Origin of the sequence: Stenotrophomonas sp. NPDC077421 (assembly GCF_049545505.1) — a bacterium.
Lineage (GTDB): Bacteria > Pseudomonadota > Gammaproteobacteria > Xanthomonadales > Xanthomonadaceae > Stenotrophomonas > Stenotrophomonas nematodicola.
In genome coordinates this window covers 1-49046 of the sequence record NZ_JBMWDP010000031.1, presented here as the reverse complement: position 1 = coordinate 49046, position 49046 = coordinate 1, and the positions used below count along the sequence as shown (strand labels likewise).

38 protein-coding genes and 1 riboswitch are annotated in these 49046 nt (G+C 68.9%); of the genes, 17 read left to right on the top strand and 21 right to left on the bottom strand.

The genetic code is table 11. The features are described from left to right. Positions 1-1524, bottom strand: a 1524-nt coding sequence (locus tag ACPEH1_RS15570) for an acyl-CoA dehydrogenase (protein WP_423716028.1), incomplete at its 3' end; no start/stop codon positions are given. Further along, positions 1521-2441: an alpha/beta fold hydrolase gene (locus ACPEH1_RS15565; RefSeq protein ID WP_017354610.1), complete on the bottom strand. Its 921-nt coding sequence runs from the start codon at positions 2439-2441 to the stop codon at positions 1521-1523. The genes ACPEH1_RS15565 and ACPEH1_RS15570, both read right to left, overlap by 4 nt. A 139-nt stretch (positions 2442-2580) precedes the next feature. Between ACPEH1_RS15565 and ACPEH1_RS15560 the strand changes: the two genes are divergently transcribed. Then, positions 2581-3180, top strand: coding sequence for a TetR/AcrR family transcriptional regulator (locus ACPEH1_RS15560; protein ID WP_017354611.1), 600 nt, complete (start codon positions 2581-2583; stop codon positions 3178-3180). Positions 3181-3314: 134 nt separating this feature from the next. Here the strand turns inward: ACPEH1_RS15560 and ACPEH1_RS15555 are convergent, their stop codons facing one another. From ACPEH1_RS15555 to ACPEH1_RS15545, 3 genes are all read right to left on the bottom strand, one after another. After that, positions 3315-6074, bottom strand: coding sequence for a TonB-dependent receptor (locus ACPEH1_RS15555; RefSeq protein WP_017354612.1), 2760 nt, complete (start codon positions 6072-6074; stop codon positions 3315-3317). Positions 6075-6514: 440 nt separating this feature from the next. Continuing rightward, positions 6515-7339, bottom strand: coding sequence for a hypothetical protein (locus tag ACPEH1_RS15550; protein WP_208020042.1), 825 nt, complete (start codon positions 7337-7339; stop codon positions 6515-6517). Between the two features lie 152 nt (positions 7340-7491). Then, complete coding sequence (locus tag ACPEH1_RS15545; protein ID WP_423716027.1) at positions 7492-8388, bottom strand: Hsp33 family molecular chaperone HslO; 897 nt, start codon at positions 8386-8388, stop codon at positions 7492-7494. A 79-nt stretch (positions 8389-8467) separates the two neighbouring features. On the opposite strand from ACPEH1_RS15545, the gene mtgA reads away from it, so the two are divergent. The 3 genes from mtgA to ACPEH1_RS15530 are packed head-to-tail and all read left to right on the top strand — an operon-like array spanning position 8468 to position 10669. Next, entirely contained in the window at positions 8468-9220 is a 753-nt protein-coding gene (gene mtgA, locus ACPEH1_RS15540; protein WP_017354615.1) for a monofunctional biosynthetic peptidoglycan transglycosylase, read from the top strand. Between the two features lie 38 nt (positions 9221-9258). Beyond that, positions 9259-10278, top strand: coding sequence for a glycosyltransferase family 2 protein (locus ACPEH1_RS15535; RefSeq protein ID WP_017354616.1), 1020 nt, complete (start codon positions 9259-9261; stop codon positions 10276-10278). Further along, the gene (locus tag ACPEH1_RS15530; RefSeq protein ID WP_017354617.1) at positions 10238-10669 is read left to right on the top strand and encodes a CBS domain-containing protein; all 432 of its coding nucleotides are present in this window, start codon (positions 10238-10240) and stop codon (positions 10667-10669) included. Before ACPEH1_RS15535 ends, ACPEH1_RS15530 begins: the two co-directional genes overlap by 41 nt. A 56-nt stretch (positions 10670-10725) precedes the next feature. Here the strand turns inward: ACPEH1_RS15530 and ACPEH1_RS15525 are convergent, their stop codons facing one another. The 4 genes from ACPEH1_RS15525 to ACPEH1_RS15510 all read right to left on the bottom strand — a co-directional run bounded on the left by ACPEH1_RS15525 (position 10726) and on the right by ACPEH1_RS15510 (position 16178). Beyond that, positions 10726-12705 (bottom strand): AsmA family protein, encoded by a 1980-nt coding sequence (locus ACPEH1_RS15525; RefSeq protein WP_017354618.1) that lies wholly within the window; start codon positions 12703-12705, stop codon positions 10726-10728. A gap of 190 nt (positions 12706-12895) precedes the next feature. Further along, complete coding sequence (gene trhA, locus ACPEH1_RS15520) at positions 12896-13528, bottom strand: PAQR family membrane homeostasis protein TrhA (RefSeq protein WP_051008554.1); 633 nt, start codon at positions 13526-13528, stop codon at positions 12896-12898. A 94-nt stretch (positions 13529-13622) separates the two neighbouring features. After that, positions 13623-15227, bottom strand: a complete 1605-nt coding sequence (locus ACPEH1_RS15515; RefSeq protein ID WP_017354620.1) for a peptide chain release factor 3 — start codon at positions 15225-15227, stop codon at positions 13623-13625. A 75-nt stretch (positions 15228-15302) separates the two neighbouring features. Further along, the gene (locus ACPEH1_RS15510) at positions 15303-16178 is read right to left on the bottom strand and encodes a M23 family metallopeptidase (RefSeq protein ID WP_017354621.1); all 876 of its coding nucleotides are present in this window, start codon (positions 16176-16178) and stop codon (positions 15303-15305) included. A 145-nt stretch (positions 16179-16323) separates the two neighbouring features. Further along, a riboswitch (SAM riboswitch) is annotated at positions 16324-16443 on the top strand. Between the two features lie 78 nt (positions 16444-16521). Between ACPEH1_RS15510 and metX the strand changes: the two genes are divergently transcribed. From metX to ACPEH1_RS15495, 3 genes are read left to right on the top strand one after another with little or no spacing between them, the layout of a single operon-like run. Continuing rightward, the gene (gene metX, locus ACPEH1_RS15505; RefSeq protein ID WP_423716026.1) at positions 16522-17553 is read left to right on the top strand and encodes a homoserine O-succinyltransferase MetX; all 1032 of its coding nucleotides are present in this window, start codon (positions 16522-16524) and stop codon (positions 17551-17553) included. Beyond that, positions 17550-18794 (top strand): O-succinylhomoserine (thiol)-lyase, encoded by a 1245-nt coding sequence (locus ACPEH1_RS15500; RefSeq protein WP_312709222.1) that lies wholly within the window; start codon positions 17550-17552, stop codon positions 18792-18794. Before metX ends, ACPEH1_RS15500 begins: the two co-directional genes overlap by 4 nt. Next, a complete protein-coding gene (locus ACPEH1_RS15495) occupies positions 18791-19858 on the top strand; it encodes a homoserine dehydrogenase (protein ID WP_153164650.1) in 1068 nt (355 codons plus the stop codon). Before ACPEH1_RS15500 ends, ACPEH1_RS15495 begins: the two co-directional genes overlap by 4 nt. Positions 19859-19901: 43 nt before the next feature. Here ACPEH1_RS15495 and ACPEH1_RS15490 read toward each other — a convergent pair whose 3' ends face one another. Next, positions 19902-20906 carry an alpha/beta fold hydrolase gene (locus tag ACPEH1_RS15490; RefSeq protein ID WP_136003077.1) on the bottom strand — a complete coding sequence of 335 codons (1005 nt, stop codon included), beginning with the start codon at positions 20904-20906 and terminating at the stop codon, positions 19902-19904. 99 nt (positions 20907-21005) lie between these two features. Continuing rightward, positions 21006-22388, bottom strand: coding sequence for an L-serine ammonia-lyase (locus ACPEH1_RS15485; protein WP_136003078.1), 1383 nt, complete (start codon positions 22386-22388; stop codon positions 21006-21008). A gap of 97 nt (positions 22389-22485) precedes the next feature. Between ACPEH1_RS15485 and ACPEH1_RS15480 the strand changes: the two genes are divergently transcribed. Beyond that, positions 22486-22704, top strand: coding sequence for a glutaredoxin family protein (locus tag ACPEH1_RS15480; RefSeq protein WP_229296476.1), 219 nt, complete (start codon positions 22486-22488; stop codon positions 22702-22704). A gap of 85 nt (positions 22705-22789) precedes the next feature. On the opposite strand, the gene ACPEH1_RS15475 is transcribed toward ACPEH1_RS15480, so the two are convergent. The 3 genes from ACPEH1_RS15475 to ACPEH1_RS15465 are packed head-to-tail and all read right to left on the bottom strand — an operon-like array spanning position 22790 to position 24611. Continuing rightward, positions 22790-23356 (bottom strand): YceI family protein, encoded by a 567-nt coding sequence (locus tag ACPEH1_RS15475; RefSeq protein WP_423716025.1) that lies wholly within the window; start codon positions 23354-23356, stop codon positions 22790-22792. A gap of 2 nt (positions 23357-23358) precedes the next feature. Further along, positions 23359-23931, bottom strand: a complete 573-nt coding sequence (locus ACPEH1_RS15470; RefSeq protein ID WP_136003081.1) for a cytochrome b — start codon at positions 23929-23931, stop codon at positions 23359-23361. After that, complete coding sequence (locus ACPEH1_RS15465; protein WP_017357169.1) at positions 23928-24611, bottom strand: YceI family protein; 684 nt, start codon at positions 24609-24611, stop codon at positions 23928-23930. The genes ACPEH1_RS15470 and ACPEH1_RS15465 overlap by 4 nt, the downstream gene beginning before the upstream one ends. A gap of 185 nt (positions 24612-24796) precedes the next feature. Between ACPEH1_RS15465 and ACPEH1_RS15460 the strand changes: the two genes are divergently transcribed. The 4 genes from ACPEH1_RS15460 to ACPEH1_RS15445 all read left to right on the top strand — a co-directional run bounded on the left by ACPEH1_RS15460 (position 24797) and on the right by ACPEH1_RS15445 (position 39037). Further along, complete coding sequence (locus ACPEH1_RS15460) at positions 24797-28342, top strand: sensor histidine kinase (RefSeq protein ID WP_206147330.1); 3546 nt, start codon at positions 24797-24799, stop codon at positions 28340-28342. Between the two features lie 266 nt (positions 28343-28608). Continuing rightward, complete coding sequence (locus ACPEH1_RS15455; RefSeq protein ID WP_423716024.1) at positions 28609-31974, top strand: ATP-binding protein; 3366 nt, start codon at positions 28609-28611, stop codon at positions 31972-31974. Then, positions 31974-35396 (top strand): two-component regulator propeller domain-containing protein, encoded by a 3423-nt coding sequence (locus ACPEH1_RS15450; RefSeq protein WP_423716023.1) that lies wholly within the window; start codon positions 31974-31976, stop codon positions 35394-35396. Before ACPEH1_RS15455 ends, ACPEH1_RS15450 begins: the two co-directional genes overlap by 1 nt. Before the next feature lie 101 nt (positions 35397-35497). Next, positions 35498-39037: an ATP-binding protein gene (locus tag ACPEH1_RS15445; RefSeq protein ID WP_423716022.1), complete on the top strand. Its 3540-nt coding sequence runs from the start codon at positions 35498-35500 to the stop codon at positions 39035-39037. 6 nt (positions 39038-39043) lie between these two features. Here ACPEH1_RS15445 and mdtD read toward each other — a convergent pair whose 3' ends face one another. The 5 genes from mdtD to ACPEH1_RS15420 all read right to left on the bottom strand — a co-directional run bounded on the left by mdtD (position 39044) and on the right by ACPEH1_RS15420 (position 43709). Next, the gene (gene mdtD / locus ACPEH1_RS15440; RefSeq protein ID WP_017357382.1) at positions 39044-40447 is read right to left on the bottom strand and encodes a multidrug transporter subunit MdtD; all 1404 of its coding nucleotides are present in this window, start codon (positions 40445-40447) and stop codon (positions 39044-39046) included. 150 nt (positions 40448-40597) lie between these two features. Then, positions 40598-41671 (bottom strand): uroporphyrinogen decarboxylase, encoded by a 1074-nt coding sequence (hemE, locus tag ACPEH1_RS15435; RefSeq protein ID WP_423716021.1) that lies wholly within the window; start codon positions 41669-41671, stop codon positions 40598-40600. A gap of 66 nt (positions 41672-41737) precedes the next feature. Continuing rightward, entirely contained in the window at positions 41738-41989 is a 252-nt protein-coding gene (locus ACPEH1_RS15430; protein WP_136003085.1) for a WGR domain-containing protein, read from the bottom strand. A gap of 71 nt (positions 41990-42060) precedes the next feature. Further along, positions 42061-43170 (bottom strand): 3-dehydroquinate synthase, encoded by a 1110-nt coding sequence (gene aroB, locus ACPEH1_RS15425; RefSeq protein WP_153164646.1) that lies wholly within the window; start codon positions 43168-43170, stop codon positions 42061-42063. Then, on the bottom strand, positions 43167-43709 hold the full coding sequence (locus ACPEH1_RS15420; RefSeq protein WP_136003087.1) for a shikimate kinase: 543 nt from the start codon (positions 43707-43709) through the stop codon (positions 43167-43169). Before ACPEH1_RS15420 ends, aroB begins: the two co-directional genes overlap by 4 nt. A 95-nt stretch (positions 43710-43804) precedes the next feature. On the opposite strand from ACPEH1_RS15420, the gene ACPEH1_RS15415 reads away from it, so the two are divergent. Further along, positions 43805-44008, top strand: coding sequence for a dodecin family protein (locus ACPEH1_RS15415; RefSeq protein WP_262072004.1), 204 nt, complete (start codon positions 43805-43807; stop codon positions 44006-44008). Here the strand turns inward: ACPEH1_RS15415 and ACPEH1_RS15410 are convergent. After that, complete coding sequence (locus ACPEH1_RS15410) at positions 43977-44837, bottom strand: kinase (RefSeq protein ID WP_153164645.1); 861 nt, start codon at positions 44835-44837, stop codon at positions 43977-43979. The genes ACPEH1_RS15415 and ACPEH1_RS15410 overlap by 32 nt on opposite strands. A gap of 41 nt (positions 44838-44878) precedes the next feature. Here ACPEH1_RS15410 and pdxH point away from each other — a divergent pair, with 41 nt between their 5' ends. Continuing rightward, the gene (gene pdxH, locus ACPEH1_RS15405) at positions 44879-45478 is read left to right on the top strand and encodes a pyridoxamine 5'-phosphate oxidase (protein WP_136003090.1); all 600 of its coding nucleotides are present in this window, start codon (positions 44879-44881) and stop codon (positions 45476-45478) included. After that, positions 45475-45936, top strand: a complete 462-nt coding sequence (gene aac(6') / locus ACPEH1_RS15400) for an aminoglycoside 6'-N-acetyltransferase (protein WP_262072006.1) — start codon at positions 45475-45477, stop codon at positions 45934-45936. The genes pdxH and aac(6') overlap by 4 nt, the downstream gene beginning before the upstream one ends. Positions 45937-45955: 19 nt before the next feature. Here aac(6') and prpR read toward each other — a convergent pair whose 3' ends face one another. Next, positions 45956-47575 (bottom strand): propionate catabolism operon regulatory protein PrpR, encoded by a 1620-nt coding sequence (gene prpR / locus ACPEH1_RS15395; RefSeq protein ID WP_423716020.1) that lies wholly within the window; start codon positions 47573-47575, stop codon positions 45956-45958. 157 nt (positions 47576-47732) lie between these two features. On the opposite strand from prpR, the gene prpB reads away from it, so the two are divergent. Together prpB and ACPEH1_RS15385 are read left to right on the top strand one after the other, a co-directional pair. Then, on the top strand, positions 47733-48623 hold the full coding sequence (gene prpB, locus ACPEH1_RS15390) for a methylisocitrate lyase (protein ID WP_051008596.1): 891 nt from the start codon (positions 47733-47735) through the stop codon (positions 48621-48623). Between the two features lie 29 nt (positions 48624-48652). Beyond that, positions 48653-49046, top strand: a 394-nt coding sequence (locus tag ACPEH1_RS15385) for a citrate/2-methylcitrate synthase (protein ID WP_423716019.1), incomplete at its 3' end; no start/stop codon positions are given.

Here is a 49046-nt window from a genome sequence, read left to right as displayed (position 1 = left end):
GGTCATGATGTTGGCGCCTTCGACCGTGATCGCGATCGGTGCGGCCTGCCAGCTGCGGCCGGCGAAGTTGCGCGGCCCCAGGATGATGCCCTTGCCGCCGATCACATCCATCATGTCCGAGATCACTTCACGGCTCATGGTGGTGCAGTGGTACTTGGCGATCGCCGACGGTACCGACGGCACGTCGCCGCGGTCCACGGCGGCGGCGGTGGCCTGGCACAGCGCGCTGATCGCGTAGGCCTTGCCGCCGATGCGTGCCAGGGCTTCTTCCACGCCTTCGAAGCGGCCGACCGACAGGCCGAACTGCTTGCGGATGCGTGCATATGCGCCGGTCACGACCGCGCCGGCCTTGGCACCGCCACTGGCGGTGGACGGCAGGGTGATCGAGCGGCCCACGGCCAGGCACTCATTGAGCATGTTCCAGCCCTTGCCGGCCATCTCGGCACCGCCGATCAGCTGGGTCAGCGGGATGAACACGCCCTTGCCGCGGATCGGGCCGTTCTGGAAGGTCGAGTTGAGCGGGAAATGACGGCGGCCGATTTCGACACCGGCGGTGTCGCGCGGCAGCAGTGCCAGCGTGATGCCGATGTCGCGGGTGGTGCCGATCAGCCCATCCGGATCGTACATGCGGAAGGCCAGGCCGATCAGCGTGGCCACCGGGGCCAGGGTGATGTAGCGCTTGTCGAAGGTGAGCTTGACGCCGAGCACCTGCTCGCCGTTCCACTCGCCCTTGCAGACGATGCCGTAATCGGGAATGGAGGTGGCGTCCGAGCCGGCGAACGGGCCGGTCAGGCCGAAGCAGGGCACTTCACGGCCGTCGGCCAGGCGCGGCAGGTACTGGTCCTTCTGCGCCTGGGTGCCGTAATGGTTGAGCAGTTCGCCCGGGCCCAGCGAGTTGGGCACGCCGACGGTGGAACTCACCACGCTCGACACCGATGCCAGCTTCTGGATCACCTTGTGGTGCGCCAGCGCGCTGAAGCCCAGACCGCCGTATTCCTTTGGAATGATCATGCCGAAGAACTTGTTCTTCTTGATGAAGCTCCACAGTTCCGGCGGCAGGTCGGCGTAGACGTGGGTGATTTCCCAGTCGTTGACCATCCTGCACAGCTCTTCGACCGGGCCATCCAGGAAGGCCTGTTCTTCGGCGGTAAGCTGCGGCTTGGGGTAGTTCAGCAGGATGTTCCAGTCGGGGTCGCCGGTGAACAGCTGGCCTTCAAAACCGACCGAGCCGGTTTCCAGGGCGATGCGCTCGGTCTGCGACAGCGGCGGCAGCACCTTGCGGAACACCTTCATCATCGGCGCGGTCAGCAGCGGCTTGCGGATGAACGGCAGCAGCAACGGCACGGCGATCACCGCGACGATGGCGGCAGCCACGATCGTGGCGGTCTGGTTGACGTAGGGAATGAACCAGCAGGCGACCAGCAGCGCGACGCTGACGAGCGTCCAGGTGATCAGCCGCATGCGGTGGTAGGCGACGATGGCCCCCGCCAGCAGGAGGGCCAGGAAGGGAACGACAATGCTCATGAGCGTGCTCCGGTGACGTGCTCGGTAGTGGCGGACTGTGCCACGGCGGAGGCCGAGGGCAACACGTCCAGATAGTCCAACACAGTAGCGGTAAAGGCGCTGTTGTCATCGCCGGCGACCATATGGGTGGCCTCCGGCAACTGCACGTGGCGAGCGTGCGGCACCAGCGCGAGGAATTCGGCCACCGTCTGCGGGGTGACCAGGGTGCTGCGCCCGCCGCTGACCAGCAGCAACGGGCATTTCACCTGGCGCGCCGCCTCGGCGAGCGCGTCCTGGTGCTGTTCGCTGTCGCGCGCCAGTTCGGCGACCAGGCGCGGATCCCAATGCCAGCGCCAGCGGCCGTGGCCATCCTCGCGCAGCAGGGCGCGCAGCGCGTCCTCGGACTTGCGCGGGCGGTGCGGCATGTACGCCGAGATCACGTCCGCCGCCTGCGACAGCGAGGCGAAGCCGTCCGGATGCGCGGTCATGAACATCAGGATGCGTTCGACTCCGGCGGTATCCCAGCGCGGGGTGATGTCCACCAGCACCATCGCCGAGAACAAGCCGGGCCAGCGCGACTCGGCGAGCAGGCCGAACAGCCCGCCCATCGACGCGGCGACGAGGATCGGCGGCTGCGGCTGTTCACCGGCGAGCACGATCAGGTCGTCGGCGAACTGTTCGCCGTGATAGGCCAGGGCGGCGGGGTTCCAGTCGGAGTCGCCGTGGCCGCGGGCATCGTAGGCCAGGGTCTGGTAGCCGGCGCCGGCGAGGGTCTGCGCGGCGGCGGTCCAGGCATGCCGGGTCTGGCCGAAGCCGTGTGCGAACAGCACCGTGCCACGACGCCCGGGGGATGAGCGGGTGGCAGCCAGCACGGCATCGTGCGCGCCGGTCAGTCGCTCATCGTCAAAACGGGGCAGGGTAGAAGAAGGAGTGACCATACTCGCTAGTATGGACCGGTGCTGGTCGATGTCAATACTTGGGGGTATGGTGAGCGGATCCCTTGCCCTGACTGGGATAGGGCGGTTGCCGATGCAACCACGTACTGCAACCAACCCCAGCGTATGGTTAAATTACCTCATGAATGAACCCGAAGCTTCCGCCGGCGAGCCACGTGCCGGCCGCAACAGCCGCCTGAGTGCCGAAGACTGGGCCCAGGCCGCACTGGATCTGATTGCCGAGCAGGGCGTCGGCGCCGTTGCAGTCGAACCACTGGCCCGTCGGCTGGGGGTGACCAAGGGCAGTTTCTACTGGCACTTCCCGTCGCGCGATGCCCTGCTGCAGGCCGCGCTGGAGCGCTGGGAGCTGTTCGAGCAGGAGCAGGTGTTCGGCAGCCTGGCCGACGTGACCGACCCGCGTGTGCGCCTGCGCCAGCTGTTCCAGGTGGTGGCCCATGAAGTGCAGCCGCACATCATCTACAGCGAGCTGCTCAAGGCGCTGGATCACCCGATGGTGCGCCCGGTGATCGATCGCGTGTCGCATCGGCGCCTGGAGTACCTGGTGGCGTCGTTCCGGCAGGCCGGCCTCAGCCGCACCGATGCACAGCACCGCGCACGGCTGGCCTATGCCGCGTACGTCGGCTTCCTGCAGCTGTCGCTGCAGCTGCAGCAGCCCAAGCAGGCCCGCGAGGATTTCGAGGCCTACGTCGAGCACGTGATCGAGACGCTGATTCCGGGCTGATCGGCGCTGCGGGCGAGAACACCAGAAGGCCGCGGAAACGCGGCCTTTTTCATGCGCGCACGGTCTCCGGCAGCGCAAACGACAACGGCCCCTTTCGGGGCCGTTGCTGCATCAGGTACCGATCAGTGGATCGATCAGAACTTCTGCTTGTACTGCATGTACATGTAGCGGCCCGGCAGGTCGTACTGCGGGTCGAACATGTTGTAGGCCACGACGTACGAGGTCGGCGGCTGCTTGTCCCACAGGTTGTTCACGCCCACGTTGATGGTGCCGTTCCACGGGGTGTTGTAGCGGAACTGGATGTCGTGGTACGTGGTGGCGCCGATGTAGTTGCCAGCCGCTCCGTCGGAGCAGTAGGCGAACGCAACGGGATCTTCATCCGGATCGAAGGGGCATTCTTCCTTCATGCCCGACTTGTAACGCAGGCCGTAGTTGACGCCGAAGTCCTTGAAGCTCCAGTCGACGTACAGGTTGCCACGGATGCGCCAGTACGGATCCTGGTTCAGGTAGTTGCCCTGACGGCCATCAGCCACTGCATCGGCGGTCGCCTTGGTCTCCCACTTGCTCAGGTAGGTCGCATCCAGGTTGATGCTGAACTGGCCGAAGCTGGTTTCCGGCAGACGGTAGGCGATGCCCAGGTCCCAGCCTTCCACGTTGTACGAGGCCAGGTTCAGCAGCGGCATGCGCACGTTGGTGATGGCGTAGTTCTGCACGGCGGTGCCGTAGGTCGGATCGCGGGTGATCAGCGGGCAGTAAACGGCCTGCTGCTGTGCCGAACCGGTGTAGCAGTAGTTCACGATGTCCTGGATGTCCGGACGGGTGATCGCGTTCTCAACTTCGATCTGCCACCAGTCCAGCGTCACGTTCAGGCCGGACACGAAGCTCGGGCTCCACACCAGGCCCAGCGTCTTGCTGGTCGAGGTTTCCGGCTGCAGGTTGTCGTTGGAGGTCCAGGTGAAGGCTTCCGGACCCTGACGACCACCGCTGCCGCCACCCGGCTGCACGAAGTTGCCCGGCACGCCTTCGTCGGCGCAACGCTGGGCGATCGCGCCGGAACGGCGGCCGCTGTGCAGGGAGCAGGGATCAACGAAGGTTTCGAACGAATCGGCATCGCCTGCGTACAGGTCGTTGATGCTCGGTGCGCGGAAGCCTTCGGAGTAGTTGCCGCGCAGCATCAGGTCGTCGATCGGCTTCCAGCGGAAGCCAAACTTGTTGTTGGTGGTGTTGCCGAAGTTGCTGAACTTCGAGTAGCGCGTTGCGGCGCTGAAGTCGAGCAGCTTGGCGCCCGGCAGGTCAGCCAGCACCGGGATCGACAGTTCCAGGTAGACCTCGTCCAGGTCGTAGCCACCCTTGGTCGGCTTGGCGCCGTTGCCGGTGCTGAGGCCCGAAGCGATGAACGCATCCGGATCGAACTGGCCGCTTTCCTTGCGGTATTCGTAACCGGCAGCGAAGGCCAGGTCACCGGCCGGCAGCGGCACGATGGTGCCGGAGATGTTGGCGTAGTAACCCTTCGAGACCAGGGCCGACGAGTCGTGCGCAGTGAAGGCGGTGTAGTTGATCGCGTCCTGCGAGATCGAGCCTTCCGGACCCAGCGGGTTGACCGGCACGCAGTCGGCGATCACGGCGCCGCCCGGTGCGGTGACGCAGACCGGCTTGCCGTCGCGCATTTCCGACGGGCCGTAGGCGTTCGCCAGGTTGGCACGGTTGAACAGGCCGTAGGTCAGCACGTTCTCGTCGGTCTTGTCGTAGCGGTAACCGGCATCCCAGTCGAAGGTGCGGCCGGCGAATTCGAAGAAGCCTTCGAAGCCACCGTAGAAGTGCCAGTTCTTGACGTTCTGGTTGAACGAACGGCCGCCGGTTTCGTTGAAGCGGCGGGCAACGCTGGTCAGGTCAACGCCGTACGGGTTGTACATGCTGTTGGCGCTGAGGCGCTGGCCGGTCACCGGCATCGCCGCGAGCAGCTGCTCGGACTTGCGCTCGTTGTACAGCGCTTCGGTCTTGAAGGTGATGTTGTCGGTGAGGTTGTACGAGCCGGTCGCGAACAGCGAGGTGCGTTCCTGCGGGGTCAGCAGGTAGTTGTCCGGCGAGGTGTTGTAGCCGTGGATGTCCGAATCGAACAGGGTTTCCACGCCGTTGAGGATCACGTAGCGGTCGCCGTTGCGGATGTACGAGCCCGGCACGCCGGTGGTGCTCTGGCCGCTGAAGAACGGCGGGCCACCGGCGGAGATCGCACGGTCACCGGCCATGACCTTGCCTTCCTTGACGTAGGAAGCGCCCAGCATCAGCGATGCGCGGTCGGTGGTGGTGCCCAGGGTGAAGTCATAGGCGTCGCGCTCGCCGTCGCCCTGGCTGTACTGGCCCTTGTAGACGTTGGCTTCGGCACCATCGAAGTTGTTCTTCAGGATGATGTTGACCACGCCGGCGATGGCGTCCGAGCCGTAGATCGTCGAGGCGCCATCCTTCAGGATGTCGATACGCTCGACCATCGCGGTCGGGATGGTGTTCAGGTCGACGCTGCCGGTGATGCCGGTGGTCCAGCGACGGCCGTTGACCAGCACCAGGGTGCGCTCGCTGCCGAGGTTGCGCAGGCTGATGCCCGAGCTGCCGTCGCCGCCGTTGTTGTACGTACGGTTCAGGGCAGCGCCGCTGGCGGAGATGCGCTGCAGGATGTCGGCCACGGAGGTGACGCCCTGCTTTTCGATGTCGGCACGGCTCAGGCTCAGGACCGGCTGCGAGGTCTCGACGTCGGTGCTCTTGATGCGCGAACCGGTAACCGAGATGCGGTCCAGGTTGGTCGGGTTGGCGGCTTCCTGCGCCTGCGCGGTGGAAACAGCGGCGGACGCGATCAGCGCGACCACCACTGCATCACGCAGCGGGTTGGACTTAACGTTCATTTGCTCTCTCTCTCCAAGGGGAATCTTGGGTACTTCACTGGGGTGTCTGCCTGTGGCGAAGCGAAAGGGCGCTTCAAAGACCACGAGGCTGACTCGATAGTAACTGCGGATTCCAAAGAATTAAAGCATCGTTAACAAACGATGTGGACAGCGTGAAGTTTGAAAAGTTACATGTAAAACAATGGCTTGGTGAGACGGATCGCGATTCCGGCCTCAATCATTAAGGCTGTGTGATGAAAATTCGACGACAAATTTGTCACCGAATGTATCAAGGTTCCTATTCAGTTCAGACGCGCTATGGCATGAATGCGAACGCCTCCCATCGAGCCGCCATCGCCGGTCGGCAAGGGAGGCAGCCCAGCTCCCCTCGGGACGCGCAGGCACAAAAAAACGCGCCGGTGGGCGCGTTTTTTGTTGGGCGATGCCCGCTGTCGGGGGGATCAGAGATCCTGCTCGTAGCGTACGTACGGGACGGTGCCCTCTTCGGTGCTCTCGTTGCGCGGCGCGAAGGGGTTCTTGCCCCGGGTGATGACGTTTTCGGCGCCGACGGTCAGTTGACCGCTCCACGGCGTGCGCCAGGTCAGGCCGACGCCCAGCCCTTCCCATTTGCCGGGCTGGCCGGGGACATCGACCACCCGGCCGATGATGTTCCCGCTGAAATTGCCATAGCCTGCACCGATGGTCAGGCTCTTGCTGTCCCAGCGGTCCACCAGGGCCGGAGACATGTCGGACAACGGCACGAGGCGCGCTTTGGCATAGGTGCCGCCAATGGACACAAACCCCTCGCGGCCGATGTTCTTCTGGCCGAACACGGTCAGGTCGTTCTGTTCGGCGCGCATCGCCGGGGATTTGTTCGGCCCTGCCAACCACGCCGGCAAGGTGTCGCGGCCGCTGCCGGCGGTGATGCCGAGGCGGCCACCGGGACGGTTGAAGGCTGCCGTGCCAGTGACCCGGCGCGACAGGGAGGTGTCGTCATCGTCACCAAGGCTGGCAAGCATGCAGTGGCTGGCCAGGCCGCTGATGCTGGTGCCGCGGCTGCTGTTGCACAGCAGGCCCAGCGAATCGCCCGAGGACAACCCGAAGGCGGCGTCGAGCGAGCTGCGGCCGAAGTGCCAGCGGGCGCCGGCACTTTGCTCACCGGTGGGCTCCAGGTACAGCAGCGCCTCGACCTTGCCACTGCCCTTGTTCCAGATCGGCAGCACCGTGCTGTCCTGCTTGCCCTTGGACTGCGCATACGCGCCCGGGATCGCGGTCAGGGCGATCATCAGGGCAAGCGGTAGACGCAGAAGGGCACGCATGGGAACTCTCAGACAGCGGCAATGAGCACAAGTTCCCGCCGAGGCGGGACACCGATCCTAGGGTGTTTATGATTTCTTAACAAGTCTTGGTTCTCCCCAGAACAAAACTCGTGCGTCGATTACTGAAGACGTTCAGGTGCCGGCGACGTGGCCGTCGGCTCGCTGAACAGTATGTCCAATTCCGTCAACGGAAAGTGATATTCCCGTCCACAGAATTCGCATCGGATCTCCACCGCGCCCGCGGGTTCGGCCGCCGCCCGGGCTTCGGTCTCGCCCAGCGAGATCAACATTCCCTGCACCCGCTCGCGCGAGCACGAACAGTCAAAGCGCAGGGGGCGCTGCGCCAGCAGTTCCGGTGCCTCTTCGTGGAACAGGCGATGCACCAGGTCTTCCGGGCCCACCTCCAGCAGCTCCTGTCTGCCCAGGGTCTCGAACAGCGCGCTGGCCCGCGACCAGCCGTCGTCGTCGCCCTGGTCGCCGGGCAGCTTCTGCAGCAGCAGGCCGGCGGCGCGGTCGCCATCGGCGGCCAGCAGCAGGCGCGTGGGCAGCTGTTCGGACTGGCGGAAATAGTCCTCGAAGGCTTCGTCCAGGCTGGGCGCGGTCAGACCGACCAGGCTCTGGTAGCGCTGCGGTTCGCGCGGGTCCAGGCCCGGGTTCTCGATGGTGATGGCCAGCAGGGCGTCATCGCCCAGGGCGGTCAGGTCGCGCGGGGCGTCGTCACCGCCGTCGGCCAGCTGCACGATGCCGCGCAGGGTGCCCGCCGCAGTGCATTCGGCGAACAGGGTGCGCATTGCGGTACTGCTGCGCAGCTGGATCGACAGGCGCCCGTCGACCTTGGTGTGGCCGGTGAACAGGGCCGAGGCGACGCTGGCCTGGCCGAGCAGTTCGGTGGCGTTGGCCGGATAGCTGGCCGGGGCGAGGATGTCCCGCCAGGACGCCTGGAGCTTGACGTGGACGCCACGCACGCCGGCATCGGGAAGCAGGAAACGGGTCAGGGTGTCGGTGGTGTGGGTCATCGGTTCGAAGGCTGCGCGAAAGGAGGGGCAGTTGCCGGATAATGCGCCGACAACCGTGCAAGCAGAGGATGCACCACTAATGGGGGCAGAGCGCAGCAACCACAAGGCCGACCCGGGCCTGGATCCACCGCGCGCGCGGCGTTGGCGCTGGAAACGCCTGCTCTGGCTGCCAGTCCTGTTCGTGGCCATCACGGTCCTGCAGGTGGTGCTGCTGCGCTTCCTGGACCCGCCGGTGTCCACGGTGATGATGTGGCGCTATGGCGAGGCGTTGGGCCAGCGTGACTGGGACTACCGCCTGCACTACCAGTGGCGCGACCTGGACCAGATGGCGCCGAGCCTGCCGATTTCCCTGGTGGCCGCCGAAGACCAGCGCTTCCCCGTTCACAACGGCTTCGACCTGCAGGCGATCGAGAAGGCGCGCGATCACAACGCCCGCGGCGGGCGGCTGCGGGGGGCAAGCACGATCAGCCAGCAGGTCGCCAAGAACCTGTTCCTGTGGCAGGGCCGCAGCTGGGTGCGCAAGGGCCTGGAGGTCTGGTACACGCTGCTGATCGAAGCGCTCTGGCCGAAATCGCGGATCCTGGAGGTGTACGCCAACATCGCCGAATTCGGCGACGGCATCTACGGTGCGCAGGCGGCGTCGCGGCAGTTCTGGAACAAGGACGCCGCCCGGTTGAGCCCGGCGGAGAGCGCGCGGCTGGCGGCGGTTCTGCCCGCCCCCCGGCGCTACAACGCGGCCCGCCCCGGCCCCTATGTGCAGCGACGCGCTGCCTGGATCCAGCGCCAGGCGCGCCAGTTGGGCGGGCAGGGCTATCTGGCCGAGGAACCGTGACGGTCCGTGCCGACGGGCGGCCCCGTACAATCGTCACCATGCCTGCCGATCGCCTCACCGTTGTCATTGCCGCGCACGACGAGGCGCAGGCGCTGCCGTTGCTGCACCCGCGCCTGTGCGCCGTGCTCGACACCCTGGACGGCATCGATGGGCGCATCCTGTATGTGGACGACGGCAGCCACGACGCGACCTGGGCGGTGATGGAAGCGCTGGCCGCGCAGGACCCCCGGGTCGGCGTGCTGCGGCTGTCGCGCAACTTCGGCAAGGAGGCGGCGCTGACCGCGGGACTGGACTTTGTCGACAGCGGCGCGGTGATGATCCTCGACGCCGATGGCCAGGACCCGCCGGAGTTGATCCCCGCGTTCGTGGCGCTGTGGCGGGAGGGGTACGACAACATCTATGGCACCCGGCTGGCACGTGATGGCGAAGGCTGGATCAAGCGCGCCACCGCCGCGGCGTTCTACCGGGTGATCGGACGGTTGTCGAAGACGCCGATCCCGGCCGACACCGGTGACTTCCGGCTGCTGTCGCCGCGGGCGCTGCAGGCCCTGCGCCAGTTGCGCGAGCGCCACCGGTTCATGAAGGGGCTGTTCGGCTGGGTCGGTTTCCGTCGCAAGGCGGTGCCCTACCACCGCCATGCCCGGCTGGTGGGCGACAGCAAGTTCGGCCTGTGGCGGTTGTGGAACTTCGCGCTGGAAGGGATTACCGGCTTCTCCACCGCGCCGCTGCGGGTGACCACTTACCTGGGGCTGGCGGCGGCGAGCTTCGCCTTCCTGTTCGCGCTGGTGGTGGTGACCAAGGCGGCGCTGTACGGCGACCGGGTGGCCGGCTGGCCGACGATGATGGCGGTGATCCTGTTCCTGGGCGGCGTGCAGCTGATCGCGCTGGGGCTGATCGGCGAGTACCTGGGGCGGCTGTACGAGGAGTCCAAACAGCGGCCGCTGTATCTGGTTGACACCTGGCAGGCGCCGATCGTGGCAGACTCGGCAGCGCATCCCGTCGGTGGAGAGCAAGGCCATGACCACGGTTCGACAGCTGTTGGAAGGCAAGTCCCCTGAGGTTTTCGCGGTTGCCCCGGACACGGCGGTGATCGAAGCGATCCGGCTGATGGCCGAGAAGGGCATCGGTGCGGTATTGGTGATGGAGGGCCGGCGGCTGGTCGGCATCCTGTCCGAGCGCGATTACGCGCGCAAGATCGTGCTCCACGAGCGCTCGTCCCACACCACCCCGGTCAGCGAGATCATGACCGCCAAGGTGGTCACTGTGGCGCCGTCCGAGCAGGTCGAACACTGTCTGCAACTGGTCACCGATTACCGCATCCGGCACCTGCCGGTGGTGGACGGGAGCGGCGTTCTCGGCGTGATCTCGATCGGCGACCTGGTCAAGTCGGTGATCGACGAGCAGGCGCAGAAGCTGGATCAGCTGCAGCAGTACATCGTCGCCGGCTGACCGCCCCCGGTAGGGAAGGGAGGGTGCCGACCGCCGGTCGGTACTCCCCGCAGGCCTCACTTCGCGTAGTGCCCGCCGCAGTCGCTGTCCTTGCCCGGGCCGGTTTCGATCGTCGCCAGCAGGGCGGCGGGCGGGGTAATGCTGCCCAGGGTCAGGGCGATCGCGCCCCGCAGGCCCAGCGCCTTGAAATCGGGACGGAACGACGGGTCCTTGAAGGTACCGCCGATGCGCAGCGGCGAGCGCAGCGCCAGGATGCTGATGTCCTTCGGACGCGGGCGCAGCAGCAGGTCCAGCTGCTCCTGTTTCAGGTCGACCGTGCCTTCGCCGACGATCAGGGTGTCGGTGGTATCCAGCGCCAGCGCACGCGAGCGCATCACGCCATTGCCCACGCTGAAGTCGCCGAACCCGCAGCGCAGGGGGATCTGTTTGTCTCCGGTGAACAGGAATTTCAAGGACTCGGCCACGTCCAGCCCGGCCAGCTCCATGATCAGGTTGCCGACATGGCCCCGCCCGATGGCCACGCCGACGTTGCCATCCGAACTGCCAAGCATTGCGGCCACCGAATTGCCGGTGCCGGCCAGGTCGACGTTGCCGCTGATGCCGCCGGAGGCCTGTTCGGCCAGCTTGGCATCGGGGAACAGGCGGCCGAGCTGGACCTTGCGGATGGTGGCCTGCAGGCGGGTGGCGATGGTGTCCCTGCGCGCATCCAGGCGGATGGTGCTGCGGATGTCGCCGCCGGCGACGCCGAAATTCAGCGGCTCCAGGCGGAGCAGGCCCGCATCCAGTTTGAGATGCGCATCCATGTCATCCAGGGGCAGCACCGGGGAGTTGATGCGCTGTGCCTTCCACCGCACGTCGGCGTCCATCGCGCGCAGCTTGGTCAGGTTGTACGGCGTGTCGGGCAGCACCTTGGCGCGCGCTGCCAGCGCGGCGGCTTCGGCTTTCTGTTCGGCGTTGGCCGACTCCCCTGCGCCGGTCTTCGGCGGCGCGCCGATGAAGCCGGCCAGATCGTCGAAGTCCAGTCGTCTGGACACCAGATCGGCTTTCAGGAACGGCCGCTCGCCGCCGACATCGATCTGCGCGGTACCGCCGAGGTCGCTGTCGCCGGCGGTGCCGGTGAAGTTCTCGTAGCGCCAGGTATCGTTGTTGCGCTTGAGCCGCCCCTTGAGCCGATACGGCGGTGTGGAGGGAATGGCCAGGCCGATCAGCGGATACAGGTCTTCCATGTCCTGTCCGCTGAGCATCAACTCCAGATCGAAGGTGCGCAGCGCGAACGGGTTGGTCAGCGTGCCGCTGGCGATGGCATGGGTGGCGCCGGCGCGGCCATCCAGGTGGATGCGGAACGGGTGGTCACTGTGGGTCAGTTCCAGCGGCGATTCGGTGTTGCCGTCCAGGGAGAAGGGATTGCCCTTCCAGCGCCCCTTGCCCTTGACCAGCAGGGGCGGTGCGCTGTCCTGGCGACGGGGTTTGCCGCTGTTGAGCGCGACCAGGACATCGGTTTTGCCGGCCGCATCAATGAACTGCAGACGCCCGTCGTCAACCAGCAGGCGCTGAAGTTGCGGCGGGTTGCCGGTGGACGGGCCGAGAAAATCCCAGTTGCCGGGCGTGTCCTTGCCGGGGCCGGTTTCCAGCAGCAGGTCGGGCCGGGTGAGGCGCACTTCGGGAATGCGCACCTCGCCGCGCAGAAGTGGCCAGACGCGGATGGCGATCTCGGCACGATCGGCGGTGGCCATCCGAGGGGTCTTCGCCCACGCTGCATTGGCGAAAGTGAGGCGGTCGCCGCGGATGACGGTAGTGCGGCCGAGGTCGACGTCGAGGTCGCCGTTGATGTGGAATGCACGGCCGGTCCTGGCCTGCACCGCCCGCTCGACCGGTCCCTTGAACCAGTTCCAGTCCCACAGCGCGATGAGGATCAGCAGCGCGGCGAACAGAAACAGCAGGATCGCCAACCAGCGCTGCCCGCGTTTGCCGGGACGGCGCCAGCGGCGCGCTGCAGGAGACGGAGCAGGGGAGTCGACAGTATCCACGCGCTCCATCCTTGCCTGTTCATCGTGCAGGCAACGCGAAGCATTGGTAAGGATGGTGTCAGGGCGTCGTGCAACGGCAACGGCGCTCACGTGATGTGTGGATGAGCGGCGTGGTGCGAGTGGGCTTACGGATTCACGGCGTGTCCCGTAAACCCACCCGCCCCGCCGACGTTGATCTTGACGTTGCCGTCGACGTGGATCAGAGAATCTGCGCAGTCACGGCCACAAAGTGGCAGACGCTGCCGCCGATGACGAACAGGTGCCAGATCGCGTGCGAATAGGGGATCGACTCGCGGTGGTAGAAGTAGGTGCCCAGCGTGTAGGACAGGCCGCCAGCGAGCAGCCAGCCCAGTGTCCAGGCGTCCAGCGACGCCCACATCGGCTTGATCGCCACCAGCACCATCCAGCCCATCGCGATGTAGATCAGCGTGGACAGCAGCTTGAAGCGGCCGGTGTAGAACAGTTTGAACACCACGCCGAACAGCGCCAGCGCCCAGATCGCGGTGAACATGCCCCAGCCCCACGGGCCGCGCAGGCCGATGAGGGTGAACGGGGTGTAGGTGCCGGCGATCAGCAGGTAGATCGCGCAGTGGTCGAACACTTTCAGCCGGCCCTTGGCGATCGGGTGCTGAATGGCGTGGTAGAGCGTGGAGGCGGTGTACAGCAGCAGCAGGGCCACGCCGAACACGATCGCGCTGGCCAGTTGCCAGCCGTCACCATAGATGGCGGCCAGCGTGATCAGCACCGCGCTGGCGGCGAGTGCGGCGACCGCGCCGAGCCCGTGGGTCAGGGCGCTGGCGATTTCTTCACGTACGGAAACGACAGAGGTCATGGCGATGATCGGGTGCGCGGGGAGGGGGAGCCCGCTCCCCCCTATCATCGCCGCGATGGCGCGCGCTTGCACGCACGCCTGTTCAGCCGTTCGATCAGGCGACCGAGACGCTGTGCGCCGCTTCGCGCGTGGCGGCGAAGCGAACGTCCGGCGCGCGCTCCTGCGCCAGCTGCAGATTGACCCGGGTCGGGGCCAGGTATACCAGCTGGCCGGCGGCATCGATGCCCAGGTTGCTGGCGTTCTTCTCGCGGAATTCTTCCAGCTTCTTTTCGTCGCTGCAGGTGACCCACCGCGCGGTGGTCACGCTGACCGGCTCGAACGTGGCCTCCACACCGTACTCGTCCTTGAGACGATAGGCCGCCACATCGAACTGCAGCACGCCGACCGCCCCCAGGATCAGGTCGTTGCTCATCAGCGGACGGAAGAACTGGGTTGCGCCTTCTTCGGACAACTGCGCCAGACCCTTCTGCAACTGCTTGAGCTTCAGCGGGTCGCGCAGGCGCGCGCGGCGGAACAGCTCCGGCGCGAAGTTCGGAATGCCGGTGAAGCTCACCGCTTCGCCTTCGGTGAACGTATCGCCGATCGAAATGGTGCCGTGGTTGTGGATGCCGATCACATCGCCAGGCCAGGCCTCGGCGGCGATCTCGCGATCGCTGGCCATGAAGGTCAGCGCATTGGCCAGCTTCATTTCCTTGCCGCTGCGCACGTGGAAGGTCTTCATGCCGGCCACGAATCGGCCCGAACACACCCGCATGAAGGCCACGCGGTCGCGGTGCTGCGGGTCCATGTTGGCCTGGATCTTGAACACGAACCCGGTCAGCTTGTTTTCCTGCGGTGCGATCACCCGGCCGGTGGTCGCGCGCGGCTGCGGCGACGGGGCGTGCTCGACAAAGAAGTCCAGCAGTGGCTGCACGCCGAAATTGTTCACGCCCGAGCCGAAGAATACCGGGGTCTGCTTGCCGGCCAGGTAGGCCTGCACGTCGAACGGATGGCTGGCGCCCTGCACCAGCTCCAGTTCGTCGCGCAGGTCGGCCAGCATGCGTTCGCCGATCTTCTCGGCCAGGCCCGGCGAGTCGATCGACGGGAAGATGGTCGAATCCTGGCGGGTGAAGTTGCGGCCCTGCTCATAGAGGTGCACTTCGCCGCTGATCAGGTGGACCACGCCCTTGAGGCGCTGGCCCATGCCGATCGGCCAGGTGACCGGCGCGCACTGGATGCCCAGCACGCTTTCCACTTCATCCAGCAGATCGATCGGCTCCTTGCCTTCGCGGTCGAGCTTGTTGATGAAGGTCATGATCGGCGTGTCGCGCAGGCGGCACACTTCCATCAGCTTGATGGTGCGCTCTTCCACGCCCTTGGCCACGTCGATGACCATCAACGCCGAGTCCACCGCGGTCAGCACGCGGTAGGTGTCCTCGCCGAAGTCGGCGTGGCCGGGGGTGTCGAGCAGGTTGACGATCTTGCCTTCGTAGGGGAACTGCATCACCGACGAGGTGACCGAGATGCCGCGCTCCTTTTCCAGCGCCATCCAGTCCGACGTGGCATGGCGCGCGGCCTTGCGCCCCTTGACCGAGCCGGCCATCTGGATCGCACCGCCGAACAGCAGGAGCTTTTCGGTCAGCGTGGTCTTGCCGGCGTCAGGATGGGAAATGATGGCGAAGGTGCGGCGGCGCGCAGCTTCGGTAGCGACTTCGGACATGGCGTGACGCGCCCGCCCGGGGCGCTTTTCAAAGAGATAAGCCGCCGATTATACCGGGCCGCCGGGGTTGGCGGGTCAGGGCGCGGCCCCGTCGCTGCCCGGGGCCACCTCACGGGCGAACTGCAGCTCGCCCTGGGGCGCCACGATGCGCACCGGAATCGAACGCAGCTGCATGCCGGTATTGGCCTGGACCACGAAGTGCAGGTGCGGGGCCGTGCTGTAGCCGGTGTTGCCCGATACGCCGATGCGCTGGCCGGCCTCCACCCGCTGGCCGCTTCGGACCAGCACCCCATTGGCCTGCAGGTGGGCATAGACCGCCATGCTGCCGTCTTCATGCAGCACCCGGATGAAGTTGGCGCGGTCCCGGTCGCGCGCCGGGTCCTGGCCGTTGTCGTGGAAATTGCCCTGCACCTGCATCACCTTGCCGGCACGTGCGGCCAGCACCGGCGTGCCCTCGGGAAGGGCGAAATCGACCGCATCGCGGTTCTCCGCGTCGGTGTGGCTGAAACGCCCCTGGGGCGCCTGGGTCACCTGGAAGCGCTTGGCATCGAACGGCAGCTGGTAGGTCACGTCCATCGGCCGGGCCGCCGGATCGCCCGGTACCGCATCCAGCAGCAGGTTCAGCCTCTGGGTGTCCGGCGGCAACTGCAGACGCGTCACCACCACGCTGGCCGAGCCGGGCAGGACGGTCTGCATCGGCAGCCCGGGCAGCGCCACGGCGCCCGCATCCTGGCGCAGCGCCACCTGCACCGGGCCGGCGAGGTGGTTGTCGACCCGGGCCTGCCAGCGGCTGGCGCCGCCTTCCAGCTTCACCGAGGCCAGCGCGCCGGCGCTTGCGCCCTGCGGCACCCCGGTGGGCTGGACCATGCCCCAGCCCGAGCGCCAGTCCGGCGGCGCGGCCCCGGCCAGCAGGGGGCATGGCAGCAACAGCAGCAGCACGATCCGTCGCATGGTGTCGATCCTATTGAGGTGCGCGGACTCTACGCAATGTGGTCCGTTCAGGAAAGACGGGGCCCAATGCCCTGATGAGAAAAAACTATATCGCTTCATCCCGATGAAGGGATTGACATGCGCTGTGGGGGCTGGCATCGTGGCCCCACCATCGAGACCGGCAGAGGGACAGGCCCTTTGAAGCCGGGGCAGCCCGCAGACGCGCAAGCGACCTGCGTAGGTGCCAAATCCTGCGGGGACCGTGGCGTCCACCGAAAGATGGTTCGACCCATGCACTGTGCGTGCATCTCGAACGCGAGCTCCGCGAAAGCTCGATGGCCGATTTCCTTCCTGGGATACCGCCATGCGTTTCGCCACCGCTTCAGCACTCGCCACCGACACCTTCGCCCCTGTCAGCGTGCCCGTCATCGACGGCCGCAACGCCGTGCGCGGCGATATCGCCGCGGTGCTGTCGATGCGCCACGGGGGCGTGCGCCCGGTGCGTCTGCGCTACGAACTGGTCGGACGCGAGGATGCGCCGGTGGTGGTGCTGGCCGGTGGCATCTCGGCCCATCGCCACGTGGCTGCCAATGCCGAGTTCCCCGAGAAGGGCTGGGCCGACGGCCTGGTGGCGGCGGGCCGCACCCTGGACCCGGCCACGCTGCGCATCCTGGCGTTCGACTTCATCGGTGCCGACGGCGCGCTGGACCTGCCGATCGACACCGCCGACCAGGCCGATGCGCTGGCGCTGCTGCTCGACCAGCTCGGCATCGCGCAGCTGCAGTGTTTCGTCGGCTATTCCTACGGCGCCCTGGTCGGACAGCAGTTCGCGGTGCGGCACCGGCAGCGACTGCAGCGGCTGGTCGCGGTGAGCGGCGCGCATCGCCCGCACCCGTACGCCGCGGCGTGGCGCGCGCTGCAGCGCCGTGCGGTCGCCCTGGGGCAGCTGCAGTGCGCTGAAAGCCACGGGCTGTCGCTGGCCCGGCAGTTCGCCATGCTCAGCTACCGCACGCCGGAAGAATTCGGCGAGCGCTTCGATGCCGCACCGGAGGTGGTCAATGGCCGCGTGCGCGTGGCCGCCGAGGACTACCTGGATGCGGCCGGCGCACAGTACGTGGCGCGCACGCCGGTAAACGCCTACCTGCGCCTGTCCGAATCGATCGACCTGCACCGCGTCGACCCCACCGCCCTCCAGGTACCGACCGTGGTCGTCGCCGTCGAAGGGGACCGGCTGGTGCCGCTGGCCGACTGCGTCGGCCTGGTCGAAGGGCTGGGCCCGCGCGGCAGCCTGCGCGTGCTGCGCTCGCCCTACGGCCACGACGCCTTCCTCAAAGAAACCGATCGCGTCGACGCGATCCTCGCCAACGCCATCCGTTCCCCGGGAGAAACCGCATGAGTCTGTCCGCTGGTACCGAACCGTCCTGTAGCCGCGTCACCGCTGCGGTACGCGCCGGCATTGACCGTGATACCGCCCACGGCGCGGTGACCCCGCCGATCGTGTTGTCCTCCAATTTCAGCTTCGACGGTTTCGGCAACAAGCGTCAGTACGATTACACGCGCAGCGGCAATCCGACCCGCGACCTGCTGGGTGAGGCACTGGCCGAACTCGAAGGCGGCGCAGGGGGCGTGATCACCTCCACCGGCATGGGAGCGATCAACCTGGTGCTCAACGCGCTGCTGCAGCCGGGCGATACGCTGGTAGTGCCGCATGATGCGTACGGTGGCAGCTGGCGGCTGTTCAACGCCCTGGCGAAGAAGGGCCATTTCGGGCTGATCACCGCCGACCTCACGGATCCGCGCTCGCTGGCCGATGCGCTGGCGCAATCGCCGACGCTGGTGCTGATCGAAACCCCGTCCAACCCGCTGCTGCGCATCACCGACCTGCGCTTCGTCATCGACGCCGCGCACAGGGCCGGCGCCAGGGTGGTGGTGGACAACACCTTTCTGTCGCCGGCGCTGCAGCAGCCGATCGCATTCGGCGCCGATCTGGTGCTGCACTCGACCACCAAGTACATCAATGGGCACAGCGACGTGGTGGGGGGGGCGGTGATTGCGCGCGATCCGGCGGTGCATGAGCAACTGGTGTGGTGGGCCAATGCGCTCGGGCTGACCGGCTCGCCGTTCGATGCCTTCCTGACCCTTCGCGGGCTGCGTACGCTCGGCGCGCGCCTGCGCGCGCACCAGGAGAACACCGCCGCAGTGGTCGATCTGCTGGCCGCCAGCGATGCGGTTGCCCAGGTGTACTACCCCGGACTGGCGGACCATCCGGGGCACGCGATCGCCGCGCGCCAGCAGAGCGGTTTCGGCGCGATGCTGTCCTTCGAGCTGGCGTCCTGCGCCGGCGATGATCCACACGCGGCCGTGCGCGCCTTCGTCGACGGCCTGCGCTGTTTCACCCTGGCCGAATCGCTGGGCGGGGTCGAAAGCCTGGTCGCGCATCCGGCCACCATGACCCACGCCGCGATGACGCCGGAGGCGCGTGCGCATGCAGGGATCAGTGAAGGGCTGCTGCGCCTGTCGGTGGGCATCGAATCGCCCGAGGACCTCGTGGCCGACCTGCAGGCCGGGCTGGAACGCGCGCAGGCGGTGATCAACCTGCAGGCCCGGACGGCACACCGCAAACAGGTGGATGCATGAGCGCGGTCCTGACGTTGGCCCCGGCCACGGCGCGACGTCTGGCGCTGCTCGGCACCGGCACCGTCGGCACTGCGTTCGTGCAGCGCTACCAGTCGTTGCTGGCACGCGGCGTGGCACTGCCGCAGTTCTCCTGGCTCGCCAATTCGCGGACGGCGCGCGCCTGTGGGCACGCGCCGGAACAGGAGCTGCAGCTGGCCAACCTGGCTGCCCGTACCGCGCCGGCGTTGCAGCCCTGGGCGGACACCGACGGCCTGCAGCGCGGCGATGTGGTGGTGGATGCCACCGCCAGCGACGAGGTGGCCAACCGGCATGAGCAATGGCTGGCTCGCGGCGTGCATGTGGTAACCGCCAACAAGCTCGGCCAGGGCGCGCAGCTCGCGCGGGCGCAGGCCATCGCCGACAGCCGCCAGGGCAGCGACGCGCAGTACGGCGACAGCGCCACGGTAGGCGCGGGCCTGCCGCTGCTGAGCAGCCTGCGCGCGCTGGTGGCCGGGGGGGACCGCATCCACCGCGTGGAAGGCGTGCTGTCCGGATCGCTGGCCTGGCTGTTCCATCACTACGATGGCCAACGCGCGTTCTCCGATTGGGTGCGCGAGGCCGCCCGCGCCGGGTACACCGAGCCGGACCCGCGCGTGGACCTGTCCGGTGAGGACGTACGCCGCAAGCTGCTGATCCTGGCCCGGGCCAGTGGCATCGCGCTGTGCGCCGGGCAGGTGCGGGTGGCCTCGCTGGTGCCGGACGCGCTGGCCGCGTTGCCGGCCGACGCGGCGCTGGGCGCGTTGTCGCAGCTTGATGCGCCGCTGCTGCAGTACTGGCACCAGGCACAGACACAGGGTGGCTGCCTGCGCTTCGTCGGCGGCTTCGACCACGACGGCGCGTCGGTGGGGCTGCGCATCCTGCCGCTCGACCACCCGTTGGCGGGCGGGGCGCAGACCGACAACCGGGTGGCGATCCACAGCGACCGTTATCAGCAGCAGCCGCTGCTGATCCAGGGTCCGGGTGCGGGCGCCGGCGTCACCGCGGCGGCGCTGCTCGACGACGTGCTGGCGATCGTACGGCGCTGATCATTGCCACCCCAGGCGTGGCCAGCCGACCAACGGCCGGCCCCTACCTGCCTGGGTGTTGCAGGGCGTTCAACAGGGCGGCGTTGAACCGTTCCGGGTCCTGCACCTGTGGCGAATGGCCGAGGTCGTCGAACGTCACCAGCGTCGCGCCGGGGATCGCAGCGGCGGCGGCCCTGCCCAGCGTCGGGTAGTCGCCCAGCGTGGCCTTCAACGCCGGCGGTGCGAGGTCCCGGCCGATGGCGGTGCGGTCGGTCTGGCCGATGAACAGCGTGGTGGGCACGGCGATGCGCGGCAGCTCGTATACCACCGGCTGATTGAACACCATGTCCGAGGTGAGTGCCTGGCTCCAGGCCACCGCTTCCTTCCCCGCACCGTCATACATGCGCGATTGCATGCGCACCCACTGTTCGTACTGCGGTTTCCACTGGCCGTTGTAGTACACCTCCCGCTGGTACGCCCTGATGCTGTCGGCGCTGGTCTTGAGTTCGTTGGCATACCACGCATCCACACTGCGCCACGGCACGCCTTTGGCCTTCCAGTCTTCCAACCCGATTGGATTGACCAGCGCGAGGTGGCGCAACTGCTGCGGATACATCAGGGCATAGCGCGCGGCGAGCATGCCGCCCATCGAATGGCCCACCAGGTCCACCTTGGCCGCGTCGAGGCCGAGGTGGGCCAGCAGCGCGTGGGTGTTGGCGGCGAGCTGTCCGAACGAATACTGGTAGCGCTCGGGCTTGCTGGATTTGCAGAAGCCGATCTGGTCCGGTGCGATCACCCGGTAGCCGGCGGCGGTGAGCGCGGCGATGCTGTCTTTCCAGGTTGCCGCGCAGAAGTTCTTGCCGTGCAGCAGCACCACCGTACCGGCGAACGCGGTTCCTGCCGGCGGAACATCCAGATACGCCATCTCCAGCGGCTGCCGTTGCGATCCGAGCGGGAAGATCTTCACCGGATACGGGTAGTCGAAGCCTTCCAGTCGCGGGCCATAGGTCTCGGCGGCGAAGGTGGTCAGCGGGAGGCAGGCGAGCAGGGCGGCGGCCAGGATGCGCATGGCGGTCTCCGGAAGGGGAACCCGGACTTTACCGGAGGTGCCGCGCACGTGCCGCGACACCATGACCGGTGCAGCCGACCGTGGGTCGGCGGCCGCGGATCAGCACTCGATGACGTTGACCGCCAGGCCGCCGCGGCTGGTTTCCTTGTACTTGTCCTGCATGTCGCGGCCGGTGTCGCGCATGGTCTTGATGACCTTGTCCAGCGATACCTTGTGCTTGCCGTCGCCACGCATGGCCATGCGGCTGGCGTTGATCGCCTTGACCGCGCCCATCGCGTTGCGCTCGATGCAGGGGATCTGCACCAGGCCACCGATCGGGTCGCAGGTCAGGCCGAGGTTGTGCTCCATGCCGATCTCGGCGGCATTCTCGATCTGGCTGGGGTTGCCGCCGAGTGCGGCAACCAGGCCGCCGGCGGCCATCGAGCAGGCCACGCCCACCTCGCCCTGGCAACCGACTTCGGCGCCGGAGATCGAGGCGTTTTCCTTGTACAGGATGCCGATCGCGGCGGAGGTCAGCAGGAAGTCGAACACGCGCTGTTCATTGGCGCCGGGGCAGAAGCGATCGAAGTAGTGCAGCACGGCCGGCAGCACGCCGGCAGCGCCGTTGGTCGGGGCGGTGACCACACGGCCGCCGGCTGCGTTTTCCTCGTTGACCGCCAGCGCGTACAGGTTCACCCAGTCCAGCGTGGTCAGCGGATCGCGCATGGCCGCTTCAGGCTTGGACGACAGTTCGCGATACAGCGCCGGAGCACGGCGTGAGACATGCAGGCCACCGGGCAGGGTGCCTTCCTGGCGGATGCCGCGTGCCACGCAGCTCTGCATGGCATTCCAGATTTCGCGCAGCTGGTCGCGGATCTCGTCCTCGGTACGCCAGCATTTCTCGTTCTCGAACATCATCTGGGCGATGCTCAGGCCGCTGCGCGCGGTCTGCGCCAGCAGCTCGTCGCCGCTCTTGAACGGATACGGCAGCGGCGTTTCATCGGGCACGATGCGATCGTCGGCGGCGTCGTCCTGGTTGACCACGAAGCCGCCGCCCACCGAGTAGTAGTCGCGGGTGGCGATGACCTGTTCCTGGGCGTCGTACGCGGTGAAGCGCATGCCGTTGGTGTGATAGGGCAGCTTCTGGCGCTTGTTCAGGCCGAGGTCGCGCTTTTCGTCGAACACGATCTCATGCTGGCCCATCAGCTTCAGGCGCTTGGTGGTGCGGATGCGCTCCAGCGTTTCCGGAATGATGTCCGGATCGATCAGGTTCGGGCGCTGGCCTTCCAGCCCGAGCAGCACCGCTTTGTCGGTGCCGTGGCCGCGACCGGTGAGGGCCAGCGAGCCGTAGACGTCGGCCCGGATGCGCACCACGTCCTGCAGATGCCCCGGGTCGAGCAGCCAGCGGTGCACGAAACGCTCGGCAGCCTTCATCGGTCCTACGGTATGCGAGGAACTCGGGCCAATGCCGATCTTGAACACATCGAACGTGCTGACTGCCATGATTGCCAAACTGCGGGTATCGGATGGAGCGCCATTCTATGCTGTCGCGGGCGCCAGCCATGATTGCGGCGCAACATTTTCCAAGGCGGGTGGGCCGGTGTTTACCTTGTATCAGCGTGATGACTGCCACTTGTGCGACCAGGCCCTGGCGGTGCTGGCGCAGGCCCGGGTGGGCGATCTGGACAGTGTGTTCATCGACGACGATGCGGCGCTGGAGGCCCGTTACGGGCTGCGCGTGCCGGTGCTGCGCGATGCGCAGGGCCGCGAGCTGGACTGGCCGTTCGATGTGGCGGCGCTGCGGGCCTGGATGGGCTGACGCCTCCAGGGCGCCGGCTGGTGGCCGGCGCCCTGGAGGCGATCGATGGGGCGGGGGCCGGCACCGGCCGGCGCGGTCGCCCGCGTTACTTTGCTTTCAGGACGACCTTGGTGCTGATCGCGGTTTCGTTGGGGATGGTCTTGGTGTCGGCCCAGTCGCCGCCGCCCACGCCGAAGTCCAGGCGCTTGACCGTGGCCTTGCCGGTGAGTACCGGCTGGGCGCCCGGGGTCCAGGTGAAGGTCAGCGTGACCGGCTTGCTGACGCCGCGCAGTTCCAGCGTGCCGTCGGCGGCGAACTGGTTGTTGCCCAGTGCGCGGAACCTGCTGGCGCTGTACTTGGCCTGGGCGAACTTGCCGACGTTGAAGAAGTCGGCGCCCTGCAGCGTGGAGTCGCGGTCGCTGTTGCCGCTCTTGGCGCCGGCCAGCGGAATGGTCACTTCCAGGTGCGAGCCGTCCAGCTTGGCCGGATCGAAGCTGAGCCTGGTGTCGAAGCCCGGGAAGCTGCCGGTGAAGACTTCGCCGTCGTATTTGGTGGCAAACACCAGGACCGAGCCAGGCGCCTGCACGTACTCGGCGGCAAGGGCCGGGGCGGCGGTCATCAGGCCGGCCAGGGCGGCGGCGACCGCCGCGGGGGTGGTGAGCTTGATGTTCATTCTCAATCCTTCTGGGGGGAGGCGAGCCAGCGCTGCGGCATCATGCGCGCAAGGGTGGCATCGCGTTGGTAAAGATGGTGGTAAAGCGCGGCGCCGGCATGGGCCAACACCACGGCGATCAGCAGCCAGAAGCCCCACTCGTGGATGGCGTGGGAGATCTGGGTGACCTGCGCGTCCGGCGCGCTGAGCTTGGGCACGTTGACCAGGCCGAACCAGCGGAACGGGCGCAGTCCACTGGCCGAGTCGTACAGCCAGCCCGACAGCGGGATGGCGAACATCAGCACATACAGCAGCCAATGGGTGGTCGAGGCGATGCGCTCCTGCCAGGTCGGTGTGCCGGGCACCGGCCCCGGCGCGCCGGCATACAGTCGCCAGCCCAGGCGGACCACCACCAGTGCCAGCACGGTAATGCCGATCGACTTGTGCATCGTGTAGATCCAGAAGTACTTCGGCGTCTTCGGGAACTCGCCCATCGTCAGGCCGACGATGCCCAGGGCGAGGATCAGCACGGCGATCAACCAGTGCAGGGTCATGCTGACGCCGCCCCAGCGGGCAGCGGTGTTCTTGGCAGTCATGGCGTGGTCTCCTGGACCGGCTGAGGGGATGGGGAATCGGAGTGCGGTGTGGTCGGCGGAGTTCCCGCATCCTGGACGGACGGTGTGTCCTGCGGATCGGCGGCAGTGCGGTCGCGCACCGCCTCGGCCTCGATGCGCAGCTGCACCTCATCGCCGATCATCGACGGCCAGCCATCCACGCCGAATGCGCTGCGGCTGAGCGTGGCGGTGGCCGAGAAACCGGCGGTGCGCCGGAACGGCGGCAGCGGGTGGCGCTTGAGTGCGTTGAGCGTGACCGCCAGCGTGACTTCGCGGCTGACCCCGTGCAGGGTCAGCTGGCCGATGACGTTGGCGTGGGTGGCGTCGATCGGCTCGACCCGCGTGGACACGAAGCGGGCCTCGGGAAAGCGCTCGGCATCGAGCAGGCTGCGCGCCAGCGTGGCCTTGTTCCATTTGTCGTCGCCCAGGTCCAGGCGCTGCAGCGGCACGCTGACGTTGAGCGTTGCCCCGGCCCAGTCCTGCGGATCGAACACGAGTACGCCCTCGCTGCCGGAGATGGTGCCCAGCGCATGCGAGAAGCCGGCGTGTTCGATCGCAAACAGCACCCGTGTGTGGACCGGGTCCAGGCGGTAGCTGTCGGCGGCAAGCGCCAGGCCGGGGGCGGAGAACAGCAGCAGGGCAAGGGTCAGGCGCAGGGACATGGCCGGGCTCCATCGGAATCTGTGCCGATCATACGCACAGGCCTGCGCAGCCATGCAGGCTCATGGCTGCAACAGTTCGTGGTGCCGGTGTGAACGCGCCCGGCGCCGGTTCCGTGCGGGGGCCGGGCGCAGGAGAAAGCGTGTTCCATGCGACAATCCGCGCCTACACGGAGATCGGAATGGCGATGAGCGCGCGCGTCTGGCGGGCTGGCATCGTGGTGTTGGTGCTGTGGCTGTGTGCAGTGCCGGCCGCGTCGTGGGCCACGGGGACATCGGCAGAAACACCGCGCATGCGCCGCTTCGGTGCCGCCGAAGGCATGCCCTCGCGCATGGTGCTGGCGCTGGCCCAGGACCGCCAGGGATACGTATGGGCGGCCACCGATGACGGACTTGCACGCCTGGACGGTGTGGGGCTGCGTGTCTGGCGCCACGATCCGGCCGATCCCGATTCGATTCCGGGCAACGAAGTGGAGACCCTGCTGGTCGACCCGCTGGACCGCGTGTGGGTAGGGACCAACGGGGTGGGCCTGAGCATGCTGGGGCCGGAGCGCCGCCGCTTCGAACGCTTCGCCGATGTGAACGCACGCTGCGAGGGACAGTTCTGGTCGCTGGCCTATGCGGCGCGGTCGTTGTGGATCGGCACCAACCAGCACGGCATCTGCCGGCGCGGCGAAGATGGCCGGCTGATCCGCTACCAGGCCGATCCGGGCGACCCACGCACGCTGCCGGACAACACCATCTATACGCTGCTGACCGACCCGCAGGGACGGGTATGGGTGGGCACCGGCAGTGGCGTGGCGCGCTGGGAAGGCGATCATTTCACCCGCATCGCGCCGGCGTTGCTGGGCGGCAAGAGCGTGTTCCGCCTCACCCGCGAACCGGATGGCACGGTCTGGGCCGGCACCGAGGGCGGGCTGTTCCGGATCGGCGCCGATGACGTGGTCACCCCCGCGCCGTGGACGTTGAGCGCCGACGTGCGCGCGGCCAGCGTGATCCACGACCGCAACGGTGGCTACTGGCTGGGCACGGCCGATGGCCTGTACCGGGGCAACGACCGCGCCCTGCGCCTGCTGGCCGGTGATGCGGGCAGCGGCTTCCTGACGGCCCGCAGTGGGGTGCTGGACCTGCTGCAGGATCACGAGGGCGGGCTGTGGGTGGCCATGCTGACCCAGGGCCTGGCGTACCTGCCGCCGGACTGGAAGCGCTTTTCCAGCTGGTACCAGCTGGACGGCAAGCCGCTGGACAGCGCCTACCTGCTCGGCGTGGCCGCCGCCGGCGAAGCGTTCTACATCGCCGGCGCGCATGGCCTGTACCGGTTGGACGAGGTGGGGCGGTTGAGCCAGATCGCCGACGACGCCCGGATCGGGGTAGGTGCGGCATGGTCGGTATTGCCGCGCGCCGATGGCGCGCTGTGGATCGGCCGGGCCGGGCGCCTGAGCCTGTACCAGCCACGCACCGGTGCGTTGCGCGAGTGGAAGATCGGCGGAGGATCGGATGTCCGCCAGCGTATCGACCTGATCCGCCAGGCGCCCGATGGGGAGCTGTGGCTGTCGATCATGAACTACGGTATCCAGCGCCGCGCCGCCGACGGCCGCGTGCTCGATACCATCCGCATCGACCAGGGCCGCGGGCTCACCGAGAACCCGGTCGAGCAGATGGTGTTCGACCCGCGCGGGCAGCTGTGGGTGGTGGGCGACATGGGGCTGCTGCGCTGGCGCAATGATCGGTTCGAGCAGGTGCCGGGCATTTCCCGCGGCAGCATCTACGACATTGCCTGGGACGGCCCGGACCACCTGTGGCTGGCCCGCAAGGGCGCGCTGGAGCGCTATGCGTGGGATGGCTTGAGCATGACCCTGCGCGAACGGGTCGGCGCGGCCCAGGGCCTGCCGCCGGTATCGATGGGCGGCGTGGTGGTGGGGCGCGATGGCCAGGTCTGGGCGACCACCCCGCGCGGCCTGGTGTCCTGGCATCCGCGCCTGCGGCGTGCGCGCCTGTACGGCGAGCGTGATGGTCTGCCGGATGCGGAGTTCAGCGGCCGGCCGCCGGTGCGCAACAGCAAGGGCCAGGTGCTGGCGGTGACCGCCACCGGTCTGGTGGGGTTCGATCCGGATGCGCCGGACATCGTGCTGCCGCCGTCGCAGCTGGTGATCGACAACGTGCAGGTGCGTCGCGACGATGCCGAAGGCCAGCAGACCCTGCCGATCAATGCGCCGATCACGCTGGGCCCGCTGGATCGCGACCTGATCATTTCCGCGCGGTTGTTGTCCTTCGCCAATCCCCAGGGCAACCGGTATCGCTACCGGGTCGCGGGTTATGACCAGAACTGGGTGATGCAGGCCGCCGATGGCGAGCGCCTGTTGTCGCGTCTGCCTGCCGGACAGTACGCCATCGATGTGCAGGCGGCGACGCCGCACGGCGACTGGACCCCCACGCGCACGCTCACCGTGCAGGTCAACCCGCCGTGGTGGCGCAGCAACTGGGCCATCGTCTGTTACGTGCTTGGCACGGTGCTGTCCATCGCCGCCATCGCCCACGTGGCCCGGGTTCGCCTGCGCCGGCGCCAGCAATGGCAGTTGACCCTGCACAAGCAGCAGCTGGCCGAACAGGCCTCGCAGGCCAAGAGCCGCTTCCTGGCCACGCTCGGGCACGAAGTGCGCACGCCGATGACCGGCGTGCTGGGCATGAGCGAACTGCTGCTCTCCACGCCGCTGGACGAGATCCAGCGCGGCTACGCCGCCTCCATCCAGCATGCCGGCACGCACCTGCTGCGGCTGGTCAATGATGCGCTTGACCTGGCCCGCATCGAAGCAGGCCGGCTGGAGCTGGACATCCGCCCGTTCGATCTGATGACGCTGCTTGAGCAGGTGGAAGCCTTGATGGAGCCGATGGCCCACCACCGTGGCCTGGCCTTCGAGCGCAGTTTCAATCTGCCCGGGCCCGTCCAGGTCAGCGGCGATGAAATGCGGATCCGCCAGATCCTGATGAACCTGCTCGGCAACGCCATCAAGTTCACCGAGCAGGGCCACGTCGGGCTGGGCATCGAGTTGGTCGACGACGGCCACGGCGTGGTCTTCGAGGTCTCCGATACCGGACCAGGCATCAGCGAGGAACAGCAGCAGCGCCTGTTCCACCGTTTCGAACAGGCCGACGGGCCGCGCACCGCATCGCGCTACGGCGGCAGCGGGCTGGGGCTGGCGATCTGCCAGGAACTGGCGGTGGCGATGGGCGGGCGGATCGGCATCGACAGCCGCCCGGGCCAGGGCGCGCGTTTCAGTGTGCACCTGCCGCTGCCGTGGACACTGCAGCGCAGCCGCCATGTGGGGGACGCGACGGACGACACGCGCGCGGCGCTGCCGCCGCTGCGCATCCTGCTGGTGGAAGACGATGCGACCGTCGCCGATGTCATCACCGGCCTGCTGCGCACGCGCGGGCATGAGGTGGTGCATGTGCTGCATGGGCTGGCGGCGCTGTCGGAAGTGGCCTCGGGCCGCTTCGACATCGGGCTGCTGGATCTGGACCTGCCGGCGCTGGACGGCATCGCGATCGCTTCGCAGCTGCGCGCGATGGGCTACGAGCTGCCGCTGATCGCGGTGACCGCGCGATCGGATGCCTACGCCGAGCAGCAGGTACTGGCCTCGGGATTCGACGGCTTCCTGCGCAAGCCGGTGACGGGCGACATGCTGGTGGAGGCCATCGCGCAGGCGCGGATGGCGCGGCAACCTGTGCACTGAGTCCTGCATCGATTGATGGCGCGCGCCTATTCGGCGGAAGTGATCTGAACCTTGATTGCTCGGAACGTGAACTGACGTCGGCTGCAGGCGCGTAGCGATGCTCCCGGTCCCGTAGCGTGCACGCGATGACACTCCTTCTTCCCCGTTAGGCCGTGGCGGCCCGCGCTGCGGAGGCCACCGCGTTCCTCCACGGATGTCGCCTGCTGCTGATGCTGGCCTGGCTGGCCTGGCCCCTGCGGGGCGATGCACAAGGGGGGATGCGCCCTGTGCCGCAACTGCAGGATGCGACCACCGGCTTGCCTGCCCGCGAGGTGCGCGACGTGGTGGAGGACGCGCTCGGCGACGTGTGGCTGGCCACCGAGCTGGGAGTGCTGCGCTTCGACGGGCGCCGCTATCGGCTGCAGCCGACAGCGCGCGGGATGTCGGAGACGGCGTGGGTACGGTTGCATGTCGATCCGCGCGGCCGACTGTGGGGCCTGACCGCTTCGCGACAGCTGATGGCCTGGTCGGACGACCGTGAACGGGTTGACCGCCATCCCGCGCCGCGCGCGCCGGGCGCCGCGCGCGCGCTGCGGATCGATCATCTGTCCAGTGACGTACTCGGCCTGTGGGTGGGCAGTGCCTCCGACGGGGCCTACGTGTGGCGCGATGCCGCCGGCTGGGTACGCGCGCGCGGCCTGCCGTCGCCGCAGATCACCGCACTGGCGCGTGATCGGGATGGGGGCATGTGGGTCGGGACCGCGAAGGGGTTGGCCTATGGTCGTTCGGCGCAGCTGACACCGGTCGCGGCATGGCCGTCCACACCGGTGGTGGGTCTGACCGCCGATCCGTGCGGCGGGGTCTGGGTGACCACCGCACGGGCCGCCTTCCATCTTGCCCATCCCGATGCCGTGCCCACGCGCACCCACGCGACCGCCGCCCGCGCGCTGCTGCGGGGGGACGCCGGCGAGACCTGGTGGCAGCAGGCTGATGGGCTGGTGCTGACGCAGGCCGCCGAGGTGCGACGGGTTGCATTGCCATCCCCTCCAGGGCTGCCTGCGCCAGTGATTCGGCAGATGCAGGAAGACCGCAACGGCGGCGTGTGGCTGCGCAGCGACGACCATCGGCTGTGGCGCCTGCCGCCGCGCTGGCAGCAGTTCACCGCGCTGGCGCCGGGCGCGGGCCTGCGCGACCCCTACGCGGGCGCGCTGGCGGCGTCGAAGGATGGCCGGATCTGGGTGGCCGGCAGCCACGGCAACCTGCAGCTCCTCGACCCGCGTACCGGTATGGCGGGGCGCCCGGTGCCGTTCACCGGTGAGCTGGACGAGGCACGCACGCTGGGCATGGCCGAGGATGCGCAGGGCAGGGTCTGGATCGCGACAGGCTCGCGGCTGTTGCGCTACACCCCTTCACACCGGCACTGGCGGCGCTGGTCATTGCCGGTCGACGCCGGGACGGGGCCGCTGGCGGTAACGGTGTGCCGCGATGGCGCGGTGTGGATCGTCGCCAACGACCACGTGCAGCGCCGCGATGCGGACGGTGTGGTGCGGCTGCGAGGCACGCCGGCGGCGCTGGGTTGGATGCCGCCGGCGTCGGCGGTCCCGCTGCTGTGCGCGCGCGATGGCACCCTGTGGGCGGGCGACCGCGGCGGGCTGCGTCGCTGGCTGCCGGCGCAGGAGCGCTTCACACGTGTGTCCGGCGGTGTATCAGGCCGTGTCTCGGCGTTGGCCGAGGATGCGCACGGGCATCTGTGGACCAGCGGTCCCGGCGCGTTGCAGCGCTACCGCTGGGATGGCCAGCGGCTGCACCCGACGCAGCGCTTCGATGCGGCTCAGGGGTATCCGCAGCTGGACGCGCAGGCGCTGGCCGTGGACGGGGCAGGAACGGCGTGGAGCGGCAGCGCGCGGGGCCTGGTGCGTGCCGATCCGGATACCGGGCGGATCCGCCTGTTCGATACGGGCGACGGCGTGCCGGTGCAGCAGGTCATGCCCCAGCGCCTGCGCACGCTGTCCGATGGCACGCTGGTGGCGGCCGTGCGCGAAGGCGGCGTGCTGCTGTTCGATCCGGCCCGTCTGCGCGATCCGTCACGACGGCGCGGGCTGCACATCGACGCGGTCAGCGTGCACCGGGGGCACGCAATGGTCCCGTTGCCGGCGGCCGGCACCGTGCGGTTGCGCGCAAGTGACCGCAACGTACGGGTTGCCGTGCGCCTGGCCGGCAATGCCGATCCCATGCGCGTGCGCTACCGTTTCGCACTGCGTGGCACGGGCAACGACAGCGTGGATACCGGTCACCTCGGCCAGCGCATGTTCGCGCGGCTTCCGCCGGGCCGGCATGTCCTCGACGTGCAGGCGCTGCCAGATGACGGGCGTGCCGCGTCGCACACCTCCCTTGTGCTGGACGTCGCCCCCGGCGCCGGGCAGGCAATGCGCGGGCGGCTGGCCATCGCCGCAGTGCTTGGCGCGGCCACCGTGCTCGGCATACGTGCGTACCGCCGCCATGCTCGGCGGCGGCTGCGCGCGCGGCATGGCGAGGAACAGCGGCAACGGGCGGCGCAGGCATCGCGGGCGCGCACCGACATGCTGCTGCGGTTGGGCCGGGATGTGCGGGTGCCGATGAGTGCGGTGCTCGGCTGGAGCGACGCGCTGCAGCACGCGCCGCTGACCGATGCGCAGCGCGACCAGGTGCGCAGCCTGCATCGCGCCGGTGAACACCTGATGCAGCTGATGGACGACGCGCTGGATGTCGCGCAGGTGGAGGCCGGAACCCCGCACCTGCAGTGTGTGGCGTTCGATCTGCCCGCGCTGCTGGACGATCTGCAGGCCCTGCTGCAACCGGTGGCGCAGGCGCGCGGCGTGTCGCTGCGCTGGCAGGTGGACCCGGCAGCCCGCCGCGGTTTCCTCGGCGATCCCGCACGCCTGCGTCAGATCCTGCTCAATCTGCTTGGCAACGCGTTGAAGTTCACGGCGCGTGGGCAGGTGGTGCTGGAGGCGGCGTACACCGGCACTGCGGACGGTGTGTGCCTGCGCGTGATCGATACGGGTCCGGGTCTGGACCCGGTGCAGCAGCGACGCATCTTCCAGCGCTTCGAGCAGGCCGACGGGGAGCGCACGGCGGCGCGCCACGGGGGGACCGGCCTGGGTCTGGCGATCTCGCGGCAGCTGGCCCAGGCGATGGGGGGCGACATCACGCTGGCGAGCGTGGTCGGGGAGGGGAGCTGCTTCACCCTGCAACTGCCCATGCCGCCGGTCCGCATGCCTGCCGACGCCGGCGATGTCGGGCAGCCCGCGCAGCGGCACGCACGCGCGCTGCGGCTGCTGGTGGTGGCGCCAGCCGTCGCCGACGTGGTTGCCGCCTTGCTGCGGCACCTTGGCCATCACGTGCAGGTCGTCGACGGCCGGGCGCCGGAGCGGCCGAGGGCCGCGCCGGCATGGGACGTCATCGTGGTCGACCCGGCGCTCGGCGACGCCGCCGGCAGCGTCGGCCTGCGGCTGGCCACGCAATGGCCCGGCGTCCCCCGCCTGGCATTGAGCGCCTGCAGCGCCCCGCAGGCGGCGCGCCTGGCGGAGGCGGGTGGCTACGCCGCCTTCCTGCGGCTGCCTGTGACCGCAAGGCATCTGGCCACGGCGTTGCAGCAGTGCGTGGACCGGTGATGAAGGGCCTGGTGCGGCTGTGCCTTGTCCTGCTCTGGGGGCACCTGGTCGTGCCGGGCGCGTGGGCTCACACGCCCGATGCGGTACAGGTTTCCATGCGTCAGGGACTGCCATCGGACCGTGTCTACCAGATCGTGGAGGATCGGCAGGGCTACCGCTGGTTTGCAACCTCCGATGGACTGGCGCGCCACGATGGACGGCGCTTCCGGCTGTGGCGCATTGAACAGGGGCTGCCCGACAACGACATCACCAGCGTGGCGCTGGATGCGCAGGACCAGCTGTGGGCCGGCACGGCCAGCGGCCATCTGCTGCATCTTTCCGCCGACGGTCGCCACCTGCGTCGCGTGGAGGGCGCGCGCGCGCTGGCCGCCAGTGCGATCACCACGCTGCTGCCCCTGCCAGACGGTTCGCTCTGGTTCGGCACGCGCGATGCCGGTCTGTATCGACGCACTGCCGACGGGCGGCTGCAGCGCTTCCTGCCGGGTCCGGCAGGGGCAGGATTGCCGTCTCCCCGCGTGCGTGCCCTTGCGCGCGGTGCGGATGGCACCGTGTGGATCGGCACTGCAGGGGGCCTGGCACGCTGGCGCGGGGAGGCCTTTCTGCCCACCCGCGCAGCGGACCGGGCAGTCCATGCGTTGGCCCCGGCGGGTGCGCACATGTGGGTCGGCGACGCCGGCGGTGTGCAGCGACGCACCGCGACGGAGGCAGTCGCCGCGTCTGCGTCCGTGCCGGGCCTGCGCCTGCTCGGTGTCACGCGCGATGGCGCGCGCTGGCTTGCGCAGGGCCCGCACGTGTGGCGCGAAGACCCGCAGACCGGCGTGCGGCGCGAGGTGGCGCTGACGGCGTCGGACGGACGGACACGCCCCCGTATCGTGGGCATGCACGAGGATCGCGATGGCGGCGTGTGGCTGCTTGCCGCCCAGTTGGGGGTCTGGCGGCTGCGGCCGGACTGGCGTGCGTTCCGCACCATCGCGGGTGCGCCGGGCCAGGACGCGGCACTGCCGGCGGCATGGACCAGTGGACGGGACGGCGGCGCATGGTGGGCAGGCACCGACGGTGGGCTGCACTGGATCGACGCGACGGCCGCGCCGCGCTCCCGCCGGGTGGTGCGTGATGCGACTCCACGCGGGGCAGGCCGGCGTGCCGTTGTTGAAGACAGCCACGGCCAGGTGTGGATGGCGGGGCCGGGCCGGTTGACCCGCTGGGACCCGCGCAGCCGCGCAGTGCGTCGCTGGACGGTGCCGGTCCAGCCTCAGGGCGCCGAGCGGGTGCTTCGCAGTTGCGGAGCCGGGGAGCTCTGGCACCTGGACGGCGATTGGCTGCAGCAGCGCGATCGACGGGGACGCCTGCGCGGTCGCTGGTCGCGCAGCGCGGCAGGCCTGCCGGCAGCAGTGGACGCGGCAGCGATGCAATGCGGGGCCGACGGCGCACTCTGGGTGGCGTCGGCGACGCGGGTGTACCGCTGGGCGGCGGAACGCCAGCGGTTGGAGCCGGTGCCGGGCGTGGGCGGAGAGGCGGTGACGGCCTTGCATGTGGATGCGCAGGGCCGGGTGTGGGTGGCCGGGCGCTCGGCCGTGACCGGCTACCGCTGGCAGGGCGGCCGTCTCATCGCCGAGACACGACGGCCGCTCGACCCCGATGCAGGTCCCGTGCGTGGATTGGCCCGTGATGCCGGTGGCGGACTGTGGGCAACCACGGCACGCGGACTGCTGCGGCTGGGCCACGACGGGGCGGCGCCGCGCGTGCTCACGCCGGCCGATGGCCTGCCAGCTGCGGCAATGCGCAGCGGCCGGATACTGCGCGCCGGCCACCATCTGCTGCTGCCACTGGACACGGCCGGCGGGGCAGTGCTGGTGGAGGTGGCGGCGCTGCAGGCACCCCGCGCCGATCCGATACCGGTGCTGGATCGTGTACAGGTGCGTCGCCACGGCGTGCTGGCAGAGCTGCCGGCGGTCTCGCCCGTGCGGCTGCAGCCGGGCGACCGCGATCTGCGGGTGCAGGTGCGCGTGCTGGCCAGCGACGGGCGCCGCCGCGAGTACCGCATCCGCATGGCAGGGCAGCGCGCCGGGTGGATCAGCGTCGGACGGCCCGGCATCCGCGAGTTTCCGACGTTGGCATCGGGACGTCATCGTGTGTTCTACCAGGCGCGCAGCGACGGCGGGCCGTGGTCGGCCGTGCAGGTACTGGAGGTGGACATGGCTCCCTCCACGCTGGAACGCACCGACGTCCGCGCCGGCCTGGCTGCCGGCGGCACCGTGCTGGTTGTGGCACTGGCCGGCGTCGGCGTGCGCCGGTGTCGGCAGCGGCGCCGCGAGGCGGCTGCGACGCGTCGCCAGGCGGCCGACGAACGGGCGGGGCGGGCCAAGGCAGACTATCTGGCAACGCTGGGCCACGAACTGCGGACCCCGTTGACCGGCGTGCTGGGCATGAGCGAGCTGCTGCTCGATGGCCGGCTTGGCCCTGCCGAGCAGGACCGGGTGCGGCGCATCCACCGGGCAGGGCGGCAACTGCTGGAAATCGTGAACCGCACGCTGGATACCGCCCGGCTGGAGGCGGGAAGGCCGAACCTGCATCCCCGCGTGTTTGCGCCGCTGGCGGTGTTGCAGCGGGTGGTCACTACCCAGGTGCTCCCGCTGTGCCAGCGTGGGCAGGCATTGGCGGCATGCCTGCGGGTGGGGCCCACCCAGGTCGGGTGCGGTGATCCGGAGCGCATGGCCGAGGCCGTCGTGCTGGCCCTGCAGGCCTTGTCCAGCGGTACCGATGCGCGGCAACTGCTGCTGCACGCCGACCCGTTGCCCGGGCACGCCGGCGTCCGCGTGGAACTGGCCGCGCATCTGCGCGGTGGGCGCAGGACGACAACGGCGACGTTGCCCCTGCCGTCGCCCACGTGTGAGGCGCTGCAGACTGCCCTGTCGCCGGCACGCCTGCGGGTGGAGGCGATGGGCGGGCATATCACCGTGGCTCCTGCCGTCGATGGTTGGCGGGTGCTGGTGCATCTGCCGATGGCCGGTGGCCTGCGGCACCGGAACCTGGACCTCGCCGATGATGGTGGCGGGCGGTCGCCGGTGCTGCTGGTGATGCGGGACACCGCCGCTGCCCGCAGGTTGATGGCCGGTCTGCGCGCGCACGGCCGGCACGTGCTGCATGCGGCGCACGCGCTGGCCGCCCTGCCGGTACTGTCGCGGGGGCCGGTGGAGGCACTGCTGGTGGAGCGCACACTGCCGGGGGTCGACGGCCTGGCGCTGCTCGGTCTGGTGCGCGAGCGACCCGGCGACGGGCCGGCCTGGCTGCTGGACCCGGCGCCGACTGCGGCGCTGTCGTGGCAGGCGCGGCAGGCCGGTGCCGCCGGCGTGGTACCGCTGCCACTCGGCGCTGCGGCGATCGAGACGGTGCTGCAGGCCGGACCGGAGGCGACGCCATGAGCCGGGCGGTTTAGTATGTGGGCCGCTGCCCGGGGACCGGGACGGATGCATGCCCACCCGTGGCGGGCGCTGCGAATCGACGGACAGACTCGGGAGATCCATTGGTGTTGCGTCTGTTGTGGTTGCTCCTCATCACCGTGGGCCTGGGCTGCGCCGGCGTGGCCGCCGCGCAACCGGTACCGCCGACGCCCCGCCAGGTGACCGTGTTCGACGGCCTGCCGTCGAACACCGTCAACCGCATGGCCGAGGATCGCTACGGCTACCTGTGGATCGCCACCAACGACGGCCTGGCCCGCTTCGACGGGCGCAACTACCGCATCTGGCGTGCCGAGGATGGGCTGCGCGACAACCATATCTGGACGGTGCATGTGGATCCGCGCAACCGGCTCTGGATCGGTACCGAGCACGCCGGCCTGGTGATGATGTCGGCCGATCGCCGCGAGCTGCGTTTCCACGACCGCCAGAACCATCCCGAGATCGGCAGCAACACGATCTGGAGCGTGGCGTCCACGCCGGATGGCGCGATCTGGTTCGGGACGTTCGAAGGCGGCCTGCATCGCATGGACCGCGATGGCACGATCACCCGCTACATGCCCGAGCGGCACAATCCGCGCAGCCTGCCCTCCGCGTCGGTGGGCAATCTGGCCACCACGCCGGACGGCACCCTGTGGGTCGGCACCAAGGCGGGGCTGGCGCGCTGGACCGGCCACGATTTCGAGCGCGTGCCCGACGCTCTGTTGCCGCTGGCGATGATCAATGGGCTCACCCCCGAGTCCGACGGCAGCCTGTGGATCAATACCAACGCCGGGGTCGTGGTGCGACGTCCGGACGGCCGGTTCGAACCGGCGCCCTGGAAGGTCTCCGCGGGTGACCAGATCCTGGGCATGATGCTGCGCGACGAACAGGGCGGGTATTGGCTGGACACCCGCTCGGGCCTTGGTCGCGCCTTTGACAATCAGTTCCAGCAGGTGCCGCTGTACAGCGCGGTGGCGCGCGGGCAGGTGCGGCCGAACTGGACGGGCGCCTATGAAGACCGCGAAGGCGGCATCTGGATGGCCAGCACCAATGGCGGCCTGTGGCATCTGTTGCCGCGCTGGTGGCAGTTCTCGGTGTTGTCGCGCCTGGAGGATGATCCGGCATCGTTGCGCAATGCCTATGCGCTTGGCATGGCCGCTGCCGCCGATGGCGGGGTGTGGACGGTGGGCACGCACGGGGCGCTGGATAAATTCGATCCGGTGAGCGGTCAGATCGAACAGCACAAAACCTGGGTGGATGGGACCCAGTGGCTGCAGTCGGTGGTCGAGGACCCGCGCGGGCAGGTCTGGATCGGTTCGTGGGACGCGTTGACGCGCTACGACCCCAAGGACGGACGCATGCGCCGCTGGGGGCGCGATGCCGCCGTTGACGCCTCGATGGAGGGCGCGATCGAAGCGCTGATCCTGTGCGATGGCAACCGGCTCTGGGTCATGGCCTCCAACGGCCTGCAGCAGCGTGATCTGGATGGCCACGTGCTCAACCAGATCCCGCTGGGCCATGCGGGCATGGCGCCCGGGCAGATGACCCAGGACATCCGCTGCGGCCCCGGCGATCACCTGTGGCAGGCCACCAACCAGGGGCTGATGCGGTGGGTCCCGATGCGCCGTCGTTTCGAACCGGTACCGGGCGGCCCCACCGGCGGTGTGTACGCGATGGCCTGGGCCGCCGATGGCTCGGTGTGGCTGTCCGAAGAGGGGCGCCTGAGCCAGTACCGCTGGCAGGACGAACGGCTGGTGCACGTCGCGCAGATCGGCGCCGAGCGCGGCTATCCGGAAGTGTCCGCCTCGGGCCTGGTGGTCGATGCGCAGGGCGTGGTGTGGGCGGCCAGCGCGCGCGGCCTGGTGCGCGCCGATCCGCACAGCGAGAACGTGCGCCTGTATGGCGTGCATGACGGTCTGCCCAGCCAGGAATTCCGTCGCCGCACACTGACCATGACGGCCAGCGGCCGGATTGCCGGCGGCACCCCGGCCGGTGTGGTGGTATTCGACCCGGCGCAGGTGAAGCCCTCCACCCGGCGCGCGCCGCTGGTGATCGAACGGGTGGAGGTACGCCGCGGCGAACGTGTGATCGACCTGACCCATCTGAACCCCCTGGAGATCGCCGATGGCGACCGTGACCTGCGCATCGTGGCGCGGCTGCTGTCCTTCGCCGATTCGTCCTCCAATACCTACCGTTACCGCCTGGCCGGCTACGACCCGGACTGGGTCGAAGTGGGGCCGGCCGGCGAGCGTCTGTTCTCGCGGCTGTCGCCGGGGCGTTACCGGCTGGAAGTGCAGGCCCGGTCGGCCGACCACATCTGGTCGCGGGTGCAGGTGCTTGAGTTCCGGGTGCTGCCACCGTGGTGGCGGAGCCTGTCCGGCCTGTTGCTGTTGACCTCGCTGGTGCTGCTGTCGTTGAGCCTGTTCGCCTGGTTGTACCGGCGGCGGCTGCAACGTCGGCATGCCTATCAGCTGGCGCTGCACAAGCAGGAACTGGCCGAACAGGCGTCGATGGCCAAGACCCGCTTCCTGGCCAACCTCGGGCACGAGGTGCGCACGCCGATGACCGGTGTGCTGGGCATGAGCGAGCTGCTGCTTGCCTCGCCGCTGGACCCGAAACAGCGCAGCTACACCGAATCGATCCGCCACGCCGGCGAGCACCTGCTGCACCTGGTCAACGACGCGCTGGATCTGGCGCGGATCGAGTCCGGCCGGCTGGAACTGCAGACGCAGCCGTTCCCGCTGGACCAGCTGGTGCACGACGTCTGCACGCTGATGAGCGCACTGGCCGAACAGAAGCAACTGCGTTTCATGGTGGACAATGCGTTGCCGCCGGGCACCTGGGCGGTGGGCGATGAAATGCGCGTGCGCCAGATCCTGCTCAACCTGCTCGGCAACGCGGTCAAGTTCACCAGCCACGGCCATGTCAGCCTGCATCTGCGCGCGATCGCGCCCGACCGCGGTGTGTACATCGAAGTGGCCGACACCGGGCCGGGCATCAGTGTCGAACAGCAGCAGCGTCTGTTCAAACGATTCGAGCAGGCCGATGGCGCGCGCACGGCCGCACAGTACGGCGGCAGCGGGTTGGGGCTGGCGATCTGCCGGGAACTTGCACTGGCCATGCAGGGCCAGGTGGACGTGGAGAGCCAGCTCGGCAGTGGTACCCGTTTCAGCGTGACCCTGCCGCTGCCGTTGCAGCACGGCGCCGCCGTCGATGCTTCACCGGGCGCGGCGGCGGTGGCCACGCTGCCGCCGTTGCGCATCCTGCTGGTGGAAGATGACACCACCGTGGCCGACGTGGTGACCGGCTTGCTCGGTGCGCGCGGCCACGAGGTGATCCATGCCGCGCACGCGCTGGCCGCCCTGCGCGAGGTGATGGATACCCCCTTCGACGTGGCGCTGCTGGATCTGGATCTGCCCGGGCTGAGCGGCATCGAACTGGCCGAGCAGTTCCGCAATCAGGGCTACGAGATGCCGATCATCGCGGTGACCGCGCGCACCGATCCGGCGATCGAGGCGCAGGTACGCCAGGCCGGGTTCAAGGACTTCCTGCGCAAGCCGGTGACCGGCGATCTGCTGGTCGCCGCAATCGCCCGCGCGCTGGGGCCCTGGCCGCCGCCTGTGTGAGGGGCGCTACTCGGCCACTTCTTCAACATCGCGCGGTGAAGGGCGCGTATCGGGAAGCTGCCAGAAAATCAGCGTGGAGGTCAGCGTGATCGCACCCACGCAGACGAAGGTGGCATGCAGTGCGGCGGTGGCGCCGTGTGCGACGTCGAGGTGGCCGAACGCGGCCAGCAGGCTGCCGGCCGCCGCAGCGCCGAAGCCGGTGGCGAGCATCATCACCATCGACAGCAGGCTGTTGCCGGGGCTGGCGAATTCGCGGTCGAGATCGCGCAGGGTCACGGTGTTCATGACGGTGAACTGCAGCGAGTTGACCGCGCCGAATACCGCCAGCTGCACCACGCGCAGCCACGTCGGCTGCCCGGGGGTCATGACAATGAAACTGGCCATTGCCAGGCCGACCAGCACAGTGTTGACCATCAGCACACGCCGGTAGCCGAACCGTTCGACCAGTTTGACGGCATAGCGCTTGGAGACCATGCCGGCGGCGGCCACCGGAATCATCAACAGGCCGGCATTCATCGGGCTCATGCCCATGCCGACCTGCAGGAGCAGGGGTATCAGCAGCGGCATGGCGCTGCTGCCGATGCGCGAGAACAGGTTGCCGAGGATGCCGATGCGATAGCTGGGCACATGGAACAGGGCCAGCGAGAACAGCGGCGCGGTGGAGTTGGCCGCGTGCAGCCAGTAACCGACCAGCGCGGCCAGGCCGGCCACCGTCATCAGCATGACCAGCGCATGCGGCGTGCCCATGCCGGAGATGCCGTCCAGCGCGAGCGACAGCACCACCATGCCGAACGCAAGCATGAGGTAGCCGGGCAGGTCGAAGCGGGTGCGGTGCTCGGCGTAATGGTCGGGCATGATCTTCATGGCGGCGATGAAGCCGATCACGCCGATCGGCAGATTGATCAGGAACACCCAGTGCCAGGAGGCGACTTCGACCAGCCACCCGCCGAGGGTGGGCCCGATCAGCGGGCCGATCAGCGCGGGGATGGCGATGAAGCTCATGGCGCGCAGGAAGTCGTCGCGCGGAACCGAACGCATCACGGCAAGGCGGCCGACCGGCAGCAGCATCGCGCCACCAACGCCCTGCAGGACACGCGCGCCCACCAGTTGGTGCAGCGTCTGGGCGAGGGCGCAGGCCAGCGAGCCGAGGGTGAACAGGATGATGGCGACGAGGAACGTGCGGCGCGTGCCGAAGCGGTCGGCGATCCAGCCGGAGGCGGGAATGAAGGTGGCCACCGCCAGCGCGTAGCTGAACACCACCGACTGCATCTGCAGGGGGCTTTCGCCGAGGCTGCGCGCCATCGCCGGCAGGGCGGTATTGACGATGGTCGAATCCAGCATCTGCATGAAGATCGCCAGCGATACCAGCCACAACAGGGGCCGTATCGAAGCGTAGCTGCCGGTCGTCATCGTGCGTGCCTTCCTCAACGAGGCACACATGATCGCCGATGCTGGATCAAGAAACGGTGGAGCCGCGTCGTCGGACCGGGAGGCGCCGGTCTCCCGCCGCGGGGACCCAGCTGTGGCGCGCAGTGCCGGGTGCTGCCCGGCATCTGCCCCTCAGCGCCGGCTCAACCGATGCACCGCGTCCACCAGCACGCCGACATGGTCGGGGTTCATGTCCGGCGACATGCCATGCCCCAGGTTGAACACGTGGCCCTCGCGCGAGCCGCCGTTGCCCTCGGCATAGCTGTCGAGCACGCGGCCGGCGGCACGCTCGATGGCCGCCGGGTTGCCGTAAAGGGTGGCGGGGTCGAGATTGCCCTGCAGTGCGACGCGACCACCGGTGCGGGCCACGGCGTCGGACAGGTCCAGGGTCCAGTCCACACCGAGTGCATCGGCGCCGGTGTCGGCCAGTGCGCCCAGGTGCAGGCCGGTGCCCTTGCCGAACAGGATCAACGGGGTGCGCTGGTCGCCCTGGCCGCGCTCGAGCGCCTGCGCGATGCGGGTCAGGTAGCGCAGCGAGAACTCGCGGTACATCGAGGGGCTGAGCACGCCGCCCCAGGTGTCGAAGACCTGCAGGACCTGGGCGCCGGCGGCGCGCTGGGCCGCCAGGTAGGCGATCACCGCATAGGTGACCACCGACAGCAGCTGGTGCAGAGCGGCCGGCTCGTTCAACGCCATCGCCTTGATCCGGGCGAAGTCCTTGCTGCCACCGCCCTCGACCATGTAGCAGGCCAGCGTCCACGGGCTGCCGGAGAAACCGATCAGCGGGACCTTGCCATCGAGTTCGCGGCGGATCACGCGCACTGCGTCCATCACGTAGCGCAGTTCGGTCTCCATGTCCGGCACCGCCAGCCGGGCGATGGCGGCGGCATCGCGTACGGGGTGACGGAACCTGGGGCCTTCGCCATCGACGAAGTACAGCTCCAGGCCCATCGCATCGGGAATGGTGAGGATGTCCGAGAACAGGATCGCCGCGTCCAGATCGAAACGGCGCAGCGGCTGCAGGGTGACTTCGCAGGCGATGTCGGGCGTCTTGGCCATCGCCAGGAAGCTGCCGGCCTTGGCGCGGGTGGCGCGGTACTCCGGCAGGTAGCGGCCGGCCTGGCGCATCAACCAGATGGGGGTGCAGTCCACCGGTTCGCGGCGCAGGGCACGCAGCAGTCGGTCATGGCGGGAGGGGCTGGTCACGGAACGCTTCCTTGGAATCTGGTGGCGCAGGGCCGAACGAAAGGGGGCTGGCGGCGCGGTGGCCGCCTAGCGCGGCGGGTCGCCGGGGCCGCGGGTGAGGGTGTAGCCGCGGTGGAGGTGCGCATCGCGCGCTTTCTCGAAGGCGGCCTGCGCCAGGTCTTCCTGCAGGAACAGCTCGCGGCGCAGTTGCCCGCGCCCGCCGATGGAGCCGGACTCGTGCAGCAGCTCCCAGCCGCCGAACAGGTCCGGCTGCAGGGTGAGCTGTAGGTAGCGGGCCGGGTCGGCACCGCGGGCGAGTTGGTGCAGGAAAACGCGCATGTGCCGATTGTAGCCGCGAACGCCGGAGGCGGCCGTGGACGCCGCCCCGGGTGCGGCAGACGGTCGCAGCCTCAGCCGGCGGCAAGCACGCGCAGCACGTCGGCTTCGTCGACGTCGGCCACGACCTCGGCGCGGCCGATGCCACGCCACAGCACCAGACGCAGGCGGCCGGCGATGTTCTTCTTGTCCAGCCGCATCCGTGCCAGCAGGGCCTCGGGCGCCAGTCCCGGCGGAATCGTCACCGGCAGTTCGTAGCGCGCCAGCAGATCGCGCAGCTGCACGGTGTCGGCCTCGGTACTCATGCCCAGCTGGGCCGACAGGCGTGCGGCCAGTACCATGCCCACCGCGACTGCTTCGCCGTGGTTGAGGTTGTCATTGCCCGGTGCGCCGTAGCCCTGTTCGGTTTCGATGGCGTGGCCGAAAGTGTGGCCGAGGTTGAGCAGCGCGCGCTCGCCTTTTTCCAGCGGATCGCGGGCGACGATCTCGGCCTTGTGCTCGCAGCTGCGTGCGATCGCCTGGGCCAGCGCGGTGTCATCACCGGCCAGCAGCGCGGCGTGCTCGGCCTGCAGCCACTGGAAGAACAGCGGGTCGCCGATCGCGCCGTACTTGATCACTTCGGCGAGGCCGGCACGCAGCTCGCGCGGGGGCAGCGTACGCAGGGCGGCGGTATCGGCGATCACCGCGCGCGGCGGGTGAAAGGCGCCCACCAGGTTCTTGCCTTCGGGAATGTCCACGGCGGTCTTGCCGCCGACCGAGGAATCGACCATCGCCAGCAGCGAGGTCGGCAACTGCACACAGTCCACGCCCCGCATCCAGCAGGCCGCCGCGAAGCCGGCGAGGTCGCCGGCGACGCCGCCGCCGAGCGCCATCACGCAGGCATCGCGGGTGGCGCCGAGCGCGGCGAGTGCGGTGAGCGCCGCGCCGAAATTGTCCAGGGTCTTGGAGGCTTCGCCGGCCGGCAGCACGAGCGTGCCGATCAGCAGGTCCGGGCGGGCGTCGAGCAGGGCGGTCTTTACCCCGTCAAGGTACAACGGCGCCACGGACGAATCGCTGAGCAGCAGCACATGGCGGCCACGGACGTGGCGGGCCAGCAGGGCACCCTGGCCGAGCAGGCCCGGGCCGATATGGATGGTGTAAGGCGAGTCGCCGCCGACGGCGACGGTGCGGGGAGCGGGGGTCATGCGGGGGTGTCCTGTCGCTGCCATTGCGCGGCCAGGCGCAGCACCAGCTGCGCGGTGGCCTCGGCGGGGGTGTAGAGATCGGTATCCAGGGTGAGGTCGGCCAGCCCGCGGTACAGCGGGTCGCGCAGGGCGGCCATCTCGTGCAGCACCTGTTCGCGGTCCGGGCGCTGCAGCAGCGGGCGGCCGCGGTCACGCGCCAGGCGTTCAAGCTGGGCCGGCACGCTGACCCGCAGGTACACTACAAAGCCGCGCCGGGCGATGGCCGCGCGGTTGTCCGGGTCCAGCACGGCGCCGCCGCCGGTGGACACCAGCTGGTTGCGGCCGGTCAGCAGTGCCTGCAGCACCTGGCGTTCGTGCTGGCGGAAGCCGGCTTCGCCGGCGTGCTCGAACAGGGCCGGAATGCTGGCGCCGGTGGCCTCGACAATGGCCTGGTCGGCGTCGACGAAGTCCAGCGTGAAGCGCTCCGCCAGGCGGCGCCCGATGCAGGTTTTGCCGGCACCCATCGGGCCGATCAGGATCAGGTTCGGAGCGGGATTCATTACCCGCGATCCTAACATCTCCGTGCCACGGCCTTTACGCGCCGGCCCGCATGGTGGGCTGCGCGGAATGTCCCGCGCGCAGCCGGAGCCTGTCCATGTCAGTGGCCAAAATCATCGAGATCAATGCCTCCTCCAAGACCAGCGTCGAGGACGCCGTCCGCAGCGGCCTGAAGAAGGTATCCGAGACGGTGAAGGGCATCCAGGGCGCCTGGATCAACGAGACCAAGGTGGTCACCGACGGCGACGGCACCATCACCGAATGGCGGGTCAACCTGCGGGTGACGTTCCTGGTGAGCTGAGAGGCGCTGCCGGCACGACGCGGCGCTGCTCGTCCAGCGTGATCACCCGGTCGGCCAGGGCCGGCAGCGTGCGCAGCGCCTGCCGGCTGACCCGTTCGTAGTACTGCACGAACCGCTCCAGCTGGGCGCGGCTCATGCTGCTGCGACCGGGTTGGGCGGCCTGCAGGTTCTGTTCCTGCTGCCAGCGCCAGCGCGGGACCACCGAGAAATCCGGCGGCTGCAGGAACCACAGCCGGTTGCAGCGCTGCCACAGGGCCGGATAGTCCCTGGCCAGCGCCTCGTTGCACCAGCGCCGCCAGCGCCCGTCCGGGTCGGCCTCGCGCTCGAGCGCGTTGAGCGGTGCCGCCAGTGCGGCCCCGGTCTCGGGTGGCGTGCCGAGAAACCAGCCTTCGAACACCAGCAGGTCCAGTGGGCCTGCCAGACGTGGCCATGCCGACGCCGGCTCGCGCTCGTCGGCCAGCTTGTCGAAGCGGGGCAGGGTGACCGGCCCGCCGGTGGCGACCGCATCGAGCGTGGCGTGGGCCAGAGGCAGATCGTGGGTGCCGGGCGGACCACGGGTCAGCAGCAGCGGGTGCACCTGCCGTGCCAGGCGCTGACGCTGCGCCCGGGTCAGGTAGACATCATCGATGGAGAGCATCGCCGCGCGCAGGCCACGCGCCTCCGCCAGGGCCACCACCTGGGCGGCCAGCGTCGATTTGCCGCTCCCCTGCAGCCCGCTGATCGCCAATACTGGACGGGCCGCACCACACCCCAGTGCATCGTCCAGCGCCTGCGCGACCAGCGTATCTGGAAATCCTTTTGTGGCGGGCATGTACGCAGGTGCGGGCATGCAGCGACAATAAACCCAAACCGCGCGACAAGAAAACCGCCATGACCGATCTGTATGCCGAAGCGTTGTCCACCTTTGCCGGGCTGTTCGAAGAAGCCAAGGCAAGCCGCGAAGTCGAACCCAATGCCATGACGGTGGCCACCGCCGGCGCCGGCGGGCGGCCATCGGCGCGTACCGTGCTGCTCAAGGCGTTCGATGCGCGTGGCTTCGTGTTCTACACCCACCTGGCCAGCCACAAGGGCCGGGAACTGCAGGAGAACCCGCATGCGGCCCTGCTGTTCCTGTGGCGCAGCCTGCGCGAGGCCGGCATCCAGGTGCGCATCGAAGGTGCGGTGGAGCAGGTGGCCGACGCGGAGGCCGATGCCTACTTCGCGTCGCGTCCGCGCATGAGCCAGATCGGTGCATGGGCCTCGCTGCAGTCGCAGACCCTGGCGTCGCGCGAGGCATTCGATGCGCGCGTGGCGGAGATCGAAGCGCGCTTCGACGGCCAGGACGTGCCGCGTCCGGCGGGTTGGAGCGGTCTGCGCGTAGTGCCGCAGCGCATCGAGTTCTGGTACGGCGCGCAGTTCCGCCTGCATGAGCGCTGGTGCTATGAGATCGACGCATCCGGCCAGTGGAGCAAGCGGCTGCTGTTCCCGTGAGTGCGCCTGCGCCCGTGATCCGGCAGGCGGTGCCCGCCGACGCGGCGGCATGGGCGCGGCTGAGGCTGGGGCTGTGGCCCGACGCCGACGACCCGGTTGATGCGTTGGCCCTGTCGCTGGCCGACACCGACGGGGCGGTGCTGCTGGCGTGTACGGCCGACGGCGAGGCGATCGGTTTTGCCGAGGTGCGGCTGCGCCGCGACTACGTCAACGGCACCGACAGCTCGCCGGTTGGCTTTCTCGAAGGCTGGTACGTGCAGCCGGGCTGGCAGGGCCAGGGCACGGGACGCACGCTGCTTGATGCGGCGGCGGCCTGGACGCGCGCGGCCGGCTGCAGCGAACTGGCCTCGGACAGCGCGCTGGACGCGGTGGCCGCGCATGCGGCGCATCGCGCATGCGGATTCGAGGAAACCGAGCGCGTGGTGTACTTCCGCATGGCGCTGCAGCCGCTGCCCTGACGCGCGTACCGCGTGGCCGCTAGACGATCGCGGCGGCGCGCAGCCATCGCCACAGCGTGGTGCGCGAAACGCCGAGCTGCGCGCACGCCTGCTCGCGGTTGCCCCCGCACGCGGCGAGGACCTGCTGCAGCGTGACGGCGTCCGGCCGGGCGGCGGCGGCCGCCCCCACCCCCGACGGCGGCGTATCGACCCGGGCAGGCGCGGGCGCGCGGGGCAATCCGTCCAGTTCCGGCACCCACTGCAGCATCTGCGCCAACGACAGGTCGCCTGGCCGGTGCTGCCAGTGGATGCGCAGCCGGTCGACCACGTTGCGCAGTTCCCGCACGTTGCCCGGCCACGGCGCCTCGCCCAGCCGCTGCAGCGCTGCCACAGAAAGGGGCGAGGCGGTCTGGCCGAGCTGCCGGAAGAAGTGGGCCACCAGCAGCGGAATGTCCTCGCTGCGTTCGCGCAGGGTGGGCAGGGCGATCCGCAGCGCCGCCAGCCGGAAGTACAGATCGCGGCGGAAGCGCTGCGCCTCCACCAGCGATTCCAGGCTTTGCAGCGTGGCGGCGACCACACGCACATCCACCGGCGTAGGTTCGGTCGCACCGACGCGCAGCACTTCGCGCTCTTCCAGCACCCGCAGCAGGCGGGTCTGCAGCGGCAGTGGCAGCTCGCCGATCTCGTCCAGGAACAGCGTGCCGCCCTCGGCCGCTTCGACCAGGCCCACGCGCCCACCCCGGCGCGCGCCGGTGAAGGCGCCTTCGGTATAGCCGAACAGCTCGGCCTCCAGCAGCGATTCACTGATCGCCCCGCAGTTGAGCGCCACGAAGCGGCCGCGCCGGCCACTGGCGGCGTGCAGCTGGCGCGCCACCAGTTCCTTGCCGGTGCCAGTGGCGCCAGTGACCAGCACGGTGCTGTCGTGCGGGGCGTACAGCGCGATGCGATCGCGTACCTGCTGCATCGGCGGACTGTCGCCGAGCAGGGCGTGGTCGGCATCGCGGTGCCGGGCCGGCGGCCGGCGCCGCGGCGACGGCGCACCGGACCGGGCCAGGGTCTGGGTCAGTTCCAGCGCATGCTCGAATGCCTGCCGCACCGAATCGGCCGAGTACAGCAGCACGCCCGGCAGGCCCACCTGCTCGGCATGATCGATGGCCATGCCGGTGCCGACGATCACCTCGATGCCGTTGGCGCGCATGTCGGCGATGCAGTCGCGGGCGTCTTCACGGGTGACAAAGCGGCGGTGTTCGATGTCCAGCCCGAAGCTGTGCTGGAAGCTGCCGAAGGTGGGCACGTCGGTGGCATGGGTGACCAGGCCGATGCGCGGTGCGATGCGCCGCGCGCGCGCCAGCGCTTCCATCAGGTCGAAGCCGTTGGCCTGGATCGGCACCAGCGGCACCTCCAGCCGGCTGCGCAGGTAGGCCGCGTTGGAGCCGCCGGCGATCACGACATCGCAGTGCTCGCGACGCAGCCGCTGGCCGATCACGTCCACCGCTTCCTCGAAGCCGAGGTTGATCGGCACGATCCGTGCGCGGCGGTCGAATTCGGGAATCACATCGCCGAGCAGGCCGGTCAGGCGGGAGACGCTCACCGTCCAGATCACCGGCAGGTGGCCGGGGTCCAGGTCGGGCAGGCGAGGGCGCGGCAGGATGACGGACATGGCGTTGTTTCAATGTTTCGGTTCCATCCATGTTACATGTGTTTCATTGGGCGGACATGAAACGTTGCTGCCGTGGTCCAGCCTCAATGAATTCATGGGGTTGCGACTTGGCACGGCCCTTGCGCCTGTCCTCCCGTCACTCACGATGGAATGCCACATGAGCTCCTCTGTTTCCTCCGCGGGCAGCCGCTTCCGCGCTGCGCTGGCCGCCGAATCGCCCCTGCAGGTGATCGGCGCGATCAACGCCAACCACGCTCTGCTGGCCCAGCGTGCCGGCTACCGGGCCATCTATCTGTCCGGCGGCGGCGTTGCCGCCGGCTCGCTGGGCCTGCCGGACCTGGGCATCAACACCCTGGAAGACGTGCTGATCGACGTGCGCCGCATCACCGACGTCTGCGACCTGCCGCTGATGGTGGACATCGACACCGGCTTCGGCCCCAGCGCGTTCAACATCGCGCGCACCGTAAAGTCGCTGATCAAGGCAGGTGCGGCCGCCTGCCATATTGAAGACCAGGTCGGCGCCAAGCGCTGTGGTCACCGTCCCGGCAAGGAAATCGTCACGCAGGGCGAGATGGTCGACCGCGTGAAGGCCGCCGCCGATGCCAAGACCGATCCGGATTTCTTCCTGATCGCGCGTACCGACGCCATCCAGGTGGACGGCGTGGACGCGGCGATCGAGCGCGCCATCGCCTGCGTGGAGGCCGGTGCCGATGGCATCTTCGCCGAGGCCGCCTATGACCTGGACACCTACCGCCGCTTCGTCGATGCGGTGAAGGTGCCGGTGCTGGCCAACATCACCGAGTTCGGCAAGACCCCGCTGTTCAGCCGCGATGAACTGGCCTCGGCCGGCGTGGCAATCCAGCTGTTCCCGCTGTCCGCGTTCCGCGCCGCCAACAAGGCCGCCGAGAACGTGTATGAGACCATCCGTCGGGAAGGCCACCAGCGCAACGTGGTCGACGCGATGCAGACGCGCGAGGAACTGTACGACCGTATCGGCTACCACGCCTTCGAGCAGCAGCTCGATGCGCTGTTCGCCGCCAAGAAGTAAGACCGAAGCACTGTTTTCCTGGAGGGATCATGAGCGAAGCAACCACCGCCCCCGGCTTCAAGCCGAAAAAGTCCGTCGCCCTGTCGGGCACCGCCGCCGGCAACACCGCACTGTGCACCGTTGGCCGCAGTGGCAATGACCTGCACTACCGCGGCTACGACATCCTGGACCTGGCCAACACCAGTGAGTTCGAGGAGATCGCCCACCTGCTGGTGCACGGCAAGCTGCCCACGCGCGCCGAACTGGTCGCCTACAAGGCCAAGCTGAAGTCGCTGCGCGGCATCCCGGCCGCGGTCAAGGCTGCGCTGGAAGAGCTGCCGCCGTCGGCGCACCCGATGGACGTGATGCGCACCGGCGTGTCGGTGCTCGGCTGCGTGTCGCCGGAGAAGGACGACCACAACCACCCGGGCGCGCGCGACATCG

What these genes read in the sequence shown, in the direction of transcription:
- ACPEH1_RS15460 (WP_206147330.1), top strand. Translation starts at nt 24,797, where the DNA reads ATGAGCGCGCGCGTCTGGCGGGCTGGCATCGTGGTGTTGGTGCTGTGG.
- ACPEH1_RS15555 (WP_017354612.1), bottom strand. Translation starts at nt 6,074, where the DNA reads ATGAACGTTAAGTCCAACCCGCTGCGTGATGCAGTGGTGGTCGCGCTG.
- trhA (WP_051008554.1), bottom strand. Translation starts at nt 13,528, where the DNA reads ATGACCTCTGTCGTTTCCGTACGTGAAGAAATCGCCAGCGCCCTGACC.
- ACPEH1_RS15510 (WP_017354621.1), bottom strand. Translation starts at nt 16,178, where the DNA reads ATGCGACGGATCGTGCTGCTGCTGTTGCTGCCATGCCCCCTGCTGGCC.
- ACPEH1_RS15420 (WP_136003087.1), bottom strand. Translation starts at nt 43,709, where the DNA reads ATGAATCCCGCTCCGAACCTGATCCTGATCGGCCCGATGGGTGCCGGC.
- ACPEH1_RS15550 (WP_208020042.1), bottom strand. Translation starts at nt 7,339, where the DNA reads ATGATCGCCCTGACCGCGATCCCGGGCGCGTATGCGCAGTCCAAGGGC.
- ACPEH1_RS15560 (WP_017354611.1), top strand. Translation starts at nt 2,581, where the DNA reads ATGAATGAACCCGAAGCTTCCGCCGGCGAGCCACGTGCCGGCCGCAAC.
- metX (WP_423716026.1), top strand. Translation starts at nt 16,522, where the DNA reads ATGCGTTTCGCCACCGCTTCAGCACTCGCCACCGACACCTTCGCCCCT.
- ACPEH1_RS15535 (WP_017354616.1), top strand. Translation starts at nt 9,259, where the DNA reads ATGCCTGCCGATCGCCTCACCGTTGTCATTGCCGCGCACGACGAGGCG.
- ACPEH1_RS15490 (WP_136003077.1), bottom strand. Translation starts at nt 20,906, where the DNA reads ATGCGCATCCTGGCCGCCGCCCTGCTCGCCTGCCTCCCGCTGACCACC.
- ACPEH1_RS15500 (WP_312709222.1), top strand. Translation starts at nt 17,550, where the DNA reads ATGAGTCTGTCCGCTGGTACCGAACCGTCCTGTAGCCGCGTCACCGCT.
- ACPEH1_RS15470 (WP_136003081.1), bottom strand. Translation starts at nt 23,931, where the DNA reads ATGACTGCCAAGAACACCGCTGCCCGCTGGGGCGGCGTCAGCATGACC.
- ACPEH1_RS15525 (WP_017354618.1), bottom strand. Translation starts at nt 12,705, where the DNA reads ATGGAGCGCGTGGATACTGTCGACTCCCCTGCTCCGTCTCCTGCAGCG.
- prpR (WP_423716020.1), bottom strand. Translation starts at nt 47,575, where the DNA reads ATGTCCGTCATCCTGCCGCGCCCTCGCCTGCCCGACCTGGACCCCGGC.
- ACPEH1_RS15565 (WP_017354610.1), bottom strand. Translation starts at nt 2,441, where the DNA reads ATGGTCACTCCTTCTTCTACCCTGCCCCGTTTTGACGATGAGCGACTG.
- ACPEH1_RS15545 (WP_423716027.1), bottom strand. Translation starts at nt 8,388, where the DNA reads ATGACCCACACCACCGACACCCTGACCCGTTTCCTGCTTCCCGATGCC.
- aroB (WP_153164646.1), bottom strand. Translation starts at nt 43,170, where the DNA reads ATGACCCCCGCTCCCCGCACCGTCGCCGTCGGCGGCGACTCGCCTTAC.
- ACPEH1_RS15495 (WP_153164650.1), top strand. Translation starts at nt 18,791, where the DNA reads ATGAGCGCGGTCCTGACGTTGGCCCCGGCCACGGCGCGACGTCTGGCG.
- mtgA (WP_017354615.1), top strand. Translation starts at nt 8,468, where the DNA reads ATGGGGGCAGAGCGCAGCAACCACAAGGCCGACCCGGGCCTGGATCCA.
- prpB (WP_051008596.1), top strand. Translation starts at nt 47,733, where the DNA reads ATGAGCTCCTCTGTTTCCTCCGCGGGCAGCCGCTTCCGCGCTGCGCTG.
- ACPEH1_RS15515 (WP_017354620.1), bottom strand. Translation starts at nt 15,227, where the DNA reads ATGTCCGAAGTCGCTACCGAAGCTGCGCGCCGCCGCACCTTCGCCATC.
- ACPEH1_RS15485 (WP_136003078.1), bottom strand. Translation starts at nt 22,388, where the DNA reads ATGGCAGTCAGCACGTTCGATGTGTTCAAGATCGGCATTGGCCCGAGT.
- ACPEH1_RS15475 (WP_423716025.1), bottom strand. Translation starts at nt 23,356, where the DNA reads ATGAACATCAAGCTCACCACCCCCGCGGCGGTCGCCGCCGCCCTGGCC.
- mdtD (WP_017357382.1), bottom strand. Translation starts at nt 40,447, where the DNA reads ATGACGACCGGCAGCTACGCTTCGATACGGCCCCTGTTGTGGCTGGTA.
- ACPEH1_RS15530 (WP_017354617.1), top strand. Translation starts at nt 10,238, where the DNA reads ATGACCACGGTTCGACAGCTGTTGGAAGGCAAGTCCCCTGAGGTTTTC.
- ACPEH1_RS15410 (WP_153164645.1), bottom strand. Translation starts at nt 44,837, where the DNA reads ATGCCCGCACCTGCGTACATGCCCGCCACAAAAGGATTTCCAGATACG.
- ACPEH1_RS15450 (WP_423716023.1), top strand. Translation starts at nt 31,974, where the DNA reads ATGAAGGGCCTGGTGCGGCTGTGCCTTGTCCTGCTCTGGGGGCACCTG.
- ACPEH1_RS15465 (WP_017357169.1), bottom strand. Translation starts at nt 24,611, where the DNA reads ATGTCCCTGCGCCTGACCCTTGCCCTGCTGCTGTTCTCCGCCCCCGGC.
- pdxH (WP_136003090.1), top strand. Translation starts at nt 44,879, where the DNA reads ATGACCGATCTGTATGCCGAAGCGTTGTCCACCTTTGCCGGGCTGTTC.
- ACPEH1_RS15415 (WP_262072004.1), top strand. Translation starts at nt 43,805, where the DNA reads ATGTCAGTGGCCAAAATCATCGAGATCAATGCCTCCTCCAAGACCAGC.
- ACPEH1_RS15430 (WP_136003085.1), bottom strand. Translation starts at nt 41,989, where the DNA reads ATGCGCGTTTTCCTGCACCAACTCGCCCGCGGTGCCGACCCGGCCCGC.